The organism is Nocardia miyunensis NBRC 108239 (assembly GCF_001613065.1).
In the GTDB taxonomy this organism is placed as follows: Bacteria; Actinomycetota; Actinomycetes; order Mycobacteriales; family Mycobacteriaceae; genus Nocardia; species Nocardia miyunensis.
The window spans coordinates 1-57,211 of sequence record NZ_BDBQ01000021.1; the positions used below are offsets into that span (position 1 = coordinate 1).

Below are 57,211 nucleotides of genomic sequence, written 5' to 3' on the forward strand. Positions count from 1 at the left end.
GAGTACTCGCTGGCGGAGGAGGTCGAATCCGGCCCTGCCATACATGGCGCGCTTGATCAGCTTGAGTCGATTGACATTTCCTTCGGTAGGGCCGTTGCTGTGGGGCAGGGTCAGTCCGGCGACCACCGCGTCCCAGTCTCGGCGCAGGGTGATCGCGAAGGCGCGGATCTCGCGAACGTCCCCGGCTTCGGCGCGCTGGGCCCAGTCCGAGAGTTCTGTTCCTCGCCGCTGCCGAAGAATCATCGCGAACTCGGCCGCCAGTCGAGCGGCGGTGGCGATCTCGTCGCAGCGCTGGATGATCGCGCGCAGTTGCTCGCGCTCGTCGTCGCCGAGGTCGTCGGGACGCCGCATGATCCAACCGGCCACCTTTCTGGGGGTGATCACGGCGGGCGGCTCGACCGGGACGCCGGCGACGCGCCAGTGCTGAAGGTAGCGGCGAACGGTCTGGGTGCTGCCGGCGAATCCCTGGGCCACGATCTCCTGGAACAGGACCGCGGCGTTCACGCAGCCCTCGCGCCACCTGCGCTGCAGATGGGGCACGAACGGGTCGATGAGACTCGCACGGCGGACCCCGGAGTGCAGGAGATCATCGAGTTCGGTGCGTGCGTACCGTCGCACGGTCTTGCGGTCCAGGTGCAACTCCCGCGAGATCGCGCTGATAGTCCGGCCCTGGGCCAGCATCTGCTGGATCTGTGGATGTTGTCGGGTAATCCGCTGCGCCAGGGCGCCACTGGAGAGACCGTCCGGTGGATCGGCGGGCGGGGCAGGCAATGCGTCGATCCGGCCCGGCTCCTTCTCGTTCAGGCAGGATCGCCTGCGGCCCAGCACTCGTTCCACGGCGGTGGTCAGGTTCGCCAGCAGATGCCACCTGTCCGCGACTTGCACAGCCTCAGGAGCTCCGCGGCGGGCTCCGTCGGCAAAGTAGCCGGCGCGGTCGCGACAGATCACCTCGATCCCGGGATGCTCGACGAGCCAGGCGGCCAACGCCTCGGAGCTGGCTTCGGGCAACAAGTCGACCGGTCGTCGGGTGGCCATGTCGACCAGGATCGTGCCGTAGCGACGGCCTTTGCGGAACGCGAACTCGTCGACCCCGACGACGGTGAGCGCACCGACATCCGGTCGCGGTAGTGCACGAATGATCCGCAGCAGCGTCATCCTGCTCACCACACCGACGATCCCGGCACACAACCGCGCCGCGGGTCTGCCGCCCAACGCCACCGCGCACCGCTCCAGCACTTCACGCAACTGGATGCTGCGACGCTGGTAACGCGCGGTCAATCCGGTCACCTGCTCGGCGAAGATCCGCCGCTCACACCGGGGGTTTCCGCAGAACAACCGGCGAACCCCCAACCGCAGCACCACTTGTCGGCCCGCGACCGCCAGATCAGCGAGCACACGCGAATAGCGACTGTGAACCCGCGTGGAGACCACACCACATACCGGACACGGTCGGGGATCATCCCTGGTCACCGCATCCACCCGGATCGCCGAGGCAGTTCTGGCCATACCGACAACGCTCACACCCACCAAATGCGGCAACATCAACTGCCGCAACACCTCTACCGCACCATCAACGACCACACTCGTCGGTTCTACCGTAATCCACAGTGCTCCAACACAATCGGCCCCCATCGTTCATCGAATGTGGGACAGAGCCAATTTCAGTGAGCGCCGTCATCCTCGTCTGAAGGCAGGCCCGGGGCCGTCATTGGCAGGTTCTGGCTGATCGCTCTCGAGCGATTGACTGGTGAAGGTGAACCGGTTAGCTGTGGTGTTTGAATATTCGCTGCGGCATGGCTGATGAACTGTCGGATTGCTGCGATCGCCGCGTCTGCGCGCGATGAGCAGTCGTGCCGACTGGTTGCGTTGTGGATGATGCGTGTCGTCTCTATGACGGTTGTGCCAAGCTCGTGTAGGTGCGGATCGTTAGTGACGAGCTCGACTCGGAGGAGTGCGTTCCTGAGGGCCGCGCGGAGCCTATGGGATTCAGCCGTAGCGATTCGGTGGGGTTCTCCGCTGGGGTCCTCGTCGGAGCGATACCAGCGATCGATCTCGCTTTTTCTGAACAAGATCGCGGATTCCGCGAACGTCGAGTACGCGAGGAGCCGGTCTTGACGTAGATGTTCGGCGAACGTGGTCGCCGCGGTTTGACGTGCCGTCTGCCGCTGGAAAACGAACGTCAGCACAGAGCCGAGGAGTGTTCCGACGACAGCGATCGCCGATGCCAACACGGTGATCATGGTTCCCCCTGACGCAGGTACGGGTAATCGTCGATTCTCCTGTGGTCGTGTGGGATTCGCGACCTGAAGACGCGTGGAATGCCGGCTCGGCTCTGCCCATCACCCTTCTGGAGAGTGGGTTTCGTTTGTCCGGATCGGGCAGCCGATAGTCATAAAGTGACCTATGATCTGGGACACAAATTCCCCCATCCTGGGCGATGACTCCTATCGTCCCTTCACCACGGCCAGCTCACCCACCAGGCACGGTCACCCGATTCGTGCAGGGGCTACCCGTCGTTCGTGGGCAGCCAGCTGCCGTCCGGCTGAACCTGTCGCGCAGGCTGTGAAAGGCAGAAGATCGCTCGATATGCGGCTACTTAAGACTGGTGGTGGGGCTTGATCCCGCCAGGATCGGGTCCAGGTACCCGGCGGGGGTATCTTCGCCTACAACCTTCAGCGGATGACCGTGATCACCCGGTGAACACACCCACGGCCGACGCAGGTCACGGAGTATTCGACGTGAGGAGGAACCTCCTGGAAGTCCCTACGACGACAATGCGGTCTGCCTCAAGGTCTTTGAGCGCACCGATCAGCATTTTCTCGGTAACCCCCTCGGTGAGGCGCAACTGGCCGAACCGCTGCGGACCGTGCAGACGACATCGACGCCCGCCGCGCCGCATGGACACCCAGTGCCTCGGATCCCGCCGAGCGCCTCGACCAGGCCGCCCCGCGCCACCGAACGCGATAGTGCTGGGTGGTGCTCGACGGTTCCGGTCGGGAGATCGAGCCGATCGGCAGTTTTCTGCGCGATCGGATGCTGGGCGATGCGAGCCCATTGTCGTGCCGGAGCTACGCCTATGACCTGCTGCGACTGTTCCGTGTGCTGTGGACGGTGGAGATCGATTGGGAGCAGGCGACCGAGGCCGGACTTCTTGCGCATCAAGAGGTCTCAGACCCACCGGGCACTGCCAACTGGCGCACGAGGCCACGCCGAATTGGGGATGCCGCCGGTGAAGGTCAAGGGACCACCGCCAGCAGAACGGCGGCCACGCACGCAGTGAGCAGTCCGGGCGCCGCGTGGTGGCGGCCCGAGAGTGGGAACTTGACCACCCGGGCCTTGGGCGCATCGAGGCTAGCCTTCCGGGATGAGCACGGTGCAGTCCGACAACTTTCCTGGTCGAGGAGAGAGGCGACGACTCCGGTCACGGCTCGGTTGGCATCTGTTTCTCGCCTGCACTGTTGTGTGGTGTGTGAGCCTGCTCGTCCACAGCACCGACCCGGCCGGCGCCGAGTCGGTGCTGTGGAAATTGTTCTTGCCCGTCGCGGCGGTTGCCTTCTTCTTCGGGATGGTCGGTTACCTCGCCCGGGTGGTCGTATCCCGGCGGCTTCGAGTACCCGAACTCGGTCCCCTGCTTGCACCAGCGCTGGTGGTGGCGTGCACGGTGGCTGTATGGAGCGCAGACCTACCGATCCTTGTGCGCTGGCAGTTCTCGCAGCACAGCTTCGATGATTCCGCACGGCAGGTGCGCAACGGTGTCGATCCGCGGACGTTCGAAGGTCTCCGGCTCGGCCTCTACCGCGTCGACGATTCCGACCACCCGACCTCGAGCATCCACCGTGACGCCGCGGGCATCTGGTTCGCGACCAGCCCCGCAGCGGGCTACTGCTCGGACGGAGCCGGGTTTGCCCAGCTCACTGGCGCCCCTCCTGCAGATGGCAAACTCCACCACCTCAACGGTGACTGGTATTGGTACTGCTTCGACAGCGGTGATGAGAAGACAGTATTGCCGGACCATCCCATCGGGGGATGACGTTGCCTCGTGGGACGATTAAACGAAATTCCCGCAACGCCAGACGAATTCACCCGGTCCGCAGTAGTGTCTGGCTCGGTACTCGAAGTTGGCCCAGGCGATGCCGCCCATTCATCCGGTCGGCGCGTAGCGGCCATCACCCGATGTAGGAGTGATCCCCGGGACCTCCGGGGGAGAACGTTAGGAAGAAAATGGTTCGTCAAGCCCTGGTCAAGACGGCACGAGTGCTCGTCGTGGGCGCCTTGCCCGTTGCCGCGATGGCAGTGTTCGCCGGCGGAGCCTCCGCCGATGCGAGTGTGCCGGCAGCGTCGGCTGTTACTCGGCCGATTGCGGCGGGTGTTCCGCTGGAGCCGGTTACCACAAACCCGCACGCCCAGTACCCGGATCCGGTCCTCAACGGCGCTGCCGGCGGTGCGGCCATCGGTTCGGCCACCGGATCGTTCATCGATCCGCTGCCGACCCTGCTCGGCGCGGCGATCGGCGCCGGCGTGGGCGTCGCGCGTCCCGACCTGGTCCCGCAGATCCTGCCCTGATTCTGTCGCCTGCCAGGCTGGGGGCCCTGTCGAGCTTCCGTGAAATCTGTTGCTGTTCAGGCGATTTGAGTGTCACTGCTGGTCAAGCCATTGTCGTTGTTTCCGCGCGAAGCATGATGACGGCTGCCGCAATCCCGCCTACGAGCAACGATGAACAACCACAGCTGGCTCAGTGCGTTCGCGCCGACGAAGCGAGTCGGCGCGTGGCCGCACCGCGCACACGCCGCGGCCATCGCGGAGAGGATCACCATGCCGGAAGGCCACGAGACCGGTGGACGACTACCGACCACGATCGACACCACTACCCCGCATGAGGCACGCTTCTACGACTACTGGCTCGGCGGCGTCGACAACTATCCGGCCGATCGCAGGCTCGGTGACGAGATCGCCGCGCACATCCCAGGCATCCGCAGCATGGCGCAGGCGAACCGCGCTTTCCTGGGCCGCACCGTGCGGTACGCGATCACCGACCTGGGCATCACCCAATTCCTCGATATCGGCACCGGCCTGCCGACCGCGCGCAACACTCACCAGGTCGCGCAGGAGGTGAATCCCGCGGCGCGCATCGTGTACGTGGACAAAGATCCGCTCGTGCTGGCCCACGCCCGTGCGCTCATGAAGAGCACGCCCGAGGGCCGGACCGCCTTCATCCATGCCGATCTGCGCGAGCCCGAGTCGATTCTGCGTGATCCCGAACTCACGCGGACTCTGGACATGGACCGGCCGATCGGGATCATGCTGATCTCGGTGCTGATGTACTTCCGTGACTCCGACGGGATACGCGATATTGTCGCGCGGTTCCTGGACGCCGTCCCGCCAGGGAGTTCCCTGGCAATCAGTCATGCCACCGCGGATTTCAATATTCGGGGCGCCCAGCGCGCCGCGGAAGCCGCGGAGCGCAGCGGCATAACCATGATCACCCGTAACCGCACGGAAACCGAAAAGTTTTTCGCTGGAACACATCTGCTGGCGCCCGGCATCACGACGCTGGAGGACTGGCATCCCGAGCTGGCAGAGGTTCCGCTGTTCGATGTCGAACCCCATACGGGTCCCGCCTGGGCCTGGTGCGGAATGGGACGCAAACCCTGAAGCCACGGTTTACATTGCCACCATCGGGGCGGGTCTCGTAGTCGCGGACACAGCGGCGATGTTTGACAGCCAGCCGAACGTTCGTTCTACCACTCGGGGTTCCGGACTGATCGCGCGGAAAACAACGATAATGGCGTGACCGCCACCGATATCCGCTATCTGCCGGAACTTTCGGGCGACATACAGACCGGCGAGCGGGCGAAACCGACGATCCGGGATGCTGTTCGTCGGCCGCAAAAATCGTGGTGGACAAGGTGTTTCACTCGTAGGTTCGGGCCGCTGGCGAGCACACGCTTGTCGGCACAAGATGTGGACCTCGGCCAGCCGATCCGGAATTCCTGCACGCCAACAGAACTCGTCGGTATCAGTCGCGGCTGTGGCTCAGTGTTCAGTCTGCGGGTGGATCCGTTCGTGGGGGATGAGCAGGATGTGATCGAACGTGGTCGCCGGGGCCGGTGGCGGGCCCGTGGGCCGTTCGGTGATGAGCTGTTCGGCAAGGTCGCGCAGTTTGCAGCCGCCGATTATCGCAAGAACATCACCGCCGAGTGAGGTGGCGTCGGCCTCAGCGGCACAGTGCCGATACGGCCCTGCGAACCATCCGTCACACCCGTTGCCTCGCGACTGGGCTTCAGTTCGTTGACCTGCAGTGTTAGCTGTCAGCAACCCCCGATGGTTCGAACCTGCGACGTACGACCTGCGGTTTCCTGGAACATCCACTAGCTCCGTGCTCGCGGACCTGCTCTGACCTGCGGAAACGCGTCGCAGGTTGGTGCCCCCGGCGGGGCACTATAAGGATGGGACCGGCGCTGAACAGCGGTTTTCGTGGGGAACGCTGACGATTGAAGCGAAATTCGGCTACCCGAAGCCGTTTCGATCCCATTGATCCGTATTGGACGCGTTGTCGGGCGTGCGATTTCTCGGGGTCCGCCGCTTGTCCGATGTGCCCCAGGACGTGTTCCGTTGACATCCCCTGGGGCAATACCCGGCGGATTTCGACCGCCTGTGTGGAGTGAGTTCCTCGGTGGTGGGCAGCATGGCTGCGTCGGGTTGGAACCACCGCACAATTCAAACAGCCCGTGCGATCGCCGCGGGGATCAGTAATGCGATCCCTCTGCTCGGCACCGGCAACTGCCGTCCGCGACGAGTACGCATTCGCCGAGGACGACGGTGGCCGATCCGGCGGCGTCGTTCCCGCAGGACCTGGTGGCCCGCCGGTTCGACTGTGGTCGCCCCGACGCTGTCTGGACGACCGATGTCACCTACCTGACCTGCGGTGAGGGCGATGTGCGCGATCCGTGATGACCACACCCGTAAAGTGCTGGGCTACAGCCTCGCCGATCACATCGGTGGCAACATGGTCACCGACGCCATCAACGCTGCGGTCGCGGTACGTGGTGGCGGGTGCTCGTGATGGAAGTTGATGCAGCGGCTGACCTTTCCTGTCGTGGCGTTGCGCTGGCGTCACAAACTCGGGTTACCGGCGCAAGGTGGCCGACCCTCGGTGGCTGCGGGTGTGTGCGCGCGGGAGTCGCTCCCGGCCGCGCATTAGTGTCCGACCGCATGGAAGCCCCGATTCGCCCCATCAGAAGCCTGGTGATCGTGCTCGCGGTGGCCGTCGCCGTACTCGGTCTCTCCGCAGCGCTACGCTCTCGCTGCGAGTAGTACATTCGGCCCGGCTCAGTGGACCGGATGATCGTGCCCGCTTTCGATCAGCGGTGTGTAGTGATGCGGCTGTCTCCCCGGAACTCGGCTATCGGCGTTCCTTGTGTGGTGGACACGGTGACATCGTAGATTCCATTGCGCCCGAAGCGGGTTCGTTCCGTGGCGTGGGCGGTCAGGATGTCGCCGGCGCGTGTCGGACGGAGGTATCGGATATCGGCTCGGGCGGCAACTGCGGGTCGGCCATGGCTGTTGCAAGCAAGCGCGAACGTGGTGTCGGCGAGCAGGAAAACGTATCCGCCGTGGGTTGTGCCGTGACCGTTGACCATGGTTTCGGTGACGGTCATCGTCGCGGTTGCGTGCCCGACACCGAGTTCGATGATCTGAATGCCGAGTTCGTGAGAGGCCGTGTCGGCTTCGAACATCGCGGCCGCCAGGCCTGACTCGGCCGAATCGAGGGGGACCATCCGGTGCTCCTGTCGTTTCGAGTGATGCGGTACGGACCGCATGCCACGGCCCGCACCGCCTGTGGCGCTCAGCTCTGTTCGAGATGTTCGACGTACATGGTCACGGATCCGGTGGCGAAGTTGCGTACGTCGCGGCCTGCTTTCTTCATCTCCGGCGATGTCAAGGCGTGCTGGAGTGCTTCCTCGGTGTCGAAGGAGAGGTGGGCGACGGCGTAGTACGGCGGTGCCGATTCGTCGAGAGATGCGCATTTGGCCCAGGTGAACTCCTGCAGGCCTGGCACCTCGAGCGTGAGCGGGATGTGCACGGTGCGGTAGTGCTCGTCGAAGGCGGAGGGGTCGGTGGGGGCGCCGTAGCAGACGGCGATGCGGTGGCTCATGCGGTGGCTTCCTTCGGTTTCGCGACCAGTGTCAGTACGTCGTAGGTGGCTACCGACTCGTCGTTCTGATTGGTGACGTTCGCATCCCAGCGCACCTCGCCGTAGTCGGCGTTGGCGCGCGGAGTGATCTGCTTAGCGGTCAGCGTGACCGTCAGTTCGTCGTCGGCCTTGACGGGCGTGCGGAACCGAAGATTGTCCACGCCGAAGTTGGCCAGCACCGGCCCCGGAGCCGGGTCGACGAAGAGCCCCGCGGCCAGGGATACGACGAGGTAGCCGTGTGCGACGATGCCGCCGAAGAGCGGGTTTGCCGCGGCCGCTTGCGGGTCGGTGTGGGCGTAGAAGGTGTCGCCGGTGAACTCGGCGAAATGAGCGATGTTGTCGAGGGTGACGCGTCGCGGACCACCGATGATGGTGTCGCCGAGGGTGAGTCGGCCCAGGTCCTTGCGGAACGGATGGACCCCGTCCCCGGTACGCGACGAGCCGGCAACCCAACGATTGCCGACCGCGGTCAGCACTTCGGGACTGCCTTGCACCGCGGTGCGCTGCATGTGGTGCAGAACGGCGCGGATGCCTCCGAGTTCCTCACCGCCGCCGGCTCGTCCGGGTCCACCGTGCACCAGCACAGGCAGCGGAGAACCGTGTCCCGTGGATTCCTTGGCGTCCACCCTGTCCAGAACCAGCACCCGGCCGTGATGGGGCGCCAAGCCGAGGACCAGATCGCGGGCCAGGGCACTGTCGCCGGTGACGACGGAGGCAACCAGGCTGCCCTGGCCGCGCGCTGCGAGTTCGACGACTTCGGCGGTGTCGGTGTAGCCGATCACGGTCGCGACGGGACCGAAGGGTTCGATCTCGTGCGGTTCATCGGCGGCATTGTCCGTGCAGCGCAACAGGATCGGCGGCAGATAGGCGCCGGGACCTGCGGGGGGTTCGGTCGATCCGAACACGATCTCGCAGCTCTTGGACAACGCGCGGACGGCTTGCAGCACCTCGTCGCGCTGCTCGACGCTGACCAGAGCACCCATGACGATGCCTTCTGTGGCGTCAGGCCCGGTGGCAATCTTGGCCAGTCGCTGTGTCGCGGCGGCGATCACCTGATCGGTCAGGGCGTGAGGCACGAATGCGCGCCGGATCGCGGTGCATTTCTGCCCGGCTTTGGCGGTCATCTCGACGACCAGCTGCTTGACGAACAACTCGAACTCCGGGGAGTCGCCGGTGACGTCGGCGCCGAGGATCGAAGCGTTGAGCGAGTCGGTCTCGGAGGTGAACCGAACGCCGTTCACCACGACGGCCTGATCGGTCCGGAGCACGCGCGCGGTGTCGGCCGAACCGGTGAACAGGATCGAATCCTGGCCGCCGAGGTGCTCGAGCAGCGGCTGGCCACTACCGCACACCAGCTGCACCGAACCCTCCGGCAGCAGCTCCGATTCGACGATCCGGCGGAAGACCAGCTCGGTCAGGTAGGCAGTCTGCCCAGCCGGTTTGACGATGGTGGGCAGGCCTGCGATGAACGCCGGCGCCAGCTTCTCCAAGAAGCCCCAGACCGGGAAGTTGAAGGCGTTGATTTGCACGGCCACACCGCGGCGAGAGGTGTAGATGTGCTGTCCGAGGAACGTTCCGGCTTTACCGAGCTGTTCGACCGCGCCATCGAGTACCACGGTGTCGTTGGGCAACTCGCGCCGCGCGCGGCTGGCGTAGCTCAGTAGTGTGCCGATGCCGCCGTCGATGTCGATACCCGAGTCGCGGTCGGTGGCGCCGGTGGCCCGCGACAGCTCGTAGAACTCCTTCTTGCTGCCGAGCAAGGTCTGCCCCAGCTGTTTCAGAGCGGCGGCACGCTCATGAAAGGTAAGCGCCGCCAGTGCCGGACCGCCGACCGATCGGGCGTAGTCCACCGCGCCGGCATAGTCCAAACCGGAGGAGGAGACCCGGGCGATCTCGCTGCCGTCGACGGCGCTGTACGCCGGCGAGCCCTCGTCGGGCGCGCTGTACCAATTCCCTGCCACGTAACTTTGCAGAAGTCTGCTCACTAGGTCTCCTTGAACCGTCCGTTCGGTCAGTAATTACCATCACCCGAGGAACTCGTGGTGTCAAGGAGGTGCTGGAAATCAGGTAGTGCGCAGGCCGTCGAACGTCACGCTGACGACCGCATCGGCGAGGGTGTCGGGGCTCGTGTCGCCGCGCGGGCGGTACCACTCGATCAGGGAGTTGACCAAGCCGAACAGCAGTCGGCTGATCAGTGCGGGATCGATATCCGGACGCAGATCTCCCTCTGCGGCGGCGTTCTCGGCCAAGGTGGCCACGAACTCGTCGAACTCGCGGCGGCGGGCCAGCGCACGACGTTCCACCGCAGTGTTGCCGCGCACTCGCAGCAACAAGGTCACGTACGGGAGTTCGGCGACCAGAACCTGAACGCTGCGGTGGACAAGGTATTCGAGCCGTGCCACCGATGGGCCCTCGGTGGCACCGGGTTCGGTGGTGGCTGCGAACAGTGCGTTGAGCGCGCGCGACAGCGCCAGGTCCAGCAGCTCCTGTTTTCCCGATACGTGGTGATAGATGGCGGACTTGGTGATTCCGAGCCGCTTGGCGAGGACCTCCATGCTGGTGCCGTCGTAACCCTTTTCGTTGAAGACCTTCACGGCGACGGACAGCAACGAATCCAGGTCGTAGCCGGGACGGCCGCGGCCGAGTCGGCGGGCGGTGCGTGCGGAAGTCATGGTCCAGATCCTCTCAGGTCCGCCTGCACCGTCGGAACATCTCCGGACGAGATATTGATTACTGACCGAATGTTCGGTAATAATTGGGCACCGATGAACGGAGTTGAGACGTGCAGAACGTGTACCTCGTCGAGGGAGCGAGAACCCCCCAGGGGCGTTACGGTGGCGTCCTTGCGTCGCTGCGCCCGGACGATCCGGCGGCGACCGTGGTCACCGAGTCCGTGTATCGAGCAGGCAAGACCTTCGCACCGCAGTCTCTCGGCGTGATCTGGCAACTGAAACTCGATGAGAACATCGTCAACACCGACGGCGGTGTCATCGCGCTCGGTCATCCGCTGAGCTGCTCCCGTGCCCGCATTCTGCTGACTCTGCTGGGCCGCATGGAACGAGGCAACCACAGTCGAGGCCTGGCTACGCTCTGTGTCGGTGTGGGACAAGGCGTTTCGCTGCTGGGGGAAGCGCCGTGACGGTCACGCGGCCATTCCGCACGATCGCTGTGGTGGAGGGCGAGGACAGGCTGACGGTCACCCTCGACAGGCCGGCGCAGCGTAACGCGATCGATCGCGCCATGATCGATGAACTTCATCAGGTGTGCGAGCAGCTCGAGCGGGATCCGAAGTTGTTGCTGCTCACCGGCCGCGGTGATCATTTCGCCGGTGGCGCCGATATCGGCGAACTGCGCGATCGGCACCGAGACGACGCGCTGGCGGGAATCAACCGCACGCTGTTCGACCGTATCGCGCGGTTACCGCTGCCGACCGTCGCGGTGGTCAACGGCTGTGCCTTCGGTGGCGGTGCGGAACTCGCGTATGCCTGCGATATACGCATCGCCACACCGACCACGCAATTCGCCAATCCTGAACCGGGACTGGGCATCATGGCCGCGGCCGGCGCCGCCTACCGGTTGCCCGCGCTGGTCGGCGCCTCGCTGGCCAAGCAGGTGCTCTTGGCCGGCGCGCGAATCGATGCCGAAACGGCGCTGCGCAGCGGTCTCGTTCTGCAAATAGTCACCGACGGCGAGCATCTGCAAGCCGGGAACCACCTGCTCGACCGTATCGCTCAAAGCTCTGCGCTGGCATTGCGACTGACCAAACTCGTTGTGGACGCGGCCGCGCCGCGTCCCTTCGCCGACGACCTCGCACAGGCCGTGCTGTTCGAGACAACCGACAAGCACGACCGAATGACCGCATTCTTGGATAAGAGGAACCAATGACACGTCAGACACCCGATACCGTCGCCGTGATCGGCGGCGGGCGAATGGGTGCGGGAATCGCTCAGGTGTTCGCCACACTCGGCAGTGAGGTGACAGTCATCGAGGCCGGGGACCGAGATGCCGCCCACGCCCGCATCGTCAAGGGGCTCGATGTCGCGGCCGCCAAAGGCAAGCTCGCCGCTACACCCGGCCAGGTGCTGTCGCAGGTGCAAGTCGTCGCCGATATCGCCGACCTGCCCGCCGATTCGGCCCTGGTGGTGGAAGCAGTTCCGGAGGACGTCGCGCTCAAAGCCGATGTACTTGCCGCAGCGGAAAAGGTGGTCGGTGCACAGACGGTGCTCGCCACGAACACGAGTTCACTGTCCATCGGGGAACTAGGTGTGGTGCTGGCGGATCCGTCTCGTTTCATCGGCATGCATTTCTTCAACCCCGTACCTGCTTCCAGCTTGGTGGAGATCGTGCGGTCGGAAGCCACCGGCGAAGCGACCGTGGCCGCGGTGGTCGACTACGTCGCCGCCCTCGGCAAACAGAGCATCGTGGTCCAGGACTCCCCGGGCTTCGCCACCAGCCGCCTCGGTGTCGCGCTGGGCCTGGAAGCCATCCGCGTGCTCGCCGACGGCGTGGCCGACGCCGAGAGTATCGACCGCGCGATGGAACTGGGTTACCGGCACGCGATGGGGCCGCTGCGTTCGACCGACCTCGTCGGCCTGGACGTGCGCCTGGCCATCGCCGAACACCTTGCCTCGACGCTGGGAGCGCGATTCGAACCACCACAACTGCTGCGCGACAAGGTTTCTCGCGGAGAGACCGGCCGCAAGGCAGGGCAGGGCTTCTACCCCTGGGACACCGCGACGAAGGAGGCACGATGAGCGTCACCACGACCGGCCCGGTGATCGTCGAGTCCGACAACGGGCTCGTCACCATCACGCTCGCCCGGCCGGAGGCAGCCAACGCGCTCGATACCGCCCTCAAGGAAGCACTCCTGGACGCAGTTCGTGCGGTCGCCGCGGACTCGGCTGCCCGAGCCGTGCTCCTACGTGCCGACGGCAAGCACTTCTGCGTCGGGCAAGATCTCGCCGAGCACGTCGAGGCACTGGGCGTCGGCGCCGACAGCGCCATGGGCACGATCGCCGAGCACTACAACCCACTGATCACCGCACTTGCGGCACTGCAGATCCCGGTCGTGGCGGCAGTCAACGGTGCCTGCGTGGGCGCGGGCTTCGGCCTGGCGCTGGCAGCCGATATTCGCGTCGCAGCCGAGAACGCCAGCTTCGCCACCGCGTTCACCGGCATCGGGCTCGCGAGCGACTCCGGCCTCAGCCATGCGCTGGTCCGTAGTTTGGGCGCTAGTCACGCCATGGGATTGCTGATGCTCGGCGACAAGGTCAGCGCCGAACAGGCGCAGGAATGGGGTCTCGTGCACCGGCGCGTGCCCGCGGACCAACTCGACGATACAGCGCGCGCGCTGGCCGCTCGACTCGCTGCCGGCCCCACTGCGGCGTTCCGAGCGGTCAAGGATCTCGTTCGCCATGGTGCGCCCGACCTGCCGGGCGCGCTCGAGCGCGAGCGCGCGGTTCAAGAGGAACTCGGCGCAACCGACGACCACCGCGCCGCGGTCACGGCGTTTCTCGCCAAGTCCACCCCCGTGTTCACGGGTCGATGAGGAGGACACCTCGATCATGACCTCTACCGAGAGTTTGCAGTCCGAATTCGATCACACCGTCGCTTCGGATCAGCGGGTCGAACCGCGAGACTGGATGCCCGACGGGTACCGCCGGACGCTGATCCGGCAGATAGCGCAGCATGCGCACTCCGAAATCATCGGAATGCAGCCGGAAGGCGCCTGGCTGACCTCCGCTCCTTCGCTGCGTCGCAAAGCGATTCTGATGGCCAAGGTACAAGACGAAGCTGGCCATGGGCTCTATTTGTATTCCGCCGCTGAGACATTGGGAATCGATCGCGGTGAGCTCACCGCCAAGTTGATTTCCGGTGCCCAGAAGTACTCGTCGATCTTCAACTACCCGAGTCTGTCCTTCGCCGATGTGGGCGTGATCGGCTGGCTCGTCGACGGAGCCGCGATCTGCAATCAGGTTCCGTTGTGCCGCAGTTCGTTCGGGCCGTATGCGCGGGCGATGGTGCGGGTCTGCAAAGAAGAGTCGTTTCACCAGCGACAGGGCTTCGAGCTCCTGATGACCATGATGCGTGGCACCGCCGAACAGCGAGACATGGTGCAGGACGCGGTGAACCGCTGGTGGTGGCCCGCACTCATGATGTTCGGACCGCCGGACGACAAGTCGCCCAACACCGCGCAGTCCATGCAATGGCGGATCAAACGACACACCAACGACGAACTCCGGCAGCGATTCGTGGACATGTCGGTACCGCAGGCCGAAGCACTCGGTGTCACCTTTCCCGACCCCGAGCTGAAGTGGAACGACCAGCGCAAACACCACGACTTCGGCACTCCCGATTGGGATGAGCTCGCCCGGGTCGTCTCCGGCGCCGGCCCCTGCAATGACGAACGCATCGCCGTGCGGCGCGCCGCGAACGACGAAGGCGCGTGGGTGCGCGAGGCCGCGACCGCGTTCGCAAAGCGCGAAGAAGGAGCACGATGATGTCCTCAACCAGCAACATTCGCGCGGACTGGCCGCTGTACGAGGTGTTCGTACGCGGCAGGCGCGGCCTCAACCACGTCCATGTGGGATCACTGCACGCCGCCGACGACGAGATGGCACTTCGGCATGCTCGCGACGTATACACCCGGCGCAACGAGGGCGTCAGCCTCTGGGTGGTGCGCTCGGAAGCCATCGCCGCTTCCAGCCCGAGTGAGAAGGACCCCTTCTTCGCTCCCAATCGCGACAAGGTCTATCGGCACCCGACCTTCTACGAGATCCCTGACAACGTCCCGCACATGTGAGGCCACAGCCATGATCGATCACGACAACGCCTACACCGGACTGCTGGGTGGCGACGACCACGATCGGTGGGCGTTCGGCGGCGATTTCGACGACCCCCTCGCAGGCATCGACACCTCGGTACCAGAGGGTGTGGACCGTGCGACTCTGGCACGGTACTGCCTGATGCTGGCCGATGACGCCCTGGTCAGCGCCCAGCGGCTCACCCAGTGGTGCACGCGTGCGCCGGAACTCGAGGAAGAGGTCGCGCTCGCCAATATCGGCTTGGATCTGCTGGGGCAGGCACGCCTGCTCTACGCTCGCGCCGCCGCCGCGGATCCCGCTGTGGTACCGACGATTTCGGCGTCCTTGCCGGTGCCCGCCGAGGACGCGCTGGCCTTCTTCCGCGATGCCGCGGACTACCGCAACGCGCAGCTGTGCGAGGTCGCCAACGGCGACTTCGCACACACCGTCGTCCGGATGCTGATCTTCGTCACCTGGCGGACGCTGCTCTTCGACCGGCTGCGCGACTCGGCAGACCCTGTTCTCTCGGCGATCGCGCACAAGGGCCTCAAAGAGCTCACCTATCACCGCGACTATGCCGCGCGCTGGATTGTGGTGCTCGGCAACGGAACCGAGGAGTCCCGGCGCCGCACGGACCGCGGGCTCACCGAGCTGGCCCCCTACCTTGCCGAACTGTTCGCGGATACCGAGGACGAGCGGGCACTGACCGCTGCGGGCATCGCAGTCGAACCCTCGACGCTGCGGGCGGACTTCGACACGGTCATGGCGACGATTCTCAAATCCGTCGGCCAGGCATTGCCGGCCGCGAATTCGGAGCATCAGCGGCCCGTCGGCCACACCGGCGAGCATCTCGACGACCTTTCGGTACTGCTCGACGAGATGCAGAGCGTCGCTCGCGCCCATCCAGAGGGACGGTGGTGACCATGACCGCCGATCCCCTGGACACTGCGCGGGAGCTGGCGGCATCGGTCCCGGACCCCGAGATGCCGATGCTGACCCTGGCCGACCTCGGCGTGCTCCGAGATGTTCGACGGGAGTCCGACGGCACTGTTGTCGTGGCGATCACGCCGACCTACTCGGGTTGTCCGGCCATGGCCGAGATCCGTGCCGACATCGCCCGGACACTGCGCCGCAACGGCTATCCGCGGGTGCGGGTCGACACGGTCCTGGCCCCGGCCTGGACCACCGACTGGATCACCCAGTCCGGCCGCCACAAGCTGCGTGAGAGCGGCTATTCCCCGCCCGGCCGCGCGTCCCCGCACGGTCCGGTCGCACTCATGCTGGGGCCGCCGCCACGCAATGTGACCTGCCCCCGCTGCGATTCCACCGACACCCAGCGGATCTCCGAATTCGGGGCCACCGCATGCAAGGCCATGTACCGGTGCCGCACGTGCCACGAGCCGTTCGACCACTTCAAGGAGATCTGACCATGACGACCGCCACGGAACGCCCCGCGCCCGCACAACGGGCCACGGCCTTCCATACGTTGACCGTGTCGGCTGTGGAACGGCTCTGTGATGACGCTGCGGCCGTCACCTTCGCGGTCCCCGACGATCTGCGTGAGCGATTCGCCTTCCGGCCCGGACAGTTCCTCACCCTGCGACGGGTGGTCGACGGCGTGGAACATCGGCGTTCGTACTCGATCTGCTCGCCGATCGGACAGGCCCCGCGGGTCGGCGTGCGGGAAGTCTGCGCGGGCCTGTTCTCTCGCTGGCTCGTCCGCGACGTAGCCCCGGGGGACCGGGTGGAGGTACAGGAGCCGGCCGGTACCTTCACCGCCGACCCCGGGGTCACCGGACGGCACCTGCTCATCGGGGCAGGTTCGGGCATCACCCCGTTGCTGTCCATTGCCGCCTCGGTCCTGACCGACCCGGCCGCACATGTCACCTTGCTCTACGGCAACCGGCGGACGCGGTCGGTGATGTTCGCCGACGAGATCGCCGACCTCAAAGACCGCTACGGCGCACGGCTTTCGGTGATCCACGCTCTGTCGCGGGAACCACGCGATGTGGAACTGTTCTCCGGTCGGCTGGACGCGGAACGCATCCGGGGAATCCTCACCGAGCTGGTTCCACTCGACGCGATCGACCACGCCTGGCTCTGCGGACCGCTCGGCATGGTGACCGACGCTGCTGGTGTCCTGGAAGAACTGGGCCTGGACAAGTCGCACATCCATCGCGAGCTGTTCTACGTGGGCGACGCACCACCGCCGCCGGACCGTCATCCCGAATCGAGCTCGAGTGGTCCCACCAGCCGCGTCACCATCACCCTGAACGGGCGCTCCACCACTGCCGACCTTCCACGCGACCGCACCATCCTGGATGCCGCCGAACAGGTCAGGTCCGATCTGCCCTTCGCCTGCAAGGGCGGCGTCTGCGGCACCTGCCGCGCACTGGTCTGCGACGGCGCGGCCGATATGCGCCGCAACTACGCCCTGGAGGACGACGAGGTCGCCGCCGGCTTCGTGCTCACCTGCCAGACCTATTCGAACTCAGAGACTTTGACGGTCGATTTCGACCGCTGACCGCGTTCACAGAAGGATCCCGCCCATGAGCATCGCTGCTCCCGCACCCGACATCTCCGACGCCGGTATCGAGTTCGCCGACCGGGACCGCATCGCGGCCCTGCAGCTCGAGCGTATGCGCTGGTCACTGAACCACGCGTACACCAATGTGCCGCACTACCGCGCGGCCTTCGACGCGGTCGGCGTGCACCCGTCGGATCTGCGTGCGCTGTCAGATCTCGCGCGCTTCCCCTTCACCACCAAGACAGAGTTGCGTGCGAACTATCCGTTCGGAATGTTCGCGGTCCCCCGCGGCGAGGTGAGCCGTATCCATGCGTCCTCCGGAACCACCGGCAGGCCGACCGTTGTCGGCTACACCCGCCGCGATCTGGACAACTGGGCGAACTTGATCGCTCGAAGCTTGCATGCCGGTGGAGTGAACCCCGGCGATATCGTCCACATCGCTTACGGCTATGGCTTGTTCACCGGTGGACTGGGAGCGCACTACGGTGCCGAGCGACTCGGATGCACCGTGATTCCGATGTCGGGCGGAATGACCGAGCGGCAGATCCAGATCATCCAGGACTTCCGGCCGGACGCCATCATGGTCACGCCTTCCTACATGCTCACCATGGTCGACGCCATGGTCGAACGCGGTATCGACCCCTCGTCGACCTCGCTGCGCACCGGTGTGTTCGGCGCGGAACCGTGGACCGAGTCCATGCGCACCGAACTCGAGCGGAAGTTGAGCATCGAAGCCGTCGACATCTACGGCTTGTCGGAGGTCATGGGTCCCGGCGTGGCGATGGAGTGCGCCGAGAGCAAGGACGGCCTGCACATCTGGGAAGACCACTTCTATCCCGAGGTGATCGACCCCGAGAGCGGTGAAGTCCTACCGGACGGCGCGGAGGGCGAACTCGTCTTTACCTCGTTGACCAAGGAGGCCTTCCCGGTAATCCGTTACCGCACAAGGGATCTCACCAGGTTACTGCCCGGAACAGCCCGCAGTGTGCGCCGGATGCAGAAGATCACCGGGCGCAGCGATGACATGATCATCCTGCGCGGAGTGAACCTGTTCCCCTCGCAGATCGAAGAGCTCATCCTCGCGGTTCCGGCGCTGTCACCGCAATTTCAATGTGTGCTCGACAGGCCGGATCGGCTGGACCGTTTGACTGTTCGGGTCGAGTGCCGTGCCGACGCCGCCGCCGACGATCGAACAGCTGCGGCTGTGGCGTTGAAGCAGCAGATCAAGAATCGAATCGGTGTGAGCGTCGTTGTCGATGTCCTGACCCCTGACTCGATCGATCGGTCGGTCGGTAAAGCGCGGCGACTGGTGGACAATCGTCCGGAATGACCTCGAGGCCTCGACGACAGGAAAGGTTGCGAGGAATTCGTGGTTCCGATTCCCCCGACCGTTCCGAAGCGGCACATCCGGCATGTACCGGCCCCTTGTGTCACCGGCGAATCGGCGCCGTAGGTTCGACGCTCGCGACCGGGCCGGCTGCCCAACGCCGAGTACCGGGTATGCCGAAGGGCCGGTAGCCGATTCGATGGATGTGCACTTCAGTGCGGATGTGATGGATGCTGTTCCGCGAAATCGACTGCGGTCCATGCCATTGCGATAGCGCCATCGATAACGGCCCTGTCGGCTGCCGGGCCGACGCACGCGTCGGCGAACTCGGGCTGGTGGTTGACCGCGGGATGACAGTCCAGGCCGAGCATGGGGTGAATGGTGGGCACTACGTGCGAGACGTTGCCCATATCGGTCGCGGCCCCCGCCAATCCGTCCGGCAGATCTGGAAAGATGCGACCGAGCGCTTCCGCGTTGGCACGGTATCGAGCAAGCAGAGTGGTGTCCGGGCGCAGGTCCGCGTAGTTCGGTCCGTTGGGCGTGATCGACATGGTGCATCCGGTGGCCAGCGCCCCGGCCTCGAAGCAGCGTTTCACGCGCGCAGTGAGCGTGGCGAGTGCCTCCGCGGTATCGGAGCGGACGATCCAGCGCCCGGACGCGGTATCAGGGATGACGTTGACGGCGGTTCCGGCATCGGTGACGATGCCCTGAATCCGGTCGGCTCCCCGAGTTTGCTGCCGCAGTTGGCCTATCGCTACCTGCGCGATGAGCATCGCGTCGGCAGCGTTGACCCCCAGTTCGGGATAAGCCCCGGCATGGGCGGGTTTGCCTGTGTACGCAACTTCGAACTGGGACACCGCGGTGCCGGGCATCGCCGCCATCTCGACGGCGGCGGGGTGGACCATCATCGCCGCGTGCAGCCCGTCGAAGGCGCCGCGTTCGAGCATGAGGATCTTCCCGCCGCCGCCCTCCTCGGCAGGGGTGCCGAGGAGAGTGACGGTCAACCCCAACTCGTCGACGCCCTCGGCCAGACCGAGGGCGGCACCGACGCCGGCTGCGGCGATGATGTTGTGACCGCACGCGTGACCGATCTCGGGGAGGGCGTCGTACTCGGCGCAAATTCCGACGTGCACCGGACCCGATCCGATCGTGGCACGCACCGCCGTGGGCAGGCCATAGCAGCCGTGCTGCACCTCGAAGCCCCCGCCACGGAGTTCGTCGGCGATCCACTCACTTGCCCGGTGTTCTTCGAATCCCAATTCAGGGTTCGCATGGATACGGTGAGACAACCCCAGAAGCGTCCCTTCGTATCGTCGAATCCTCTGCTCGACAGCAGCTTTCGCATTGGTGTCCGAGACGGTCATGAGAGTGTCGACGCAGTCGCGGGAGCCGTGTGAATCGTTGCGGGACGGGTAGCGGCGTCATATGCCGCTCGGGCTCCGGTCGCCCCCATGCCGCTGTCGCCTGCGGGCTCATAGAGCCGCTCCGGGCCACCGCCCTGCCACTGGTTGATCCAGGTCACTCCGGCGGGGATGGTGGCGGCCGCGGCGGCGTGGTCGGCGTTGTGCGTGTAGACGGTGGCCCCGAGAGCGAAGCGTGACGAACTTGCCCGCTCGAGCGCCTCCTCGAACGAGGAGACGACAACGACCGGGGCGATCGGGCCGAATGTTTCCTCGGTCATCACGAGCATGGAATCGTCGACATCGGTGAGGACGGTGGCCGGGTAGAAGAATCCCTTCCGCTCCGGAATTTCGCCGCCGATGCGGACTCGGGCTCCGCGCCCGACGGCATCGGTCACGTGCCGGTGCACGATATCGCGCTGGCGTGCGTCGACCAACGGCCCCAGCACTGTTCCGGCGTCGTGGCCGTCACCGAGGGCATAGGTGGACGCGGCGTCGACCAGGGCATCGACGAACTCTTCGGCGATATCCCGGTGGACATAGATGCGTTCCATGGACGTGCAGATCTGCCCGGTGTTGACGAACGCGCCGAACGCGACCGCGGCGGCAGTGGCGACCGGATCGACATCGGCGTCGACGACGACCGGGTCCTTGCCGCCGAGTTCGAGGATCGACCGGCACAACCGCCCACCAGTGCCGGCACCGATGCGGCGGCCCGCCTCGACGGACCCTGTGAAGTGCACCAGCCGGATCTGATCGTGCTCGACCAGCGGCGCCCCCGCCCGGGCGTCACCGAGGACGAGGTTGACCACACCCGCGGGCAACGGCGACAACTCGAACAACCGGGCGGTGGACAGCGGTGATCGTTCGGACGGCTTGACCACGACGGTGTTGCCCGAGGCGAGCAGCGGCCCGAGCGCACCCAGCACCATCGGTACCGGGAAGTTCCACGGAGTGATCACGGCGGTGGCGCCCAGCGGGTGACGCAGGATCGTCGTCGCGCCGCCGTCCGCGCCGGGGAGAGTTTCGGCGAACGGATAGCTCAGGGCTTCTTCGGCCGCGGCCCGAAACCCCTGGACACTGCCGTCGATGAACGTTCTGCCGAGGGCGACCGGCTTGCCCATTTCCCGACATTCGAGCGCCGCGAGTTCCTCGGCATGCGCAGCGATCTCCGTGGCCCACCGGGTCAGGTATTCCACGCGTTGCGCGACCGGCAGCTCCGCCCACCCGGGCTGCGCCGCCACGGCCGCATCGACGGCGCGGTCGACATCGTCGGCCGATCCGCCGGGATAGCGCGCGATCACCTCTTCGGTGGCGGGGTTCACCAGATCGCGCACCGACGCGCTCTGGGAGTTCTCCCATTTTCCACCGATCGAGTTCTGCAAGGTCTTCATGTGAAAGGTGTTGCCTTCCTTGTGATTCGAGTTCAGCGGATACGGTCGGCCATGAGCTCGCCGACCATGATCGCGGTCAGATTGGTGTTGGCTCGCGGAACGGACGGGAAGATCGACGCGTCGACCACCCGCAAACCGTCGGTTCCGAGCACCCGGCACGAGGGGTCGACCACGGTGTCCGCGTTCCCGGTGGCACCCATCCGGCACGTACTGGTGGCGTGCTGAACATCGCTCACGGTCGCGAGCAAGTGGTCGTCGAGCTCGCTGTCACTGTCGAGCACCGCGAACAGGGCCTTGTTCTCGGCCTCGAGCGGCCCATGGGTGATGGCGGCGACCGCCGGGTCACGAGCGAGTTCGACCAGGTCGCGTATTCCGTCGCGCAAACGGGACAGGTCCCGCTCGTCGGAGAGCATCCGGGAGTGGATCTGTGGTTGATCCGCCGGATCGGTCGAGGTCAGCGTCAACGTGCCGCGGGAGTACACCTGATTCACCCAGACGCCGAACGCACCTGCCAGCGCGCGCATATCCGGGTTGGCCATGGCCACGACGTTCTGATTCTGCGATACGAACATCATGTCGCCGACGGGAGCGCCGGGCTTGCTGGTGTAGCGGACGCAGACGTTGGTGTGCCGGTCGTCCGGGCTCTGGATCCCCGCCTCGTCGATCAGCGGAATCGACACCACCGCCATCGGATGGTCCTGCAGACCGTACCCGACTGGAAGGTCTTGGCGCACAGCGATTCCCAGCGAACGCAGCTGGCCGGACGGACCGATTCCGGACCGCAGGAGGATTGCCGGGGAGTGGACCGCACCGGCGCTCAATATCACCTCGTCGGCGTGCTCGGTCACCACGGTGCCGTCGACGATGATTCGGACGCCGATCGCGCGGTCTCCGGCGAAAATCACCCGGTCGACGAGGGCGTCGCCACGGATCGTCAAGGTCGAGGAATCGCGGGCGGCCTCGAGGTAGGCGTCGTTGACCGACACTCGCCGGCCGGACCGCGAGTTGATCGGGTAGGGCGAGACTCCCATCGCATGGGGTGCGTTGACGTCCGCGGCCCAAGCATGACCGGCCGACAGGGCGGCCTTGCACAGTGCGGTATCGACAGACCCCCAGTTCTCTTGTGACATGCGGTAAATCGGAGTCGGGCCACCGCGACCGTGATAGGGCTCGGCGCCGAACTCCTCGTCGTCTTCGAGCTTGGCGAAGTACGGCAGGACGTCGTCGGGCCCCCAACCCGCGCAACCCCAGCCGACCCAATCGTCGAAATCCTCCATCGGGGGACGAATCGCGATCTGTCCATTGATCGACGAGCTGCCGCCGACCCCCCGGCCACGCCAGTAGGGCGCAGCCGCCTGCTTCTCGGTCCGCGCCGCGTCGAGCCCCGTCCACACCAGATTTTCGACCGCCGTCGGGTCGAGCAACGCCCTGATCGGGTTGGGTGAGCGCCACGCGGGGTGCATGTGCGCCGAGCGATAGTCCGGTCCCGCCTCGAGGAGCAGCACCCGCTTGCCTTTGTCCGCGGAACGGACCGCGAGCGCGCACCCTGCCGAACCCGCACCTACCACGATGATGTCCCAGGCTGTCTCGGTCACTGCAAACCTCCGTAATCAGTTGTGCGAATGAGGTCTCCGGGAAGCGCCGGGTTCCTGCCGAGTATGATTCCGAACACAGAGTGTTCAGTCAAGAGTGAATATTCAATTTATTCTGATCGAATTGGAGGTGGTGATGTCGACACCGGTCGGCGACAGCGACAAGGTTTCCCTCATCGAGGACTTCGGTGTGCGTATCGGCGGTGCGATGGGCTGGCCTCCCATGGCCGGCCGAGCCGCAGGCGTGCTGATGCTCAGCGATGCCCCGATGACCCTGACGCAACTTCAGCAAGCCCTCGATGCGAGCAAGGGCTCGGTGTCCGAGACGACCCGGTTGCTCATCACCGCCGGCACCGTCGAGCGATTCAAAGAGCCCGGCAGTCGCCAGTTCGTCTTCCGGTGGCGCGACGACGCCTGGATCGGATGCCTGCAGCACCAGCTCGAGCAGACCGCCGAATTGCTGGAGCTGGCGCAGACCGCCCGAACGCGCGGCAGCGCCCTTGCGCCTGGGCAGCGCGCCCGCTTCCATGCGATGCACGAGTACTACAGCTTCATGGTCAGCCGACTCGAGAGGCTGCTCGCCGAATACACGGCACAGGTCGATACGGGCCGGCGGTGACGATCGGCCGACTGCGATGACACGCGATGTGGACCTGGTCAGGGGGCGTCATCGGGGCGCTGTCGCCGCGCCGGCCTGAACAGAGGTTTCGATCCGACGACGCGCGAGAAGTCGCGCGGCCGTGTCGGTGGCGGTGCTCTCGGCGTCGCTGATTGTGAAGACCTCGGTAAGGGTGTCGCTGATGCGCCGGGTGTGCTCTACGACAGTTTCTTCGTTCCACCCGAGCACTTCGCGTCCTACCAGATGGAAGGCGCCGCCGGCGTTCGTGACGAAGTCGGGGGCATACAGGATGCCGCGCTTGCGGAGAATCGCTGCTGCCGTGTTGTCGGCGAGAATGTTGTTGGCAGCGCCGACGACCGCTGAGGCGGGAAGCCGTGCGGCAGTGGCGCTGTCGATGATCCCGCCCATCGCGCAGGGAGCGAAGATATCGCAGGCAGTGCCGAGGACCTCGTCCGCGCCGATGACGGTATGCCCCGAACCACGTGCCCAAGCCAGCCGGTCGGAATCGGTGTCTGCCACCAGAAGCCGGGCGCCGGCGGCGGATGCCAGTGTGGCGAGTCCGCCGCCGACTGCCCCGAGCCCCTGGATGAGCACGGTCAGTCCGTCGAGAGAGCCGAGCCCGCGATGACGCGCGGTCGCCTTCATGGCCTCGAATACACCGAGGGCGGTGTTGTAGGCGCTCGATCCCGCACCGCCACGTTCGAGGGAACGGCCGAACACATAGTCGGTGGTCTCGTTGAGAACGTCCATGTCGGCGGAATTGGTGTTGACGTCGGGGCCGGTCCAGTAGTTTCCGCGCAACTTGTCGATGTTCTCCGCGTGCAGGGTGAGGATCCGATTCCAGGTGGCCGGGTCGATGTCATTGCGTTGCGCCGGCAGTGCGATCACCGATTTCCCGCCGCCCATCGGCAGGTTGCTCACAGCCATTTTCAAGGTCATGGCGCTGGCCAGCTTGCCCGCGTCGGTGAGGGCGTCGGCGAACGACGGGTAGTGGGCCGCGCGGGTGCCGCCGGCGGCGGGGCCGAGCCGGGTCGAGTCGAGACGGATGACAAACGATGCACCGGTCTCCCGGTCATGCCGAGTGACGGTCAATTCCCCGTCCCAGTGCAGGGGGTCGTTCACAGTCATGGTGGTGCCTTTCGGAAGTGTTGTCGGCGTGGGCAATTCAGCGCATCCCGGGTCGGGAATAGTCGGCCATCGGTCAGCGGTGGGCGTGCAGTGGTGCGCCCGACAGTGACAACATCGCCTCACCCAGTACCTCGTTCTGGGTGGGGTGAGCGTGGATGAACGGCGCGATATCCGAGGGCAGGGCTTCCCAGGCGACGGCCAGCTGGGCCTCGCCGATCAGTTCGCTGACGCGGTCACCGACCATGTGCACACCCACCACCGGGCCCGTGTCGCCGACTCGCACCACCTTGATACCGCCGGCGGTCTTCAGGATCTGGCTCTTGCCGTTGCCCGCGAGGTCATGGACCACGGTGGTGACGTCGCGGTACCGGTCTCGGGCAGCTTCCTCGGTGAATCCGACGGACGCGACCTCGGGGTGCGAGTAGGTCACACGCGGAACAAGCTGTTCCGCAACAGGAACCGGGGCGAGTCCGGCGATTTCCTCGGCCACGAAGATGCCCTGCTGGAAACCTCGGTGCGCCAGCTGGAGCCCTGCCACGACATCCCCGACGGCGTACACCCCGTCGACGCTGGTGCACAGGCGTTCGTCGGTGACGATGAAGCCGCGGTCGAGGGAGAGGCCGTGTTCGGCGAATCCGCTGTCGGCTGTGCGGGGCCCGCGGCCGACAGCGACCAGCACGATGTCCGCCTGGATGCGGTCGCCATCCTCGAGTTCGACAAAGACACCTTCGGTGGTCTCCTTGGCCGACCGCACCTTCACACCCGCGCGGATGGTGATGCCGCGCTTGCGGAATACGCGCTCGAGCTGTTTCGAGCACCACGGATCTTCTGCGGCGACCAGGCGGGGGAGAGCCTCCACCACAGTGACCTCCGCACCATACGACGCCCAGACGCTGGCGAATTCGACACCGATCACGCCTCCGCCCAGAACGATGGCCGTCTTCGGGACGACATCGAGGTTCAGCGCGCCCTCGCTCGTGAGGATCCGTTTCCCGAGTTCGATGCCAGGGACTGTGCGGGCGTACGACCCGGTGGCCAGCACGACGGAGGTACCGGTGTAGCGGGTGCCGTCGACCGCGATCGCCTTGTCCCCGAGGTAGGTGCCGTGCCCTGTCACCAACCTGATCCGATGATGGGTGGCCAAGCCCTGCAGCCCTTTGTACAGGCGGGTGACGATGCCGTCCTTGTACTCGTGTACGGCGTCGAGATCGATGCCCTCGAACGTGGCCCGGATACCGAATGTCGACCCGGCGCGGGTGGTGTCGGCGACCTCGGCGGCGTGTAGCAGAGCCTTGGTGGGGATACAGCCGCGGTGCAAGCAGGTGCCGCCGATCTTGTCCGCCTCGATCAGGGTGACCGACAGCCCGAGTTGCGCGGCGCGGAAGGCGCAGGCGTAGCCGCCCGATCCTGCCCCCAGGATCAGGACGTCGCTGTGTGTGCCGGTCATCTACAGCCTCCCCAGCACGGCGATCGGGTTCTCGATGTAGTCACCGAACAGTCGGAGGAATCCGCCGGCGGTGCCACCGTCGCAGACCCGGTGGTCGAAGCTCAGCGAGATCTGGGCAATCTTGCGGACCGTCAGTTCTCCGTCGGCGGCCCAGGGCCGGTCGATGATGCGGCCGACGCCGAGGATCGCGGCCTCGGGATGGTTGATGATCGGCGTGGATCCGTCGACGCCGAAGACCCCATAGTTGTTGAGGGTGAAGGTGCCCCCGGCCAACCGGGCGGGAGAGAGCTTGCCGTCGCGCGCCAGCGCGGTGGTCTCCCGTAACTGTCGTGCGAGCTCGACGGTGGAGTGGGAATCGGCGTGCTCGATGACCGGGACGACCAGACCGCGCGGGGTTTGGGCGGCGATCCCGAGGTGCACGTGTCCGAACCGGACGATCTCGTTCTGCTCGTTGTCGACAGTGGAGTTGAGTTCCGGGTACTGCGTCAGCGCGGCGATCGTCAACCGGGCCATCAGGGCCATCAGGGTGATCTTCTCCCCGTCGGGCAGCGTCGCGTCGATCGCGCGACGGGCGGCGAGCAGAGCGGTGGTATCGACATCCACCCAAGTGGTGGCATCCGGAATCTCACGGCGACTGGTCGACAGCTTGTCGGCCACCGCCTTGCGGAGACCCTTGATCGGAATCCGCAGCTCGCGCAGATCCCCGGGCCCGCCGACGGTATCTGTACGCTCGGTCCCGGGTGAGGTCCGGGCTCGTTCGACATCGGCACGGTTGATGATTCCGCCGGGCCCGGTGCCCCGCAATGCTGTCAGGTCGACGTTGTGTTCTCGCGCCAGTTTGCGCACCACCGGCGATATCACCCGAGGTGCCGCCGCCGTGGACAGCATTCCGGGAGACGCAGGCGCGCTCGGTGCAGGCTCGTGGCCGGGCGCGGTGCGGTGCACGCGGCGCCGCCCCGTGCGGGTGTCCTCGCTGGTGCCGTAGCCGATGAGGACGTTGCCGGATCCGGCGCGTTCCTCCGTCCGGTACTGCTCGTGTGCGGAAGGCGTGGGAGCCTCGGCGGTGCCGGTGGCGGACTCGGCCCCGCTGACAGTGATCAGCGGGGTGCCGACTTTCAGCGTCGCGCCTTCGGTGCCGTGCAGGCAGATCACTGTGCCCTCGAACGGAATCGGCACCTCGACTGCGGCTTTGGCCGTTTCGACCTCGACGACCACCTGGTCGATGGTGACGGTGTCGCCGACCCCGACCTTCCATTCGGCGATGTCCGCCTCGGTGAGTCCCTCACCGAGATCGGGAAGCAGGAAGACCTGGTTGCTCATGCGGTCACCGCCCACCGGGTGTCGACGGACTCGTTCCACTGCAACCGGTCGACACTGTCGAGGACGCGGTCGACGCTCGGCAGGTGGACGCGTTCGAGCTTCGGCGCCGGGTAGGGGATGTCGAATCCGCTGACCCGCAACACCGGTGCGTGCAGGTGATGGAAGCACCGCTCCTGGACACGAGCGGCGATCTCGGCGCCGACTCCGGCGAAACCCTGCGCCTCCTGAATGACTATGCACCGACCGGTCTTTCGGACCGATGCCATGACCGTGTCGTCGTCGAAGGGCACGATCGAACGGAGGTCGATCACCTCGATGTCGTGCCCCTCCGCCATCGCGGCCTCCGCGGACTCGAGCGCGACGGTCACCGACGGTCCGTACGCGACGATGGTCGCGTCCCGGCCGGGACGCCGGACGGCGGCCTGTCCGATCGGCGCTCCGACCGCGAGATCGACGTCGGCGCGGGCGAAGTACAGGCGTTTGGGTTCCAGGAAGATCACCGGGTCCGGGTCGTCGATCGCCGCGCGCAGCAGGGTGTAGGCGTCCTCGACGGTGGACGGGGCCACGACCTTCAGCCCGGGGGTGTGGGCGTAGTAGCCCTCGCTGGAGTCGCAGTGGTGTTCGACCCCGCCGATGCCGCCCGCGAACGGGATTCGGATGACCATCGGCACCGACAGCGCACCCTTGGTGCGGTTCCGGATCTTCGCGACGTGGGAGACGATCTGCTCGAACGCCGGGTACGCGAACGCGTCGAACTGCATTTCGACGACCGGCTTGAACCCGGCCATCGCCATGCCGATGGCGAACCCGATGATGCCGGATTCGGCGAGTGGGGTGTCGAAGCAGCGGTCGTCGCCGAAGTCGCGGGTGAGTCCGTCGGTGACACGGAAGACGCCGCCGAGGGTGCCGACGTCCTCGCCGAAGACGACGACGTTCTCGTCGGCGGCGAGCGCGTCGCGCAGTGCGGCGTTCAGGGCTTGGGCCATGGTCAGCACGGGCATGGTGTCAGTTCTCCTCGGATTCGGCGGCCAGTTCGGATTCCACCTGCGCGTGCTGCTCCCGAAGTTGCGGGGTCTGCTCGGCGAAGACGTACCGGAAAAGGTCCATCGGGTCGGCGGCGCGGTCGACATTCATGCCGGCGCGCAGGGCCGATGCGGCTGCTTCGGCGTCCGCGGTGACGGCGGCTGCGGATGCGTCGTCGAGCAAACCCTCGCCCCGCAGGTACTTCTCCAGCCGGGCAAGAGGGTCGCGCCCGAGCCACTGCTCGACCTCGGCGGAATCGCGGTAGCGGGTGGCGTCGTCGGCATTGGTGTGGGCGTCGATCCGGTATGTATGGGCTTCGACGATGACCGGACCGTTGCCCGCACGGACGAACCGGACGGCTTCGTCCATCACGGCGAGCATGGCGACCGGGTCGTTGCCGTCGACCTGCTCGCTACCGACTCCATAGCCGACTCCCTTGTGCGCCAGCGTGGGCGCGGCGCTCTGCCGGGTCAGGGGAACGCTGATCGCGAATCCGTTGTTCTGCACCAGAAATACGACCGGGGCCTTGAACACGGCAGCGAAGTTGAGGGCCTCGTGGAAGTCACCCTCACTGGTCGCGCCGTCGCCGCAGAACGCGAGCGCGACGGTGTCGTGGCCCTTGCGGTGTTCGCCGTGAGCCACACCCGTCGCATGCAGCAACTGAGTCGCCAGCGGGGTGCATTGGGGTGCGCTGCGATGCCGGGCCGGGTCGTAACCGCAATGCCAGTCGCCGGCGAGCATGCTGAGGATCTCCACCGGGTCGATTCCACGCGCAGCCAGCGCCACCGAGTCGCGGTACGTCGGGAACATCCAGTCGGTGGGCTGCAGGCTCATCGCCGCCGCGATCTGGCATGCCTCCTGGCCCCGCGAGGAGGGGTACACCGCCAGCCTGCCCTGTTTGGTCAACGCCGTCGCCTGCTGATCGAAACGTCTGCCCAGCACCATGTTCCGGTGCATCTGCACCAGGCGTTCGTCGCTCGGCCTGGGATACCGTGCCTCGCTTCCGGTGAGCTCGCCGGCCGCGTCGAGGTACTGCACCGCGCGCTCGGCGGGCAGGAACTTCCGGTACTGCAGCGTGCCAAGGGGCTCCACCAACGTCACGTCCACCTCCAAGATGCAATGTGTTCGCCAATGCTCGCAATTGGCGGATAAAACAACAACGAATGAAAGAGATTGAAGACGAATGGTCTAATATCGCGGTCGACGTGACAAAACGTCTCACGACTGCGTCAGCGACCACGGCAGGAATGGACAGATGGCCACAGACACATCCGACGCCGCGAACTATGAACTCGACCTGATCGATCGAAGGCTCATCCACGAGCTCGTCGCCGACAGCCGCCTCTCGATGCGCGCGCTGGCGGATAAGGCGCACATCTCCCGCGCACACGCCTACGTCCGCATCGAACGGCTGCAGAAAGCCGGCATCATCGACAGCTACACCACCCGAATCGCGCACGAAAAGGCCGGACTGGGCTCCTCCGCCTTCATCGCCCTATCGATCAGGCAGGACTCCTGGCGCGGGATCGCCACCCAGCTCCGGACGCTGCCCTTCGTCGAGCACTATTCCTTGCTGGGCGGCGATTTCGATGTACTGGTACTCGTCCGGGCGCCGGACAACAACGCCCTGCGTCATGTCGTCCTCGAGCGGTTGCAGAGCCTCGAGGGTGTGCAATCGACCAGGACGTGGTTGATCTTCGAGGAGGCCAGCGGACCCGGGCCGAAATGGGTGTGACGATCCGGCCGTAGCGCTCACTCCGAGCGTTCGACCCCCTGTGGTGATTGCGCGTCTCATGAGCAACGGGGAATGACAGCGGTGAGATCTCCGCCGAATTCGTAGGCCGAATGATAGGCGAGCGCGTTTGCAGGACCTGCTGCTGCGGCGACGCGAGGGGAGTCCAGGGCCTCTGCGGGAGCGAAAACCGTCCCGTGTGCGTGCATGCTGGCCCAGGCCGGTACTCGGCTGAGCCCACGCATGCAACATGCCCTCTACCGGCGCATCGACATAAAGCCCTTCATTGCGCCTCGCCGTAGCAGTGTTGTTGGGCGGCGAGGTCGGCCACCGATAGGTTCACGTGATGAAAGCGCGCGAAATAGGAGTCGTTCATGACCGTGATGCAAGCAACGGACTGGCAACGATCGTCGCCAATGGAATGATACGCGATCGGCCTACCGACTCCGTCGTATCTGGCACCATCCACAGCTTGATCTACGGGTTGTCCGGATGCGCGTAGTCACCGTGGCTGGGCGGCGGTGCGTGTCCGAGGGCTGTGGTGGTGGCGGGGTTGAACTCGGTGACGGGTTCGACGAAGTCGGGGTAGGGCTCGTCGTCGGGGTTTTTCATGCCGACGCCGCGTGCTGGGTTTTCCAGGTAGCCGCATGTGCGGGTTGTGGCGGCGGTTGGCGCCGTCCAGTGCCACGTCTGGCTGTTGTTGGCGCGCATACCATTCCGGGATTTCGCAGATGACTTTGGCCGGTATGTGCTGCTGGCGATTTTCGCGGTCCCATCCTTATGGAGCCTTCAAGGGCACTATAGGTGATCTTGCTTGACCTGCGGTTTCTTGATCGGCCAACTTGCGGCCCGAGCACACGTACACACGCTTACCTGCGGAAACGACTGTCGCAGGTTTGTGCCCTCGGCGGGGCACAATATGGATGGGAACAGGACCGACCAGCATCTTCTTGTTGGTTGGCTGGTCATCGAAGCCTATTTCGCCCTGAGCAGCGGCAGGCGCTAGGAGGTCGGCAGCGCGACCTCCTAGTAGAGATCGGCCGTTCTCCACGGTGGCCCTCGCTTCAGGCGACAAGGTGGGAGCCAGCGGCTCGAGCGGGTTTTCACATCTTCAAAACAATTGAGGCAGCGTCGATTTCACAGCTGAATGCAGATCTTGCCCATGTGCTGCCCGCCCTCCTGATGCCGGAATGCGGCGGCGAGACCGTCGAGCGGATACAGCGAATCGATCACCGGCCGCAACCCGATGGTCTCGATCGCCCTGATCATGTCGTGCTGATCGGTACGGCTGCCGACGGCGAGCCCTTTGATGGTCACCTGTTTGGTCAGCGCGGCCCCCACATTCATATCGCCGGAGACACCCGACAACACACCGATCAACGCGATCCGGGCATTCATCCCGCAGGCGTCGATGGACTGGGCGAGGGTTCCCGACCCACCGACCTCGATGACCAGATCGACACCGCGACCGTCCGTGAGTTGTCTTGCCGCGCGGCCCCATTCGGGCACGTCCCGGTAGTTGATGATGTGGTCGGCGCCGAGCTTCCGGAGTCGTTCGAGCTTCTCGTCCGACGACGAGGTCGCGATGACCGTCGCGCCGGCCGCCTTCGCGAATTGCAGGGCGAACAGTGAGACACCGCCGGTCCCTTGGGTCAGGACGACATCGCCGGGCTTCACCATGCCGTCCACGACGACGCCCCGCCAAGCGGTCAGACCTGCGCACGGCAGGGTTGCCGCCTCGGTGAGATCGAGACCCGCAGGGGATCTGGTCAGCCAGGTCTCGGGAACCGAAATCAGTTCGCGCGCATAGCCGTCGACGGTGTCGCCGGGGATCGCGGACGTCGATTCCCGCCGGGCGGGGCCGGTCGACCATTTGGGGTAGAAGGTACTGATCACCGTGTCGCCTTCGGCGACCGTGTCGACGTCGGGACCGACGGCGACGACTTCCCCCGCGGCGTCGGACAACACCACCAGTCCGTCGGCGACGGGGAGCCACCCCTTCGCGACGACATAGTCGTGATAGTTGAGCGAGCACGCCCGCACCCGCACCAGCACTTCGCCGGGTCCCGGTACGGGCTCGGCGCGGTCGGACAGGACCAAGTTGTCGAGGTCGCCGGGCCGGCGGATGGTCATCGCTCTCATTTCTCGCCTCCATAGGTAGCGCTGTTTGCCATAGGGCTCGGCTCGCGGATTATCGATCCGGTTTCACCGGCCGCCGACGCGGTGGTCGGGTTCGCGGTCATAGGTCTTGGTCCGGGTGTAGTCGGGTTGGCTGCCGGGGGTGCGGGTGAGTCCGCCGGCGAGCCAGGTCAGGCGGGGGGACTTTATGTCCGGTGAGGTGCTCGCGAACATGCTGTTCGAGGTGTTCGAAATCCAAGGTGCACGGTTCGGCCGGAACGACAACGGCCGCGACCTGGGAGCCCCAGCGCTCGTGCGGGACACTGATGACGATGGCGTCGTGTACACCGCGGCCGGGCTCGGCATTGCGCTCGGCCACTCCGATCCCGCCGAAACCGGTTTCGGAGGAACCCACGGAATCGGTGATGAAGCGATCCGGGAACAGTTCCAGCAGTTCGTTTCTCACCGACTGCGACAGCAATGCCGCGCCGGAGCCAATCGACGCCAAGGACGACACGTTCGTGGGTGCGGCACGGTAAGCGTCGATCAGCGGCCTAGAGGTATCGCTGCCGTCCGTACTGCGTGAACTCATCGTTCAACGCGCGCTTGGCATCTTCGGTCATGATTCGGAAGTCCGGCACGCTGTCTTCCACTCGCCGACGACCCACCCAGTGGTACACCAGTTCCTGCGTGTGCCATTTGTCCGCTTGAAGCTCCCGCTTGAGCACCTTGTTGGAACCGGTGACCGGCAGCGAGTCCGAGATCCGCAGGAATCGCGGAGTGCCCTTGCTGCCGAGATCGTCCTGGTTGTTCAGGTATTTCGCGAACTTGTCGATGTCGAACAGGACCGGATCGGCAACCTCGATGGCCGCCATCACCTGATCACCCGAACGAGGGTCCGGCACCGCGTACACGCTCGCGGCGATCACGTCGGGGTGACGCCGCAGCACGCGCTCGATCGACAGCGCCGAAATGTTCTCGCCGTCCACCCGGATCCAGTCACCGCGGCGCCCGGCGAAGTAGATGAAACCTGCCTCGTCGAGGTAGCCCAGGTCGCCGGTCCAGTACCAGCCGTTGCGGATGCGGTCGGCGTCGGCCGCATCGTTCTTGTAGTAGCCCTCGAACCTCTTGGTGCCGAGCTTGTCCACGATCTCACCGACGGCGTCGTCCGGGTTGAGGAGTCGGCCGAGCTTATCCAAAACCGCTGGGACGCAATCGATCATGGTTTCGGAGTTGACGATCGCCACACCAGGGTGGGCCGGGCGGCCGAGCGCACCCTCGGGCTGGTCGGGATCCGGCACGACTGCGCCGCCGCCCTCGCTGGAGCCGTAGCCCTCGTACAGATCGGCGCCGAACCGGCGTTTGAAGTAGGCCTGATCCTCCGGCGAGGCCTCGGTGCCGAAGCCGCGGTCGAGCTGGTTGTCGGAGTCGTCCGGCTGTTCCGGGGTGGCCAACAGGTAGCCGAGCGCCTTGCCCACGTAGGTGAAGAACGTCGCGCCGAAGTACCGCACGTCGGGCAGGAATCCGGACGCCGAGAAGCTCGGCGTCAGGCAGACCGTCGCGCCGACGGCCAGCGCCGGTGCCCACAGCGCCATGATGGCGTTGCCGTGGAACAGCGGCATGCAGCAGTAGTCGACGTCCTCGCGGACATGGCCGAACTTCTCGACCGCCGAGTAGGCCATCCAGGCCAGCCGACCCTGGCTGCACTTGACTGCCTTCGACGCACCGGTGGTGCCCGAGGTGAACAGCAGCAGGAGGAGCGACTCGGGGTCGACGCCGTCCGCCGCCACGGGCTCGCCCCGGTGCGGCGCCAGCGCGTCGACGTAGGCCGGGTCGTCGACTACCAGGAAACGGTCGGGCGTCAGGCCGAGGTTCAGACCCGAAAGCCGTTCCCGCCCAGCTGAATCCGTGACGATCAGCTGGCAGTCCGCGTGCCGGACCTCGCCGGCCAGCTCCTCGTTGCCACGGGTCGGGTTGATGCCGACGATCGCCGCCCCCGACAAGGCTGCGGCACCCAGCCAGAATACGAAATCGGGCACGTTGTCCAGCAGCACGCCGATATGGAATGGACCTTCGATCGGGCACGAGTCGCGCAGCTCGATCGCGTATGCGCCGCGGGCAGCGGACTCTCGGACCACCTCGTCCCAGGTCCAGTCCCGATCCCGGGTGCGCAGCCCCAACCGCTCGTCACCGAGGCGATCGAGCAGCAGGGACGCGATGTCTTCTCGTTGAGCGGTTTCGGTCATCAGACGGTCGCGCGGTTCTTCTGATCGATGTACTTCTGCGGCAGGTCCTCCAGGCTCAGTTTGATGACGCTCGTCGGGCTGGTCGAGTAGGCGTCTTCGGCGATGATCAGGCCGTCGGCATCGATCGGCCAGTTGATCACCTGGCGGAACACCAGCAGGTAGTCGCCGTTCGGGTCGTCGACCTCGACGCCGATCGCCTGCGCGGCCGCGCCCGGGTAGATCATCTTCATCCAGCCTTCGGTCATCACCAGATCGTTGTCGACGGCCAGGCGATCGATCTCGAAGACGAGGTGATTGGCGTTGCTGGCCGCGAACGCCTCGTAGTAGGCCCGCACACCCTCGGTGGTCTTGGGACCATTGTCCGCATTGCCGTACCAGAAGTGGTATTCCGGGTGCGGGGCCAGGGTGGCCATCAGGCGATCCACGTCCGGCACGGCTTCGGCCTTCATGTGCTCGAGGACGATGCTCAGTACCTGGCGGTGGCGCTCATCGGTGGTACGCGACAGGCGTTCTTCCAGGGGCTCCCATGATTTGGTGGGGTCGATGATGGGCATGTGGGTACTCCTCGAATCTGTGACCGAACGTACGTTGTTCAGCGTGGTGTGGCCATCATCACGAACCCGACCAGCCCCGGTCATCCGATATGCGTCGGCTGATCCGCGCAAATTGTCCGACAGCTGTCGGATCCATCTACACGGTGCTTGTCGTTGCTGGGCCCATCACGGGACCCGGGGTTCGTCCGCCAGCTCCGCCGACGACAGCGCGATCCGCCGGATTGTCAGGATCAGGGTCGCCGAGAACCGGTCGAGCGGATCGTCCATGTCCCAGCCCAATTGGGACTCGATGTGTGCCAGCCGCGCGGCGACCGTGCTGTGGTGCACATGCAATTCCTCCGCGGTCCGCCGCAGCGAACCGAACAGGCAGAACGCCTCCGCCGTCTCCACCTGCAGCCTGCCGGTGGGGGTCGCCGCGATCTCGTTGATCCGCGTCAGCGCGTGATTGCCCCGCGTGCTCTCCGCCGGCAACTCGGCCAGCAGCTCCAGCGCGCTCAACCTCTCGTAGGCAACGGCGCGCCTGCCGAAGCCGGTCGACGACGCGAACCGCAATGCCCGCAATGCCTGTCCCCAGGACGTCGGTGCGGCGAACACTCCACCGGCGGCACCGAGGCCAACCCACGGTCCCCGGTCGGCACCGTCCGGCATCGGGGCCGGGTAGGCGTTGACGATCGTGTGGTCCAACTCGTCGGACAGCTCGCGCGTGTCGGTTCGGCCCTGGCACAGGAGAGCGGTTGCCGTGCCCAGGTACGCGGTCCGCACCGACACCGCCGACAGGGCGGAGGTGATGACGCGCAACGCTTCCGGCGACGACGGCGCCGACACCGCGAGGACACGGACCTCTCGGGACTCGTCGAGCCCCAGCAGCCTGATCGCCCGGGCCCGGTCCTCGGGCCGTTCCCGGCTCGACAGCACCACCTCGACCAGCGCCGGGTCACCGAAGCTGGGCGGTATCCGGGAGTTGATCGCCCCCAGCGTGTGCCGCACCCGGTCGAGCAGGACACCGTCGAGCGGGTGCGACGAGGTGTCACGCTCGAGCCACACCTCGGGCGCCTGGCCGTTCCAACGGACCCGCACCGGGCACCCGGCCACCGCCTGCGCCGCCTCCAGTACCGCGTCGACACCGGCGGCGTCCAAGTCGTCGAAGAACCGGACCAGGCGCAGCACCGACTCCGGGTCACTGCCCAGCTCGGACAACCGCAACGCGCTCACGCCGCCATTCTGGCAATGAATCGCGGGCAACGGAATCGCGGGTAACGGTCAGAAATTGCAGGACGCTGAACCGCCAGTCCAACACCTGCACGTGATGCCTTCTCCGGGGAAGCGTTCATCTCGATGAGGGCGATGGCACGTATCGGCTGCAAGGGCAGCGCGCCAGTGCTCGCCGGAGCCGTCTCGGTCGGAATACAGATCGGATGCCAGATCGACATGTCCTCCGGCATGACGATCGGTACCGCGCTCAACCTCGGGCTCAACCTCGGAGCCAACGGCAGCCTGACCATCTCGAACCCACCGGCGGTCACCCTCGGAGGCAACGGTGGCGCGAACGCCTGTGTGGCACCGACCATCTCGGCCACTCTGCGGCCCGGCACGATCGCCAGTCGCACCCTCGATACCAAAACCCCTCGCCAGCGCCTACGGCTCTACCCATCTGCGGGAGTTGTATGTGAAAACCGATGGGTGCGGGGGTTATGTCAGCATCCGCGCCTTCGCCTCCGTGCAGGTAGCGACCCCGAACGCCAACGACTCCTACAGCATCTTCGGCGACCCCACGTGGTTGTGAAACGCAAACCACAGGTCGCTCAGCCAGTTGTCCTGCGCCCAGCGATGGTTGAGTTCGGGCGGTAAATCCGTTGCTGTGGATAGTATTTGGTCGTGTGGTCTCAGTTGCTCGGCACGCTGGGTGGGGTGGTGATCGGCGGTGGGATCACCTTTCTCGCTTCTTATGTCAATGAGCGGTCCAAGTACCTTGGCTGCACGTGTGGTTCGGATGCGAGCGGGCGAGGCCGACCTGCACGGGATGTCATTGCAAGAGGGCGTTGTTCAGCTCGGGGAGCTCGACCGTGACCGTATTCAGCGGTGGCAGGAGGTGCAGTTGCTGGGCAGTCCGAAGGCAGTGGCGATCGGTGATGAACTGAACAGGTGCACATGGACTTTGGAGTGGTTCGCGTACGCTCACTGGTGATGCTGATTGGCTGTTGATCGTTCGGGAGGCTTACCAACTGCGCAAGGATTTCAGCATTGCGGCGCGCGAGGATCTCGGTGTCGCCGGGGTGAGTGTCGCGGTTCCGGAGTGGCAGGATGCGTGGACACCGCGTGACCACATGACCGCGGTACAGACAAGGGCTCAACCGCTCCCGCCGGCCCAGCCGTAACAAGATCGAAGAGCCTGTGCTGGACGGCCATCTCCGAGGCTGCCTTCATCTCGCTATAGGTGTCCTGAGCTGGGGTGTTAGCTGACAGCAAACCCTGGAGGATTCGAACCTGCGACACAGGACCTGCGGTTTTCCGGGTCGTGTGTATCGACCTGAGAATTGGAAACATCGTCTGACCTGGGCGAATGACGGTCCCGAAAGCGCCCCCGGCAGGATTCGAACCTGCGGCCTACCCTTTAGGCGATGGTTACGGCCTCTATGTGCCCCCGGCGGGGCACCATAAGGATGGGACCGGGCCTAACCAGCGTTTTTCGTGGGGAACATTGACGGTCGAAGCGGGATTCGGCTATCCGAAGTCGCGTTAGGTACAGGTGAGGAACTTGACCCCGAACCCGCTGTTAAGGGTTCGGGGTTCGCCCGTGTTCACGGCCAGTCACCGGTAGTCCCTAACACTCGCCCTACCTGTGGTTATCCCTCAACGGGTGGCAGAACAGGTCACGGACGATCACGCCCAGTCACGCCGAAAGTTTGGGGAAATTTTGGGATGGGTCAATTCTGATCCGTCGCCCGTCGCCCGTCGCCCGTCGCCCGTCGCCCGGTCGCAGGTTTCGCGCCCCCGGCAGGAAACACAAAACATGGGCAACTGGAAACGCCTGGTAATCATGGGGGCGTACGCCGTCTGAACACTGCAATCCAAACGCCATCGGGGCCGTTGCCGACACGGAAGCGCTGGCTACGGTCCCGATGGAGGCCGGTTCGGTAACTACTGGCTTGGTGGACCTAACGCTGATCAATCCGAACCATCCGGTGGCTGATAGTCCTGAACTTGGGATCAAGCCGATAGGTTCGGGTGGTCGGGCTGGTCGTCTCGATGGTGGTCAGGTTCGGGAGTTGATCGCTAGTCCTGCTCCATCATCTCGTAGAACCCCCAAGATCATTCCCTGACCTGGCGATCTTGGGGGTTCTACCCATTCTGACCTGGCATTTCATTGCCTCAACGCATCCCGCCAGTTCCGACCGAAACCCTTGGATTCCCACCATTCCGGCCGCAAAATGGCACGCAAAATGGCACTGGAATTCCCGTCGCATCGACCACGCGACCGTGCGCCTGGATTCCGACCTGCAGCGAAGATGACACGTGACCTGCGACCCCCCCTCTCCACGGCGAATCGCTCTGCCCGAATGGTTGTCGCACGGCCGCAGGCGGATTCGCAGATCGAACTCAGTCGTACATCGCGTCGATCTCGGCAGCGTATTTCTCTGCGATGACCTTGCGTTTGAGCGACATCTTCGGGGTCAGTTCGTCGCCACCCGGTTCCCAGATCATTGGCAGCACAGTGAACTTCTTGATCTGCTCGACGCGGGCCAGCCGCTCGTTCGCGGTCTCGATGCCAGCATCAACCGCGGTGATCACACCGGGATCCGCGGCCAAGCTGGCAGGTGAGGCATCGGACAGGCCGTGTCGGGCGGCGTAGGCGGTACACGCGTCGGGATCGAGGGTGAGCAACGCCGTCACATACTTGCGGTTGTCGCCGACTGCCATGACCGCACCCACCAGTGGGCAGCTGATCTTCACGGCCCCTTCGATATTCGACGGCGACATGTTCTTGCCCGCCGCATTGATGATGAGTTCTTTCTTACGGTCGACGATGCGCACGTAGCCGTCGGTGTCGATGGTGCCGACATCGCCGGTGTGCATCCAGCCGTCGGCGTCGATGGCCTCGGCGGTCTGGTCCGGGTCATGCCGGTAGCCGCGCATGACGAGGGGCCCGCGGACCAGCAGTTCGCCGTCCTCAGCCAGCTTGACCTCAGTGCCGGGTAGCGCGGTGCCGACGGTGCCGATCCGGATGGCGTCGGGCCGGTTGACCGTGGCGGCCGCGGAGGTCTCGGTCATCCCCCATGCCTCGCAGACCGGAATGCCCAGTCCGTAAAAGAAGAGCAGGGCGTCGGGCGCGATCGGCGAGGCCCCGGTGACCGCGCCGCGCACCCGGTCCATTCCCATCCTGGCGCGCAAGGTGCCCAGGATCAATCGGTCGGCAATCGCGTATTGCGCTGCGAGCACGGTGGGTATCGGTGTGCGTTCGGACTTGCGGCGGGCGACCTCGACGCCAGTGGCGATCGCCCAGTCCACCAGCCTCCGCTTCACCGGATGCTCTTGGGCCACCAGGGATTCGATACCCGCCTTGATCTTGTACCAGATGGCGGGCACAGCCAGCAACAGCGTCGGGCGCACCTGCGGCAGCGTGGTGACCAGCTGCTTCGGGTCGGCAACCGTGGTGACCTGCACGCCCTCGATAAGATTGTTGTAGTGGCAGAAGGCGCGGTTGGCCAGGTGCGCGTCCGGCAGGTAGGACACCACCCGGTCATCCTGGTGGACCTCGAAAAGGGCCGCGATAGCGTCGAATTCGGCCAGGATATTGGCGTGCGTGAGCTCGACGCCCTTGGGCGGTCCGGTGGTGCCGGAGGTGTAGACCAGGGTGAGCAGCGAACTCGCCTCGACCGCCCGCCAGGCGGCATCGAAATCGAAGTCGGGTGCGTCCAGCCGGGCCAGCTCGTCGAGGGTGAGACCGTTCTCGACCGGCCCGTCGACGCACACGAAATGCTCCACCTGCCCGGAGATGTTCGCGACCCGCAGCTTGTCGACGAACTGGGTCTCGGTGATGACGACCCAGTTGCCCGCATTCGCGAACAGATGCGAGATCTGCTCGGCGGTGAAGGTGTTGTAGATCGAGAATGGCGTCGCCCCCGCATGCAGCACGCCGGTATCGGCCAGATGGAACTCCGGCACATTGGTGAGCATGATCGCCACGGTGTCCCCAGCCCTCACGCCGAGCGCCGACAACCCGGTCGCGATCGCGCGGACCCGGTCGGCGTACTGCCGCCAGGTGAAGCTCGGTGTGCCGTCGTGGCCGCGGACCGCGATGCGATCCGGGTGGCGCGCGGCGGTCGCCTGGAAGGCGGCGCACAGACTGGTCGGCCGCTCGGTCAACGGGTACTCCGTTCGTGACAGACGTTGCTGCATTGGATGTTCAGTTGTTCGCGCCGCGAGCACGATCTTCGTAGGCTCGACGGGCGGCGGGATCGATGTCGTCGAGAAACGCGTGTGCCAAACCGAATTGGCGGGCCACGAACTCGTTCACCGCGCCCTGTAGGAACTTCTGCGCACCGACCAGCAGACCCGCGATCCGGGTGACCTCGACCCGCGGGCGAGGGCCGGTGACGAGCCCGGCGATGGCCTCCGCGATGTCCTCGGGCTCGGCGTTCTTCAGGCCCTTGGGTGTGCCCGCGCCGGCGATCAGTTCGGTGTTGGTGAAGGTCGGCAGGGGCGGACGGCCCCGGACGACTGCACGCTCACCTAAGCGAGCAGCCCCTTGGCCACGTGGGTCACCTGGATCTCGTTGGAACCCGCGTAGATCATCAGGGACTTGGCGTCCCGGGCGAGTTGCTCGACCCGGTACTCGGTCATGTAGCCGTTGCCGCCGAAGAGCTGCACGGCGTCCATGGCCACGTCGGTGGCGGCCTCGGAGGAGTAGAGCTTCATGGCCGACGCCTCGGCCAGCGAGGGGGTCTTGCCTGCCCGACCCTGCTCCAGGGCGCTGAACACCATGTTCTGCACATTGATTCGTGCGACCTCCATCTTGGCGAGCTTGAGCTGCACCAGTTGGAAGCGGCCGATCTCCTGGCCCCACAGCTTGCGGTTCTTGGCGTAATCGATACACAGCCGGTGACATTCGTTGATGATGCCCAGCGCCATGAAGGCGACGCCGATCCGCTCGGTGGCGAAACTCGAACGGGCGCTTTCGCGGCCGTCGCCGCCCTTGTGCTCCTCGGTCTCGCCCAGCAGGCGGTCCTTGGACAGGCGCACGTTGTCGAAGAACAGTTCACCGGTGGGCGAGGCGTGCAGGCCCATCTTCTTGAACGGCTTGCCCTGGGGCAGGCCCTCCATACCCTTGTCGAGCACGAAGGTCAGCACCTTGCGGTCACGCTTGTCGACACCGTCGCCCTCGTCGAGCTTGGCGTAGACCACCATGACGTCGGCGAACGGGCCATTGGTGATGAAGGTCTTCTGACCGTTGAGGATGTAGTCCTCGCCGTCGCGGCGGACGTAGGTCTTCATGCCGCCGAACGCGTCCGAGCCCGAGTCCGGTTCGGTGATCGCCCACGCCGCAACCTTTTCCATGGTCACGATGTCCTTGAGCCACCGCTCCTTTTGCGCGAGGGTGCCGCGCGAAATGACGGTGGTCGCGCCCAGGCCGATGGACACGCCCATGGCGGTCACCAGGCCCATGCACACGCCCGACAGCTCGCTGATGAGCACGGCCATCATGGATTCCTGGCCGCCCAGCAGGCTGCTGCCGGACTTCTTGTCCTTCTTCGGCTTCTCCGGCAGCGGCTCACCGGACGCGATCGCGTCGGCCTTGGCGCGCTGCTTGGCCAGCATCTTGTCGATGATCTCGCCGGTCATGGCGTCGATCCCGAACTCGCTGAACAGCTTCCGGATGACCGGGTACGGCTCCATCTCGCCGCTGTCCAGGGCGTCCAGATGCGGGCGGATCTCCTTGTCGATGAAGCTCCGCACCGCGTCACGGATCATCTCATCGGTCTCCGACCATTCGAACATCGTTGTCCTCCTAGGGATCTCAGGGCAGCCGGGCGGCGAGGTCGTCGATCAGCCACGGCCCCTCGGTCTCGATGGTCTTCGCGTCGTGCCAGCCCGCCAGCTCGGAAATCGCGCCGCCCTGCACCGCGAACACCTTGCCGGTGATGTCGCATTTGTCGGAGGCGAGGTAGGCGACCAGCGGGGAGATATTGGCCGGACTGAAGGCGTCGAAACCGCCCTCGGCCGCGGCGTCCTCGGCCGCGGCGGCCATCATCACGCCCATTCCGGGTGTGGCCAGGGTCAGCCGGGTCCGGGCGATCGGCGCGATGGCGTTCACGCGCACGCCGTAGCGGGCCAGTTCGTCGGCGGCGACCAGGGTCAGCGCGGCGATCCCCGCCTTCGCCGCGCCGTAGTTGCCCTGACCGGCGTTCGGCACAGTCACACCCGACGCCGACGCGGTGTTGACCACCGCCGCATTGGGCTGATTGCCCGCCTTGGACTGGTCCTTCCAGTACGCGGCGGCGTGGTGCAGCACCGCGGCGTGCCCCTTGAGGTGCACGGCGACCACCGAATCCCACTGGGACTCGTCCATTCCGGCGATGAACGTATCGCGCAGGATGCCCGCGTTGTTGATCACGACATCCAGCCCGCCGAATTCCGAGATGGCCTGGTCGACAAGCTTCTTCGCACCGTCCCAGGTGGCGATGTTCTCGGTGTTCGCGACCGCTCGCCCTCCTGCGGCGAGGATCTCGTTCACGACCTCCTGCGCGGGACCGATATCTGTGCCCTCACCGGAGTTGCTGCCGTCCAGGTCGTTCACGACCACGGCCGCGCCCTCCCTGGCGAACAGCAGGGCGTGCTCGCGCCCGATACCGCGTCCGGCGCCGGTGATGACGGCGACTTTGCCTTCCAGTGCACCCATGTGCGTTCGGCTCCTGTCGGTGTGTTGAATGTCGTTGGTCAGTCGGCGATCTCGGCGAGACCGTCCTTGAGGACGATGTCCTCGCCGACGCGGGTCTCGAATTGGAAAGTGGTGACACCATTTTCGGCATCGCGCCGCCAGATCGTGGTCTCGAGGTCCTGACCGGGCAGCACCGGCTTAGAGAACCGGACCGCCAGCCGCTTCAAGCGCGAGGTATCCGAGTCGGCCAGTTCGGTGAGCACCGCCCACGACGAGAACGCCATGGTGCACAGGCCGTGCGCGATGATGCCGGGCAGGCCGGCGTCCTTGGCGACGGCGTCGTCCAGATGCAGCGGCACCGGATCGCCGGAAGCCGGTGCGTAACGGAAGGTTTGATCGTCGTCGACGTGCTGGACCACCTTGGCGACCGGGGCCTGCGCCCGCAGCGCCTCATCGAATTTGTGGTCCGAGCCCAGTTCGCCGACGGTCTTGCCATTGCTGGCGTCCTCGCCGCGGAAGAACATGGTGACGTACTGGTGGTTCACCAATTCGCCGTCCTCGCCGCGGCATTCGACGTACACGACCGCGCGGGTGCCATTGGGGAGTCCCTCGTAGCCGACCATCTTCGCCCGCGAGGTCAGCGTCTCCCCCGGCTGGATCAGCCGGTGGAAGTGGAAGTCCTGCTCGCCGTGCAGGCCCCGGCCGAAGATCTCCAGCGGCACCACCTCGACGGCCGGATCGATCATGGAGTCGAACACCGGGACGATGGCGAACACCGGCGAACCGTGGTCGCCGTCGCGGTGCGCCGCGATCGGATCATTCGTCGCCGCGGCGTATTCCGCGATGCGCTCGCGGGTGACCTCGAAACGCTCGTCCTCGGTCCAGACATTCAGACCCTCGTCGTTGAATTCCAGCTCGGCCATGAGTGAACTCCCTTGTCGGCGTGGCGAAATCAGGCGGCGACGGCCAGGCCGTCGAGGGCCTCCAGCGACTTGTCGAGCTGCTTGAGGCCGTCCTTCTCCACCGCCTTGCCCAGTGCGCCCTTGATCAGCGCGCCCTCGAAGTCACCGGACACCGCGACGGTGGAATCGCCCGCGGCATTGGCGGAGATGTCGAAGGTGAATTCGACCTTCACACCGGCCATGCCGGTGCCGCCCAGGGTCAGCTTGTTCGGCGCCTCGACGCCGACGACGGTCCACTCCATCTTGTTGGCCATGCCCAGCATGACGATCTTGGCGACCAGCTTGGAACCCACGGTCAGCGTGGCCGGCGGCTCGTCGATGAAGCACTCATGGATGGAGAACCAGCGGTCCCAGGTCTGCGGGTCGGACACGACGGCCCACAGGGCCTCGGGGGTGGCGTTGACGTCCTTGGTGGCTGCGATGTGGCCCATGAAATTACCTAACTCTCGGGGTTTCCACGCTCCCGGCAGAGCGGGAGCGCGGAGGGGACGATTAGAAGGAGGGTGGTCAGCGATCCGCGCGCTGATAGGCGGTGACGACGGCCGCGCCGCCGAGGCCGATGTTGTGCTGCAGGGCGGCGGTGACGTTGTCGACCTGCCGCTTGTCCGCCTGACCGCGCAACTGCCAGATGAGCTCGGAGCACTGCGCTAAACCTGTTGCGCCCAAAGGGTGCCCCTTGGAGATGAGGCCGCCGGACGGGTTCACGACCCACTTGCCGCCGTAGGTGGTCTGGTTCGTGTCGAGCAGCTTCCCGGCCTCGCCCTCGGCGCACAGGCCCAGGGCCTCGTACAGCAGCAGCTCGTTGGCGGAGAAGCAGTCGTGCAGCTCGATGACCTGGAAGTCCTCCGGGCCGAGACCCGACTGGTCGTAAACCTGCCGTGCGGCAGCGACATTCATGTCGTAACCGATGAGGTTCTTGGCGCTGCCGTCGAAGGTGGAGCCGAAATCGGTGATCATGGTCTGACCGACGATCTCCACCGCCTGGCTCGCCAGGTCGTGCTTGTTCACGAAGTCCTCGCTGGCCAGCACCACCGCGCCGGAACCATCGGAGGTAGGCGAGCATTGCAACTTGGTCAGCGGGTTGTAGATCATCTTCGCGTTCAGGATGTCCTCGAGCGAAAACTCGTCCTGGAACTGCGAATACGGATTGTTCACCGAATGCTTGTGGTTCTTGTAGCCGATCATGGCGAAGTGCTCGACGGTGGTGCCGTACTTCTCCATGTGCTCGCGTCCGGCCGCACCGAACATCCACGGCGCCACCGGGAACAGCACCTCGGAAATCTCCGCGAGCGCGAGAATGTGCTTACCCATGGGGTTTTCGCGATCATCGAAAGTGGTACCAAGCGAGCCGGGCTGCATCTTCTCGAAGCCCAGCGCCAGCGTGCAGTCCGCCAGCCCGCCCCGAATCGCCTGCGCCGCAAGGTAGAGCGCGGTCGAGCCGGTGGAGCAGTTGTTGTTGACATTGACCACCGGGATGCCGGTCATGCCCAGCTCGTAGACCGCGCGCTGGCCGGAGGTGGACTCACCGTAGACGTAGCCGACGTAGGCCTGCTCGACCTCGTGGTAGTCGATCCCGGCATCCGCGAGGGCCTTGGTTCCCGATTCGCGAGCCATGTCCGGGTAGTCCCAGGCGCTGCCGTCTTCGTTCTTGCGCCGCCCCGGCTTCTCGAACTTCGTCATGCCGACGCCGACGACGTAGACCTTGTTCGTCATCGAACTCCTCACGTAGGTGCTGAAACAAACATACGTGTATGTATGTAACTACACAAGCGCGAGATAGTCGATGATCGAAAAATCGAATGAAAGACCAGGTAGAACCAATAACCGCGAGGCATACAGAGCCGCACACAGACGCGAATCAGAGTCGAGTGGCACGCCATAGCGCACTCCGAGCTACCCACCCTCGGGCATACTGGATCGGCCGGGCACCCGCAGCGTCCGGCCGATGGCCGTCAACCGCTCACTCGTCGACGAGCAGCCCCGACAACGCCGGACCGGACGCCGCCCGCATGTGCGCGGACGCTCGTCGCCAGCACCGGCGGGCACGATCGGGATCCGGATCGATGAAGTTCGACACCAGGATGCCGCGCAGGGCATCCATGGCCGTGTAAAGGAAATCGCGAGCGTCCTTGCGGTGCATCTCATCCGGAACGAAGCGCAACACCGCGTTGTTGACGAAGGGTTCCACCCTCTACATCTCCGCTGCCAGTACCGGATCGGTGCGGCCCGCCACCCACAGCTCGACCGTGGCGATGAACAACGGCCCCTGATGCAGCTCCCGGAGATGGTCCAGCACCGCCCCGATGGGATCGCTACCGGCATCGATCCGGCCCATCTCCTGCAGCGCAGCCTCACTGCGCCGCTGTGCCAGATGACTCACCGCCGCCACCACCAGATCGGCCTTCGAACCGAAATGATGCGACTGTGCACCCCGGGTCACCCCCGCCCGTTCGGCCACCCGCGGCGAGGTAGTACCCGCATACCCGTACTCCACCAGGCACTCGACGGTCGCATCCAGCAACCGCACCCGCATCTCACTGCTGCGCTGCTCCTGCGTACGACGCGGCGACTTTCCGGCAATAGTCCTGGACACTCCAGCGATACACTTACATACAGATGTGCATGTTATTCACGCTTGGCGGATCCAAGCCATGGACGGCGCGCCCCCTGCAGATTCGAACCGCCACAACCGCTATCAAAGCCCCACGCATCCCGCTCAGTCCACTCGAAAGCACCTGGCAGCCATGCATTACGCGCTGTTTCGGGCACTGACCGACCTAACCGTCGCGGCATGACGCCAACGACGCTGCCAGCACTCGACAAACCTCATCCAGGAGATGATGAAGAAGGAATCGACCGTTCTGCAGCCGCACTCAACGCCGTCACATCGAAGACCGTCGTTGCGCGGGCACACCAGGCTGATTCACCCGAAGGGCAGACCTCGCGCACCGGAAACACCGGATCCCTCAAGCCGCCGAATCCATTCGAGATGACATCAAAATGACACTCTGCGGCCCAGCGAAGTCGCGCACAACGCCTTGACCAGCAGAAACAGTCAGTCCTTAATCATCCACCCACCGATGAGGAAGGATTCAACCCCAACGGGCCACTCTCGAACCGGCTGAAAGTGGCACCCAAAGTGGCACTTCACAGCCACAAAACGCCCACCGAGCGGCCAAAATGCCTGGTCCTAGCGCATCACTTTTTCATCATCTCGTAGACCCCCAAGGATCGCGCGTGACTTGCGTGAATTGGGGGTATACCCGTATTGACCTGGTGTTATGGCCCCCATCGAGTCTCGTTGATCCTCGCTGTTTCCCATGGATTCCCACCGTTTGGGACGCAAAGTAGCACCCAAAGTGGCACCAGGATTCCCGTCGTTTCCCAACGTCGTACAGCTGTTGGCGCGGCTTATCGGGGATGTTTGGGTGCGGCAGGCGCGTCGCTCGATCGGATTACCGTGGACGGTCAGGCGATGCTGCCGCTGCCGTCGTCGCGCGGGAAACGGGGTGGCGTGCGCTTGCTGCCCGCACTGCCGCTGGCCGGTCGTGGCGCGTTAGGCCCGCGGCTGAAAGCCGTCGTCGTCGCAGGTTGGTGCCCCCGGCAGGATTCGAACCTGCGGCCTGCGCTTTAGGTGATGGTTACGGCCTCTATGTGCCCCCGGCAGGATTCGAACCTGCGGCCTACCCTTTAGGAGAGGGTTGCTCTATCCCCTGAGCTACGGAGGCTGGCCGGTACGGTGTTGGTACCGGGCTCGCGCGAGTCTAACCGATGTGGGGGCAGGGTGGGATTTCGGGACGGGTCAGGGGTGGCGGGGAGTGGGGGCGGTGGATTCTTCGTAGTCGGTGGGGGTGAATTTTCTTGTCTTCCAACGGAAGAGGATCGTGGCGCCGGGCCAGTTGTTGGTGATGCGGCCCGAGGCGTTGCGGTACCAGCTGGAGCAGAAGTTCCAGGGGGTGTCCTTCAGGCGGCGTTGGAGCCAGTCGTCCCAGGACTGTTCGGTCGCCGCGCGGGCGGACAGGTAGTGGCCGGGGCGGGGGGACAGGTACCGGACGATCCGGCGGATGTAGCGGGCCTGGGATTCGAGCATGTAGATGATCGAGCCCGCGCCGACGTTGGTGTTCGGGCCGTACATCAGGAACAGGTTCGGGAAGTCCGGCACCGACATGCCCAGGTAGGCGCGGGCGCCCTCGGGGGACCAGACGTCGGCGAGCTTGCGCCCGGCGCGGCCGTAGATGTTCATGGGGGCGAGGAATTCGGTGCCCTTGAATCCGGTGCCGTAGATGATGACGTCGACCTCGTGTTCGACGCCGTCGGCGGTGCGGATGCCGGTCGGGGTGACCGCTTCGATGGCGGTGGTCTCCACGGTCACGTTCGGCCGGCTCAGCGCCGGGAAGTACTCGTTGGAGAACAGGCCGCGCTTACATCCGGCGGCATAGTCGGGGGTGAGTTTGCGGCGCAGTTCGGGATCCGGAACACCTCGCGCGCGATGACGATCCGCGATCGCGACCACCGGAGCCTTGATGCCCGGGATGTCGGTCAGAGCGAGTGCCATCACCTCGAAGAACAGCCAGATCGCGAACCGCTCCGCCCATCGGCTCGGCGGGAAATAGGTGAACAGCGCGTGGTGGAACGCGGTGTACTCGGTGTCGAACTTCGGCAGCACCCAGGCCGCCGAGCGCTGGAACAGCGTCAGATGCGCGGCCTGCGGCTGGATCGCCGGAATGTATTGGATCGCACTGGCTCCCGTGCCGACGCAGGCCACCCGTTTGCCCGCCAGATCGACGCCGTGATCCCATTGGGCCGAGTGGAACGCCGAGCCGGTGAAGGTGTCGATGCCCGGGATGTTGGGCAGCGCCGGACGGGACAGCTGGCCGACCGCGGGGATCAGCACGTCCGCGGTGAGGGTGCCGCCGTCGGCGGTGCGGACCTGCCAGACGCCTTGCTGCTCATCGAATTCCGCGTCGGTGACCTCGGTGCCGAACCGGATCTTCTCGGGCAGATCATATTTGGTCGCCACCGAACGCATGTAGGCGTGGATGTCGGCCTGCTGCGAAAAGCGCCGTGGCCAATCGGATTTCGGCTCGTACGACCACGAGTACAGCGGTGAGGGCACATCGCAGGCGGCGTTGGGGTAGGTGTTCTCCCGCCATACCCCGCCGAGATCGGCGGCCTTCTCCAGGATCGTGAAATTGTCCAGGCCGTTGCGCTTCAGCTCGAGCGCCATGCCGAGCCCGGCGAATCCGGCTCCGATGATGAGAATGGACGGCGTGCGGGTCATGGCACGAGATTATGTGGTCGGACCTGGTTTTCTAGGGGAACGACGGACATTCGATCAATATTTTCGGCCAATCTGGGCGGGGGTGTCCTCGGTTCACCCGGGCGTTGACCAGGCATTCGGCACCGGTCGGGTGGCGGTGTGCCGAATGTCCAGCCGGGATGCCCACTCGTCGATCTTCGCGGCCGGAACAGATTTGCGCGACGTTCGCCGGGCGAGCATGGCCTCGATGAGCTGCGCATTGCTCGCACGGGCGGGGGTGCTCGTCGCGGTTCGGCCGCGCGCGGGGGCGGACGAATTTCGAAGTTGATCATGATCGACGCGTTTACCCTGCTCCCGGGGTGTGTTGCAGGTTGGTCTGGCTTCAGTCGACTCAATAACGATGACGAGCGGTATCAGCTATCCTCGCGGCAGGTGTGACCTCGTTCACGGGTGAAGGAGTGGCGTTCGGATGTTGAGCACGATGCAGGACGAGCAGTTATCGCTGGCTACGCTGTTGCGGTACGCGCAGAGTTTCCATGGCGATGCGACGATCTCGACGTGGACCGGTGAGGGTGTTCGCACCACGACTTATCGCGAGATGGGCGCCGACGCGGCGCGGCTGGCCAATGCGCTGCGCGCCTTGGGCATCGAGGTGGGCGACCGGGTCGGCACCTTCATGTGGAACAACACCGAGCACATGGTCGTCTACGCGGCCGTCCCCGCGATGGGCGCGGTGCTGCACGCGCTGAACATCCGCCTCTTTCCCGAGCAGTTGGTCTATGTGGCCAATCACGCCGAGGACCAGGTGGTGATCGTCGACGGTTCGCTGCTGCCGATGTTCGCGAAGTATCTGCCGCAGCTGCGTACGGTCCGGCACGTCATCGTCGTCAACGGCGATCCGGCCGAGCTCGCCGCACCCGCGGGCGTCCAGGTGCATTCCTACTCCGAACTCCTTGCCGCGCAACCGGATACGTACGACTACCCGGTCCTGGACGAGCGTTCCCCCGCCGGAATGTGCTACACCTCCGGCACCACCGGGGATCCCAAGGGCGTGGTCTACTCGCACCGGTCCAACTGGCTGCACGCCATGCAGGTGATCTCGCCGAACAGTATGGGATTCAGCGATCAGGATCTCGTGCTGGCCATCGTGCCGCTGTTCCACGCCAACGCCTGGGGTATGCCGTACGCGGCCATGATGACCGGGGCCAGCCTGCTGATGCCCGACCGGTTCCTGCAGCCGGGGCCGCTGCTGGAGATGATGGCCGCGGTCCGGCCGACGTTCGCCGCCGCGGTGCCGACCATCTGGGGTGGCGTGCTGGCCGCGCTCGACGCTCATCCGCAGGACATCTCGCATCTGCGCACGTGCGCGGTCGGCGGTTCGGCGCTGCCGCCGTCGATGATGCGCGCGTTCCAGGAGAAGTACGGCGTGAAGTTGTTGCACGCCTGGGGAATGACCGAGACCTCGCCGCTGGGCAGTATCGCCCATGCGCCGAAAGGCGCCGCGGGCGAAGAGGAATGGGCATATCGTGCCACCCAGGGCCGATTCCCCGCCTCGGTGCAGGCGCGGATCGTCGCCGATGACGGCGGCGTACTGCCCAACGACGGAAAATCCGTGGGCGAGTTGGAGGTTCGCGGCCCGTGGATCGCCGGATCGTATTACTCGCCCGACGGCGGCGAGGTGGATGCGAGCAAATTCGACGACGGCTGGCTGCGCACCGGCGACGTCGGGCACATCAGCCCGAACGGCTATCTGACCCTCGTGGACCGATCCAAGGATGTGATCAAATCCGGCGGCGAGTGGATCTCCTCGGTGGATCTGGAGAATGCGATGATGGGCCATCCCGCGGTCGCGGAGGCCTCGGTGGTCGGGGTTCCCGACGAGAAGTGGGACGAGCGTCCGCTGGTGGCGATCGTGCTGAAGGACGGCGCCACCGCCGAACCGGCCGAACTGCAGGGCTTCCTGGCGGACAAGTTCGCCAAGTGGCAGCTGCCCGAGCACTGGACGTTCATCGATGAGATCCCCAAGACGAGCGTCGGTAAGTTCGACAAGAAGCGTTTGCGTGCCCGGTACGCCGACGGTGACCTGGAAGTCGTTACGTTGTAGGGGATTTCATCTATGACAGTGGGTTTGCTCCGCACTCTGGCGGTGCGGGCATGGACCGAGCTGGAATATCTGCGGCTGTGCGTGGGCAGCGGCGTAGTCGGGATCGACACACCCGCGACGCTGCTGTCCGCGGGCGGCGCACTGCTGAAGTACGGGGTTCTGCCCGCGATACTGAACCTTTCGGCGTCGCGTTACGGCGATCGGACCGCGGTGATCGACGAGCTGGGCGCGCTGAGTTATCGCGAGCTGGACGACCGGTCGAACCGGCTCGCCAATCAGTGGCGCGTGCGCGGGCTGCGCGGCGGCGAGGGTGTGGCGATTCTGGCGCGCAATCATCGCGGAGTGCTGGACGCGGTCTTCGCCGCCGCCAAGTGCGGTACGCGAATCATCTTGCTGAACACCGATTTCAGTGGACCGCAGTTGCAGGCCGTCGCTCGCCGCGAGGGCGTGGATCTGCTGGTGTACGACGAGGAGTACGAGTCGATCCTGGGTTCGCTGAGTCCGCGTCGCGGGGCCTACCGCGCGTGGTCCGATACCCGGGAGGCGAGCGATCTGGAATCGCTCATCGCCGCGGGATCACCCGACGCGCCGCCCGCGCCGGGGACGAATTCGACCATCGTCCTGCTGACCAGCGGCACCACCGGCACGCCCAAGGGTGCGCCGCGGCCGGAACCGCGGTCGCTCGAACCGCTGGGCGCGATCCTGAGCCGGGTGCCCTTCCGCACCCGCGAGGTCATCGAATGCCCTGCGCCCCTGTTCCATACGCTCGGTTTCGCGATGGCGATACTGGCCGTCGGGTTCGGGTCCACGCTGGTGGTTCGGCGACGCTTCGACGCGGCGCGCGTACTCGAGAGTCTGGCCGAGCACCGGGTGACCACGCTCATCGCGGTGCCGATGATGCTGGCCCGGCTGACCGAACTGGATTCGTCGGCGTTCGCGCGAAAGGATCTGTCCGCGTTGCGGATCGTCTTCGTCGCGGGGGCACAGCTGGGCGCGGATCTGTGCCGCCGGGCGACGGCGATCTTCGGGCCGGTCGTGTACAACCTGTACGGGTCCACCGAGATCGCCTACGCGACGGTCGCGACGCCACGGGATCTGGCGGCCGAACCCGGTTGCGTGGGCAAACCGGTGCTGGGCGCGGTGGTGAAGATCCTCGACGATGCCGGGCGGGAACTTCCGCGCGGGGAGACCGGACGCATCTTCGTCGGCAATGCCGTTCAGTTCCAGGGGTATACCGGCGGCGGCGACAAGGAACGCGTGCGCGGGTTGGTGTCCTCGGGGGATGTGGGCCACTTCGATTTCGCGGGAAGGCTTTTCATCGAAGGCCGCGACGACGACATGATCGTCTCCGGCGGCGAGAACGTCTTCCCCGACGAGGTGGAGGAACTCCTCAACTCGCACAGCGCGATTCGCGAGGCCGCGGTCATCGGCGTACCCGACGACGCGTTCGGCGCACGGCTCAAGGCGTTCGTGGTGACCGACGAGGACGCGCAACTCACCGAGGACGAGGTGAAATCCCATGTGCGGGCGAACCTGGCCCGCTACAAGGTCCCCCGCGAGGTGGTCTTCCTCGCGGAGCTGCCGCGCAACCCCACCGGTAAGGTGCTCAAGCGAGTCCTGCAGGGGTTCTAGGCTTTTCGCGACTCGGTCCACGGAAGACCGGTGCGGGCGGAAGGGGATCGCCCGCACCGGAATTCGATCCGGATCAGCAGTTGCGGAGCTCGGGGCTCTGGTTCAACAGCTGGGCGCGGGTGGAGATGAAGGTGCTGTAGGTGTCGCCGCCGACCGCGGAGATCGGGAAGGCCGCGACGCGGTGGCAGTTCTGGAAGGCCAGTTTGATGCCGAAGTGTCGCTCCAGGCCGCCGCGGATGGAGTCCGAGGCCATGGCGCGCAACAGCTGACCGCGTGCCGTCTCGTCCGGTGGCGGTGTCTGGTTGTCGGCGAATTCCTCTGTGCCGGAACGCAGATCGGCAGCGACGCGACTGACCACCTCGTAGGCGTAGGGCAGTGAGTTGCGGACGCATTCGACGAATTCTTCGTCGGACACTTCGCCGCGTTCGGCGCGCTCGAGCAGTGCGGTGGGTACATCGAGTGACATGACGCTCTCCTCCTGGGATGGCGGATGATGCCCTACGAGTCTAAACGAAAAACGTTGTCAATAACACTGGATTCTGCGCGAAAGCGCCTTTTCCAGAGCCGCTTTCGCCTCCTCGGACAGTCGGCGCACCAGCTCGCCGGCTGGTTCGCGGCCGGTCAGCGCATGGGTCTGGCCCGCCCAGAGGTTCACCGCGTCGGCGTCGCCGGAGGCACGGGCCGCGGCGCGCAGTGGGCCAGTAGCGTAATGGATTTCGGGATAGGCGACCGGTGCGCCGGGGTGCTCGACCATGAACCGGTTGCGCAGTCCGCGGGCGCGGCGGCCGGTGAAGGCGCGGGTGAGCATCGTCGGGATGTCCAGTGCCAGCGCGTCGCGATGCACCTGTGCGGTTCCGGCCTCCGGGCAGTCCAGGAAGGCGGTGCCCAGCTGGGCGGCGGCCGCACCGGCGGCCAGTGCCGCGGCGATGCCCGCGCCCGTGGCGATGCCGCCCGCGGCCACGACGGGCAGATCCACGGCGGCGGTGAGCAATTGCACGAGTGCGAGGGTGGTGAGCGGGTCGGTGAGGTCGTCCTCGGTGCGGTCGGCGAAGGTGCCGCGATGTCCGCCCGCCTCGGCTCCCTGCGCCACCAGCACGTCGGCCCCGGCCTCGCGCGCGACGCGGGCCTCGGCGACCGAGGTGACCGTCACCCAGATCTCGGATCCGGCCGCGTGCAGACGTTCGATCTCCTGCGCCGACGGGCAGCCGAAGGTGAACGAGACGGCCGGGACCGGGTCGGCGGTGAGCAGATCCAGTTTCGCGGCCCAGTCGTCGGCGTCGAACCGGGCCTCGCCGAGGGAGAAGTCGCGGCCGAGTTCGGTCAGGTATCCGGCGTACCGGTCCGCGGGCGTCGGCGTGCCGGGGACGAAGAGGTTCACCCCGAACGGTCCGCCGTCCAGGGCGCGGGTGGCGGCGATTCGCTCGGCGGTGGCCGGAGCGGCGAGATACCCGGCGGCCAGGAAGCCCAGGCCGCCCGCGTGCGATACCGCCGCGGTCAGTTCGGGCGTGGACGGTCCGCCGGCCATCGGCGCCAACACGATCGGGGTTCGGAGCTCGTCGATGATCACTCTGACAGTGTGGCTCGGACACGGCCGCGAGATGCTGGTGATCCCACTCTCACCTGCGTTTATTCCGAGAAAGGTTGCGAAAAGGTCACGACGGAGTACAGTTTTCGTCACACCGATGCCGAATCGTTACCGAAAAGCAGGTTTCGACTTCGGGAGCGTTCCGGCATCCACAATCCAAAGTGAATCGACGCTAGGACGAACCTTGCCGCAGCACCGGGAGACATCCAGTTCCGTATCGGTCAGGGACCTGCTCGGAGATGGCGTCGCGAGCCGCTCGACCCGGCACCGGGCCGAACCGCGCCACGATCGGATGCGGCTGGCCGCCGGTACCGCCGTCGCGACCGGCGCGTTGATCGGCGTCACCGGCCAGTTCGCCCAGGCCGCCCCGCTGCCGGGTATGCACACGGCCAACAGCGCCGACACCATCGCGCTCAAACCGGCCGTCGCCCCGGCCGCCCAGGCTCCCGCCGGGATTCCGCTGGAGGCCGCGGCACCCACCCCGGCTGCCGCACCGGTCGCCGCGCCTGCCCCCGCGCCCGCGCCTGCCCCCGCGGCCGCGCCGTTCGGCCTGCAGAATCTGCCCCCCGAGGTGGCCGGGCCGCTGTCGCAGGCCGAGCAGGTGATCAAGAATCTGCAGCAGCAGGCCGCGCCCGCGCCGCAGGCCCAGGCACAGGCCGTTCGGCCGGTCGCCGGCCAGCTCACCTCCGGATACGGTTCGCGTTGGGGCGCATTCCATTACGGCGTCGACTTCGCCGATCCGATCGGCACCCCGATCGAATCCGTGGAGAACGGCACGGTGATCCAGGCCGGGCCCGCCTCGGGATTCGGGCTGTGGGTGCGGGTCCGGCAGGACGACGGGACCACCGCCGTCTACGGCCACGTCAACCAGATCCTCGTGCACGAGGGCCAGCGGGTGAACGCGGGCCAGACCATCGCGACCGTCGGCAACCGCGGCGATTCCACCGGGCCGCATCTGCACCTGGAGATCTGGGATCCGTCCGGCCGCAAGATCGACCCGGCGCCCTACTTGGCGGCCAAAGGGGTTGTATTACAGGCGCAGTCGTGGGGATCGGGACAGTAGCGGTGGGCGCCGCGGGCCGCACGCGGCCACGGCTCGCCGTCGTCGGGGGTGGTCAGACCGACGTGCACGAACTGTTCGATACCGGCTCCCTCTACGGGCGCACCTACGCGACCCTCGTCCAGCACCCCCGGGCCACGCTGGCCGAACTGGCCGCGCACCTGGAATGCCCGCCGGAACTCGTCCAGGCCGCCCTCGACCGATTGTGCGAGGTGCAGGCCGCGGTCCGGCTCGACGCCGGGGGTCGCAGCGTCTGGGATGCGCACGCACCCGAGGCGTTGTCCGAGGCCGAGGCGCGCCGCCGCCAGCAGGACACGGCCCGGATGCACGCCGCCGCGGCGCGGCTGGGCGAGACCTTCCGGTCGGTGCGGCGATCGGGTCGCGGCGACGGCGTCATCGTGCCGATGTACGAAACCCGGGAGATCATCGCGGAATTCGAGGATCTGCATCGCGGCGCGCGCAAGAATGTGCGGCTGATCGAACGCGGTCCGTACGTCTGCGATGCGGAACGTTCCGAGCGGCTGTTCGAGCTGAAGTCCGCGCGGCTGGCCGCCGGGGTCCGCTATCAGCTGCTGTATCAGGACACCATCTATCAGGATCCGGATCGATTGCGGCACGCGTTGGCCGTCACCGCCGCCGGGGCGCAGGCGCGCACCCTGCCCGATCCGCCGCTGAAGGTGATCGTCGCCGACGGCGAACGGGCCACGATCGTGCTGCACAACGACGAGCGCCGCGGGGACCCGATGGGCCTGCGGATCGGCCCCTCGCCGACCCTGGACCTGATGATGCGCACCTTCGACGTGCTGTGGTCGCTGTCGGCCCCGATCTCGGTGAATCCGAGTGAGCCGCTGGACGAGCGCGACCGCGCGATTCTGACCTTGATGGGCCTGGGCGCCACGGACGACACCATCGCCCGCCGGTTGGGCATGTCCCGGCGCACGGTCGTGCGGCGCACGGCGAGTCTGCTGGAGCGGCTCGGCGCGAGCACCCGTTTCCAGGCGGGGGTGCAAGCGATTCGCCGCGGCTGGCTGTGAGAGGCGTGGTACTCGCGGGGTGGATACGCACCGGGTGCGGGTGAGAATCCGGGCCGTAATGCGGAACCGCTCGGCGAGGTCCCGTGTGATCGCCTATTGTGCCGGGTACGCCGGGACAGTTCGTGTCGCCGCGAGTAACCGTCAGGCGCGGGAGTTCTCGCGCAGACGCGGTGACCGCGGCGTGTGGATCCACGCGGGACCCGGTAGGAATTGCCGAACGGCCGGGCAGGCTCCCGTGTGGATGCCTGCTGCGCGGGCTCATCCGAAGCGCGCG

Annotated in this window: 53 protein-coding genes, 1 tRNA gene and 3 pseudogenes; 26 read left to right on the forward strand and 31 right to left on the reverse strand. The window is 65.8% G+C overall.

The annotated features are described in order from the left end of the window. Together NM2_RS09450 and kilB are read right to left on the reverse strand one after the other, a co-directional pair. Positions 1-1,632 (reverse strand): ISL3 family transposase (locus tag NM2_RS09450; protein WP_157120995.1); only part of this gene is annotated, 1,632 nt, incomplete at its 3' end. Between the two features lie 29 nt (positions 1,633-1,661). Continuing rightward, positions 1,662-2,240 carry a plasmid transfer protein KilB gene (gene kilB / locus NM2_RS09455; RefSeq protein WP_067666728.1) on the reverse strand — a complete coding sequence of 193 codons (579 nt, stop codon included), beginning with the start codon at positions 2,238-2,240 and terminating at the stop codon, positions 1,662-1,664. Between the two features lie 1,229 nt (positions 2,241-3,469). On the opposite strand from kilB, the gene NM2_RS09465 reads away from it, so the two are divergent. From NM2_RS09465 to NM2_RS52540, 6 genes are all read left to right on the forward strand, one after another. Continuing rightward, positions 3,470-4,030, forward strand: a complete 561-nt coding sequence (locus tag NM2_RS09465; RefSeq protein ID WP_067666730.1) for a hypothetical protein — start codon at positions 3,470-3,472, stop codon at positions 4,028-4,030. Positions 4,031-4,221: 191 nt separating this feature from the next. Then, positions 4,222-4,563 carry a hypothetical protein gene (locus NM2_RS09470; RefSeq protein ID WP_157120996.1) on the forward strand — a complete coding sequence of 114 codons (342 nt, stop codon included), beginning with the start codon at positions 4,222-4,224 and terminating at the stop codon, positions 4,561-4,563. A 150-nt stretch (positions 4,564-4,713) separates the two neighbouring features. After that, positions 4,714-5,652, forward strand: coding sequence for an SAM-dependent methyltransferase (locus NM2_RS09475; protein WP_245717928.1), 939 nt, complete (start codon positions 4,714-4,716; stop codon positions 5,650-5,652). 135 nt (positions 5,653-5,787) lie between these two features. Further along, the gene (locus tag NM2_RS48850; protein WP_157120997.1) at positions 5,788-6,201 is read left to right on the forward strand and encodes a hypothetical protein; all 414 of its coding nucleotides are present in this window, start codon (positions 5,788-5,790) and stop codon (positions 6,199-6,201) included. 618 nt (positions 6,202-6,819) lie between these two features. Next, positions 6,820-6,951, forward strand: coding sequence for a hypothetical protein (locus tag NM2_RS52535; RefSeq protein ID WP_281182422.1), 132 nt, complete (start codon positions 6,820-6,822; stop codon positions 6,949-6,951). Beyond that, positions 6,935-7,063 carry a hypothetical protein gene (locus NM2_RS52540; RefSeq protein WP_281182423.1) on the forward strand — a complete coding sequence of 43 codons (129 nt, stop codon included), beginning with the start codon at positions 6,935-6,937 and terminating at the stop codon, positions 7,061-7,063. Before NM2_RS52535 ends, NM2_RS52540 begins: the two co-directional genes overlap by 17 nt. Before the next feature lie 298 nt (positions 7,064-7,361). Here the strand turns inward: NM2_RS52540 and paaI are convergent, their stop codons facing one another. The 4 genes from paaI to NM2_RS09500 form a co-directional block, all read right to left on the reverse strand. Continuing rightward, positions 7,362-7,778, reverse strand: a complete 417-nt coding sequence (paaI, locus tag NM2_RS09485; protein WP_067666736.1) for a hydroxyphenylacetyl-CoA thioesterase PaaI — start codon at positions 7,776-7,778, stop codon at positions 7,362-7,364. Positions 7,779-7,846: 68 nt separating this feature from the next. Then, positions 7,847-8,155 (reverse strand): EthD family reductase, encoded by a 309-nt coding sequence (locus NM2_RS09490; RefSeq protein WP_067666738.1) that lies wholly within the window; start codon positions 8,153-8,155, stop codon positions 7,847-7,849. Next, the gene (gene paaZ / locus NM2_RS09495) at positions 8,152-10,179 is read right to left on the reverse strand and encodes a phenylacetic acid degradation bifunctional protein PaaZ (protein WP_067666740.1); all 2,028 of its coding nucleotides are present in this window, start codon (positions 10,177-10,179) and stop codon (positions 8,152-8,154) included. The genes NM2_RS09490 and paaZ overlap by 4 nt, the downstream gene beginning before the upstream one ends. Before the next feature lie 78 nt (positions 10,180-10,257). Continuing rightward, entirely contained in the window at positions 10,258-10,866 is a 609-nt protein-coding gene (locus tag NM2_RS09500) for a TetR/AcrR family transcriptional regulator (RefSeq protein ID WP_067666742.1), read from the reverse strand. Between the two features lie 236 nt (positions 10,867-11,102). On the opposite strand from NM2_RS09500, the pseudogene NM2_RS47315 reads away from it, so the two are divergent. The 10 genes and pseudogenes from NM2_RS47315 to paaK all read left to right on the forward strand — a co-directional run. Further along, a pseudogene (locus NM2_RS47315) lies at positions 11,103-11,333 on the forward strand (3-oxoadipyl-CoA thiolase); the annotation flags it as partial. Next, positions 11,330-12,079, forward strand: coding sequence for an enoyl-CoA hydratase/isomerase family protein (locus NM2_RS09510; protein ID WP_067666746.1), 750 nt, complete (start codon positions 11,330-11,332; stop codon positions 12,077-12,079). The pseudogene NM2_RS47315 and the gene NM2_RS09510, both read left to right, overlap by 4 nt. After that, entirely contained in the window at positions 12,076-12,948 is an 873-nt protein-coding gene (locus tag NM2_RS09515) for a 3-hydroxyacyl-CoA dehydrogenase family protein (RefSeq protein ID WP_067666749.1), read from the forward strand. Before NM2_RS09510 ends, NM2_RS09515 begins: the two co-directional genes overlap by 4 nt. After that, positions 12,945-13,742: an enoyl-CoA hydratase/isomerase family protein gene (locus NM2_RS09520; protein WP_067666751.1), complete on the forward strand. Its 798-nt coding sequence runs from the start codon at positions 12,945-12,947 to the stop codon at positions 13,740-13,742. The genes NM2_RS09515 and NM2_RS09520 overlap by 4 nt, the downstream gene beginning before the upstream one ends. A 16-nt stretch (positions 13,743-13,758) precedes the next feature. Beyond that, a complete protein-coding gene (gene paaA, locus NM2_RS09525; RefSeq protein ID WP_067666753.1) occupies positions 13,759-14,694 on the forward strand; it encodes a 1,2-phenylacetyl-CoA epoxidase subunit PaaA in 936 nt (311 codons plus the stop codon). Then, positions 14,694-14,996: a 1,2-phenylacetyl-CoA epoxidase subunit PaaB gene (gene paaB, locus NM2_RS09530; RefSeq protein WP_067666755.1), complete on the forward strand. Its 303-nt coding sequence runs from the start codon at positions 14,694-14,696 to the stop codon at positions 14,994-14,996. Before paaA ends, paaB begins: the two co-directional genes overlap by 1 nt. 10 nt (positions 14,997-15,006) lie before the next feature. Next, positions 15,007-15,918, forward strand: coding sequence for a 1,2-phenylacetyl-CoA epoxidase subunit PaaC (paaC, locus tag NM2_RS09535; RefSeq protein ID WP_067666757.1), 912 nt, complete (start codon positions 15,007-15,009; stop codon positions 15,916-15,918). A gap of 2 nt (positions 15,919-15,920) precedes the next feature. Next, positions 15,921-16,424 carry a 1,2-phenylacetyl-CoA epoxidase subunit PaaD gene (gene paaD / locus NM2_RS09540; RefSeq protein WP_067666759.1) on the forward strand — a complete coding sequence of 168 codons (504 nt, stop codon included), beginning with the start codon at positions 15,921-15,923 and terminating at the stop codon, positions 16,422-16,424. Between the two features lie 2 nt (positions 16,425-16,426). Beyond that, positions 16,427-17,521 (forward strand): 1,2-phenylacetyl-CoA epoxidase subunit PaaE, encoded by a 1,095-nt coding sequence (paaE, locus tag NM2_RS09545; RefSeq protein ID WP_067666761.1) that lies wholly within the window; start codon positions 16,427-16,429, stop codon positions 17,519-17,521. A gap of 25 nt (positions 17,522-17,546) precedes the next feature. Beyond that, entirely contained in the window at positions 17,547-18,854 is a 1,308-nt protein-coding gene (gene paaK / locus NM2_RS09550) for a phenylacetate--CoA ligase PaaK (protein WP_067666763.1), read from the forward strand. Positions 18,855-19,063: 209 nt separating this feature from the next. Here the strand turns inward: paaK and NM2_RS09555 are convergent, their stop codons facing one another. The 3 genes from NM2_RS09555 to NM2_RS09565 are packed head-to-tail and all read right to left on the reverse strand — an operon-like array spanning position 19,064 to position 23,240. Continuing rightward, on the reverse strand, positions 19,064-20,215 hold the full coding sequence (locus NM2_RS09555; protein ID WP_067666765.1) for a M20 family metallopeptidase: 1,152 nt from the start codon (positions 20,213-20,215) through the stop codon (positions 19,064-19,066). Further along, the gene (locus NM2_RS09560; protein ID WP_067666767.1) at positions 20,212-21,645 is read right to left on the reverse strand and encodes an aldehyde dehydrogenase family protein; all 1,434 of its coding nucleotides are present in this window, start codon (positions 21,643-21,645) and stop codon (positions 20,212-20,214) included. Before NM2_RS09560 ends, NM2_RS09555 begins: the two co-directional genes overlap by 4 nt. Before the next feature lie 32 nt (positions 21,646-21,677). After that, positions 21,678-23,240 (reverse strand): GMC family oxidoreductase, encoded by a 1,563-nt coding sequence (locus NM2_RS09565; protein ID WP_067666769.1) that lies wholly within the window; start codon positions 23,238-23,240, stop codon positions 21,678-21,680. Positions 23,241-23,334: 94 nt separating this feature from the next. On the opposite strand from NM2_RS09565, the gene NM2_RS09570 reads away from it, so the two are divergent. Next, positions 23,335-23,856 (forward strand): GbsR/MarR family transcriptional regulator, encoded by a 522-nt coding sequence (locus NM2_RS09570; protein ID WP_245717929.1) that lies wholly within the window; start codon positions 23,335-23,337, stop codon positions 23,854-23,856. Positions 23,857-23,904: 48 nt separating this feature from the next. On the opposite strand, the gene NM2_RS09575 is transcribed toward NM2_RS09570, so the two are convergent. From NM2_RS09575 to pdhA, 5 genes are all read right to left on the reverse strand, one after another. Continuing rightward, complete coding sequence (locus NM2_RS09575) at positions 23,905-24,948, reverse strand: Glu/Leu/Phe/Val dehydrogenase family protein (protein ID WP_245717930.1); 1,044 nt, start codon at positions 24,946-24,948, stop codon at positions 23,905-23,907. A gap of 109 nt (positions 24,949-25,057) precedes the next feature. Beyond that, positions 25,058-26,431: a dihydrolipoyl dehydrogenase gene (gene lpdA / locus NM2_RS09580; protein ID WP_067666773.1), complete on the reverse strand. Its 1,374-nt coding sequence runs from the start codon at positions 26,429-26,431 to the stop codon at positions 25,058-25,060. Then, entirely contained in the window at positions 26,432-27,751 is a 1,320-nt protein-coding gene (locus NM2_RS09585; RefSeq protein ID WP_067666897.1) for a dihydrolipoamide acetyltransferase family protein, read from the reverse strand. Further along, on the reverse strand, positions 27,748-28,752 hold the full coding sequence (locus NM2_RS09590) for an alpha-ketoacid dehydrogenase subunit beta (protein ID WP_067666775.1): 1,005 nt from the start codon (positions 28,750-28,752) through the stop codon (positions 27,748-27,750). Before NM2_RS09590 ends, NM2_RS09585 begins: the two co-directional genes overlap by 4 nt. Positions 28,753-28,756: 4 nt before the next feature. Further along, positions 28,757-29,875, reverse strand: coding sequence for a pyruvate dehydrogenase (acetyl-transferring) E1 component subunit alpha (pdhA, locus tag NM2_RS09595; RefSeq protein WP_067666899.1), 1,119 nt, complete (start codon positions 29,873-29,875; stop codon positions 28,757-28,759). Positions 29,876-30,029: 154 nt separating this feature from the next. Between pdhA and NM2_RS09600 the strand changes: the two genes are divergently transcribed. Next, the gene (locus NM2_RS09600) at positions 30,030-30,509 is read left to right on the forward strand and encodes an Lrp/AsnC family transcriptional regulator (protein WP_067666778.1); all 480 of its coding nucleotides are present in this window, start codon (positions 30,030-30,032) and stop codon (positions 30,507-30,509) included. A gap of 474 nt (positions 30,510-30,983) precedes the next feature. Here the strand turns inward: NM2_RS09600 and NM2_RS52545 are convergent, their stop codons facing one another. The 3 genes from NM2_RS52545 to NM2_RS51465 all read right to left on the reverse strand — a co-directional run bounded on the left by NM2_RS52545 (position 30,984) and on the right by NM2_RS51465 (position 32,958). Further along, a complete protein-coding gene (locus NM2_RS52545) occupies positions 30,984-31,118 on the reverse strand; it encodes a hypothetical protein (RefSeq protein ID WP_281182424.1) in 135 nt (44 codons plus the stop codon). 525 nt (positions 31,119-31,643) lie between these two features. After that, the gene (locus NM2_RS09610; protein WP_067666782.1) at positions 31,644-32,648 is read right to left on the reverse strand and encodes a zinc-dependent alcohol dehydrogenase family protein; all 1,005 of its coding nucleotides are present in this window, start codon (positions 32,646-32,648) and stop codon (positions 31,644-31,646) included. A 97-nt stretch (positions 32,649-32,745) separates the two neighbouring features. Continuing rightward, the gene (locus NM2_RS51465) at positions 32,746-32,958 is read right to left on the reverse strand and encodes an AMP-binding enzyme (RefSeq protein ID WP_245717937.1); all 213 of its coding nucleotides are present in this window, start codon (positions 32,956-32,958) and stop codon (positions 32,746-32,748) included. Here NM2_RS51465 and NM2_RS51470 point away from each other — a divergent pair. After that, complete coding sequence (locus tag NM2_RS51470; protein ID WP_245717939.1) at positions 32,857-33,210, forward strand: hypothetical protein; 354 nt, start codon at positions 32,857-32,859, stop codon at positions 33,208-33,210. The two genes, NM2_RS51465 and NM2_RS51470, sit on opposite strands and share 102 nt — an antisense overlap. Here the strand turns inward: NM2_RS51470 and casI are convergent. From casI to NM2_RS09630, 3 genes are all read right to left on the reverse strand, one after another. Then, complete coding sequence (casI, locus tag NM2_RS09620; RefSeq protein WP_067666786.1) at positions 33,179-34,870, reverse strand: steroid-22-oyl-CoA synthetase; 1,692 nt, start codon at positions 34,868-34,870, stop codon at positions 33,179-33,181. The genes NM2_RS51470 and casI overlap by 32 nt on opposite strands. Further along, positions 34,870-35,424, reverse strand: coding sequence for a nuclear transport factor 2 family protein (locus tag NM2_RS09625; protein WP_067666788.1), 555 nt, complete (start codon positions 35,422-35,424; stop codon positions 34,870-34,872). The genes casI and NM2_RS09625 overlap by 1 nt, the downstream gene beginning before the upstream one ends. A gap of 165 nt (positions 35,425-35,589) precedes the next feature. Next, entirely contained in the window at positions 35,590-36,636 is a 1,047-nt protein-coding gene (locus NM2_RS09630; RefSeq protein ID WP_067666790.1) for a PucR family transcriptional regulator, read from the reverse strand. Between the two features lie 132 nt (positions 36,637-36,768). Between NM2_RS09630 and NM2_RS52930 the strand changes: the two are divergent. Both NM2_RS52930 and NM2_RS52555 read left to right on the forward strand, forming a co-directional pair. Then, positions 36,769-36,984: pseudogene (locus tag NM2_RS52930) on the forward strand (MspA family porin); the annotation flags it as partial. Then, complete coding sequence (locus NM2_RS52555; protein WP_281182425.1) at positions 36,977-37,207, forward strand: MspA family porin; 231 nt, start codon at positions 36,977-36,979, stop codon at positions 37,205-37,207. The pseudogene NM2_RS52930 and the gene NM2_RS52555, both read left to right, overlap by 8 nt. Before the next feature lie 1,814 nt (positions 37,208-39,021). On the opposite strand, the gene NM2_RS09645 is transcribed toward NM2_RS52555, so the two are convergent. The 7 genes and pseudogenes from NM2_RS09645 to NM2_RS09675 all read right to left on the reverse strand — a co-directional run bounded on the left by NM2_RS09645 (position 39,022) and on the right by NM2_RS09675 (position 46,795). Next, a complete protein-coding gene (locus NM2_RS09645; RefSeq protein ID WP_067666797.1) occupies positions 39,022-40,821 on the reverse strand; it encodes an AMP-dependent synthetase/ligase in 1,800 nt (599 codons plus the stop codon). A gap of 333 nt (positions 40,822-41,154) precedes the next feature. Next, a complete protein-coding gene (locus NM2_RS09650; RefSeq protein WP_067666799.1) occupies positions 41,155-42,420 on the reverse strand; it encodes an acyl-CoA dehydrogenase family protein in 1,266 nt (421 codons plus the stop codon). A gap of 19 nt (positions 42,421-42,439) precedes the next feature. After that, positions 42,440-43,321: an SDR family oxidoreductase gene (locus NM2_RS09655; RefSeq protein WP_067666801.1), complete on the reverse strand. Its 882-nt coding sequence runs from the start codon at positions 43,319-43,321 to the stop codon at positions 42,440-42,442. Positions 43,322-43,359: 38 nt separating this feature from the next. Then, entirely contained in the window at positions 43,360-44,223 is an 864-nt protein-coding gene (locus NM2_RS09660; RefSeq protein WP_067666803.1) for a MaoC/PaaZ C-terminal domain-containing protein, read from the reverse strand. Positions 44,224-44,252: 29 nt separating this feature from the next. Beyond that, positions 44,253-44,693, reverse strand: coding sequence for a type II toxin-antitoxin system Rv0910 family toxin (locus tag NM2_RS09665; protein WP_067666805.1), 441 nt, complete (start codon positions 44,691-44,693; stop codon positions 44,253-44,255). A 76-nt stretch (positions 44,694-44,769) separates the two neighbouring features. After that, a complete protein-coding gene (locus NM2_RS09670; protein ID WP_067666807.1) occupies positions 44,770-45,975 on the reverse strand; it encodes a lipid-transfer protein in 1,206 nt (401 codons plus the stop codon). Between the two features lie 247 nt (positions 45,976-46,222). Further along, a pseudogene (locus NM2_RS09675) lies at positions 46,223-46,795 on the reverse strand (TetR/AcrR family transcriptional regulator). Positions 46,796-47,053: 258 nt separating this feature from the next. On the opposite strand from NM2_RS09675, the gene NM2_RS48855 reads away from it, so the two are divergent. After that, positions 47,054-47,266, forward strand: a complete 213-nt coding sequence (locus tag NM2_RS48855) for a hypothetical protein (RefSeq protein WP_157120998.1) — start codon at positions 47,054-47,056, stop codon at positions 47,264-47,266. 651 nt (positions 47,267-47,917) lie between these two features. Here NM2_RS48855 and NM2_RS09680 read toward each other — a convergent pair. Then, positions 47,918-47,990: transfer RNA gene (locus NM2_RS09680), tRNA-Arg, on the reverse strand. 74 nt (positions 47,991-48,064) lie between these two features. After that, positions 48,065-49,543, reverse strand: coding sequence for a flavin-containing monooxygenase (locus NM2_RS09685; RefSeq protein ID WP_067666809.1), 1,479 nt, complete (start codon positions 49,541-49,543; stop codon positions 48,065-48,067). Positions 49,544-49,991: 448 nt separating this feature from the next. On the opposite strand from NM2_RS09685, the gene NM2_RS09695 reads away from it, so the two are divergent. Beyond that, positions 49,992-51,626, forward strand: a complete 1,635-nt coding sequence (locus NM2_RS09695) for a long-chain fatty acid--CoA ligase (protein ID WP_067666814.1) — start codon at positions 49,992-49,994, stop codon at positions 51,624-51,626. Between the two features lie 12 nt (positions 51,627-51,638). Beyond that, a complete protein-coding gene (locus NM2_RS09700; protein ID WP_067666815.1) occupies positions 51,639-53,258 on the forward strand; it encodes an acyl-CoA synthetase in 1,620 nt (539 codons plus the stop codon). A 73-nt stretch (positions 53,259-53,331) separates the two neighbouring features. On the opposite strand, the gene NM2_RS09705 is transcribed toward NM2_RS09700, so the two are convergent. Together NM2_RS09705 and NM2_RS09710 are read right to left on the reverse strand one after the other, a co-directional pair. Next, a complete protein-coding gene (locus tag NM2_RS09705) occupies positions 53,332-53,724 on the reverse strand; it encodes an SCO5389 family protein (protein ID WP_067666817.1) in 393 nt (130 codons plus the stop codon). A gap of 57 nt (positions 53,725-53,781) precedes the next feature. Further along, a complete protein-coding gene (locus NM2_RS09710; protein WP_174575621.1) occupies positions 53,782-54,825 on the reverse strand; it encodes a nitronate monooxygenase in 1,044 nt (347 codons plus the stop codon). 202 nt (positions 54,826-55,027) lie between these two features. Here NM2_RS09710 and NM2_RS09715 point away from each other — a divergent pair, with 202 nt between their 5' ends. Both NM2_RS09715 and NM2_RS09720 read left to right on the forward strand, forming a co-directional pair. After that, positions 55,028-55,906, forward strand: coding sequence for a M23 family metallopeptidase (locus NM2_RS09715; RefSeq protein ID WP_067666818.1), 879 nt, complete (start codon positions 55,028-55,030; stop codon positions 55,904-55,906). Beyond that, positions 55,888-56,937 carry a helix-turn-helix transcriptional regulator gene (locus tag NM2_RS09720; RefSeq protein WP_245717932.1) on the forward strand — a complete coding sequence of 350 codons (1,050 nt, stop codon included), beginning with the start codon at positions 55,888-55,890 and terminating at the stop codon, positions 56,935-56,937. The genes NM2_RS09715 and NM2_RS09720 overlap by 19 nt, the downstream gene beginning before the upstream one ends. Positions 56,938-57,211: the final 274 nt, after the last annotated feature.

Bases quoted from the DNA above. Each gene is read 5' to 3' on its own strand.
- NM2_RS09665 (WP_067666805.1), bottom strand. From the start codon at position 44,693: ATGGGCCACATCGCAGCCACCAAGGACGTCAACGCCACCCCCGAGGCC.
- casI (WP_067666786.1), bottom strand. From the start codon at position 34,870: ATGACCGAAACCGCTCAACGAGAAGACATCGCGTCCCTGCTGCTCGAT.
- NM2_RS09555 (WP_067666765.1), bottom strand. From the start codon at position 20,215: ATGACCGTCTCGGACACCAATGCGAAAGCTGCTGTCGAGCAGAGGATT.
- NM2_RS09645 (WP_067666797.1), bottom strand. From the start codon at position 40,821: ATGCAGCAACGTCTGTCACGAACGGAGTACCCGTTGACCGAGCGGCCG.
- paaC (WP_067666757.1), top strand. From the start codon at position 15,007: ATGATCGATCACGACAACGCCTACACCGGACTGCTGGGTGGCGACGAC.
- NM2_RS09650 (WP_067666799.1), bottom strand. From the start codon at position 42,420: ATGTTCGAATGGTCGGAGACCGATGAGATGATCCGTGACGCGGTGCGG.
- NM2_RS09610 (WP_067666782.1), bottom strand. From the start codon at position 32,648: ATGAGAGCGATGACCATCCGCCGGCCCGGCGACCTCGACAACTTGGTC.
- NM2_RS09490 (WP_067666738.1), bottom strand. From the start codon at position 8,155: ATGAGCCACCGCATCGCCGTCTGCTACGGCGCCCCCACCGACCCCTCC.
- NM2_RS09600 (WP_067666778.1), top strand. From the start codon at position 30,030: ATGGCCACAGACACATCCGACGCCGCGAACTATGAACTCGACCTGATC.
- NM2_RS52545 (WP_281182424.1), bottom strand. From the start codon at position 31,118: ATGAAAAACCCCGACGACGAGCCCTACCCCGACTTCGTCGAACCCGTC.
- NM2_RS48855 (WP_157120998.1), top strand. From the start codon at position 47,054: ATGACGCCAACGACGCTGCCAGCACTCGACAAACCTCATCCAGGAGAT.
- NM2_RS09660 (WP_067666803.1), bottom strand. From the start codon at position 44,223: ATGGCCGAGCTGGAATTCAACGACGAGGGTCTGAATGTCTGGACCGAG.
- NM2_RS09685 (WP_067666809.1), bottom strand. From the start codon at position 49,543: ATGACCCGCACGCCGTCCATTCTCATCATCGGAGCCGGATTCGCCGGG.
- NM2_RS09695 (WP_067666814.1), top strand. From the start codon at position 49,992: ATGTTGAGCACGATGCAGGACGAGCAGTTATCGCTGGCTACGCTGTTG.
- paaA (WP_067666753.1), top strand. From the start codon at position 13,759: ATGACCTCTACCGAGAGTTTGCAGTCCGAATTCGATCACACCGTCGCT.
- NM2_RS09590 (WP_067666775.1), bottom strand. From the start codon at position 28,752: ATGCCCGTGCTGACCATGGCCCAAGCCCTGAACGCCGCACTGCGCGAC.
- NM2_RS09560 (WP_067666767.1), bottom strand. From the start codon at position 21,645: ATGAAGACCTTGCAGAACTCGATCGGTGGAAAATGGGAGAACTCCCAG.
- lpdA (WP_067666773.1), bottom strand. From the start codon at position 26,431: ATGACCGGCACACACAGCGACGTCCTGATCCTGGGGGCAGGATCGGGC.
- NM2_RS09470 (WP_157120996.1), top strand. From the start codon at position 4,222: ATGGTTCGTCAAGCCCTGGTCAAGACGGCACGAGTGCTCGTCGTGGGC.
- paaB (WP_067666755.1), top strand. From the start codon at position 14,694: ATGTCCTCAACCAGCAACATTCGCGCGGACTGGCCGCTGTACGAGGTG.
- paaE (WP_067666761.1), top strand. From the start codon at position 16,427: ATGACGACCGCCACGGAACGCCCCGCGCCCGCACAACGGGCCACGGCC.
- NM2_RS09515 (WP_067666749.1), top strand. From the start codon at position 12,076: ATGACACGTCAGACACCCGATACCGTCGCCGTGATCGGCGGCGGGCGA.
- NM2_RS09520 (WP_067666751.1), top strand. From the start codon at position 12,945: ATGAGCGTCACCACGACCGGCCCGGTGATCGTCGAGTCCGACAACGGG.
- paaK (WP_067666763.1), top strand. From the start codon at position 17,547: ATGAGCATCGCTGCTCCCGCACCCGACATCTCCGACGCCGGTATCGAG.
- NM2_RS09500 (WP_067666742.1), bottom strand. From the start codon at position 10,866: ATGACTTCCGCACGCACCGCCCGCCGACTCGGCCGCGGCCGTCCCGGC.
- NM2_RS09705 (WP_067666817.1), bottom strand. From the start codon at position 53,724: ATGTCACTCGATGTACCCACCGCACTGCTCGAGCGCGCCGAACGCGGC.
- NM2_RS09655 (WP_067666801.1), bottom strand. From the start codon at position 43,321: ATGGGTGCACTGGAAGGCAAAGTCGCCGTCATCACCGGCGCCGGACGC.
- NM2_RS09700 (WP_067666815.1), top strand. From the start codon at position 51,639: ATGACAGTGGGTTTGCTCCGCACTCTGGCGGTGCGGGCATGGACCGAG.
- paaD (WP_067666759.1), top strand. From the start codon at position 15,921: ATGACCGCCGATCCCCTGGACACTGCGCGGGAGCTGGCGGCATCGGTC.
- NM2_RS09670 (WP_067666807.1), bottom strand. From the start codon at position 45,975: ATGACGAACAAGGTCTACGTCGTCGGCGTCGGCATGACGAAGTTCGAG.
- NM2_RS52540 (WP_281182423.1), top strand. From the start codon at position 6,935: ATGTGCGCGATCCGTGATGACCACACCCGTAAAGTGCTGGGCTACAGC.
- NM2_RS51470 (WP_245717939.1), top strand. From the start codon at position 32,857: ATGCTGTTCGAGGTGTTCGAAATCCAAGGTGCACGGTTCGGCCGGAAC.
- NM2_RS09585 (WP_067666897.1), bottom strand. From the start codon at position 27,751: ATGAGCAACCAGGTCTTCCTGCTTCCCGATCTCGGTGAGGGACTCACC.
- kilB (WP_067666728.1), bottom strand. From the start codon at position 2,240: ATGATCACCGTGTTGGCATCGGCGATCGCTGTCGTCGGAACACTCCTC.
- NM2_RS09625 (WP_067666788.1), bottom strand. From the start codon at position 35,424: ATGCCCATCATCGACCCCACCAAATCATGGGAGCCCCTGGAAGAACGC.
- paaI (WP_067666736.1), bottom strand. From the start codon at position 7,778: ATGGTCCCCCTCGATTCGGCCGAGTCAGGCCTGGCGGCCGCGATGTTC.
- NM2_RS09475 (WP_245717928.1), top strand. From the start codon at position 4,714: ATGAACAACCACAGCTGGCTCAGTGCGTTCGCGCCGACGAAGCGAGTC.